The 50923-nt window shown below is 72.0% G+C and carries 51 protein-coding genes, 3 tRNA genes and 2 pseudogenes (1 of these 56 cut by a window edge); 23 read left to right on the forward strand and 33 right to left on the reverse strand.

From position 1 onward, the window contains the following. A protein-coding gene (locus ACFYVJ_RS31170) for a protein kinase (protein WP_388898630.1) crosses the window boundary here: on the forward strand, positions 1-157 show its 3' portion. 1469 nt of this gene lie to the left of the window's left edge; only the last 157 of its 1626 coding nucleotides appear in the window; its start codon lies off the left edge, out of view; the stop codon is at positions 155-157. Positions 158-278: 121 nt separating this feature from the next. Here the strand turns inward: ACFYVJ_RS31170 and ACFYVJ_RS31175 are convergent, their stop codons facing one another. Further along, entirely contained in the window at positions 279-1103 is an 825-nt protein-coding gene (locus ACFYVJ_RS31175) for an SAM-dependent methyltransferase (RefSeq protein WP_388898633.1), read from the reverse strand. Positions 1104-1523: 420 nt separating this feature from the next. Here ACFYVJ_RS31175 and ACFYVJ_RS31180 point away from each other — a divergent pair, with 420 nt between their 5' ends. The 3 genes from ACFYVJ_RS31180 (at position 1524) to ACFYVJ_RS31190 (ending at position 4322) form a co-directional block, all read left to right on the forward strand. Further along, positions 1524-1703, forward strand: a complete 180-nt coding sequence (locus tag ACFYVJ_RS31180; RefSeq protein WP_388898636.1) for a hypothetical protein — start codon at positions 1524-1526, stop codon at positions 1701-1703. A 312-nt stretch (positions 1704-2015) separates the two neighbouring features. Then, the gene (locus tag ACFYVJ_RS31185) at positions 2016-3023 is read left to right on the forward strand and encodes an RNA polymerase sigma factor SigF (protein WP_388898638.1); all 1008 of its coding nucleotides are present in this window, start codon (positions 2016-2018) and stop codon (positions 3021-3023) included. A 246-nt stretch (positions 3024-3269) separates the two neighbouring features. Continuing rightward, positions 3270-4322, forward strand: a complete 1053-nt coding sequence (locus ACFYVJ_RS31190) for an RNA polymerase sigma factor SigF (protein WP_388898641.1) — start codon at positions 3270-3272, stop codon at positions 4320-4322. Between the two features lie 329 nt (positions 4323-4651). On the opposite strand, the gene ACFYVJ_RS31195 is transcribed toward ACFYVJ_RS31190, so the two are convergent. Further along, positions 4652-4876 (reverse strand): hypothetical protein, encoded by a 225-nt coding sequence (locus ACFYVJ_RS31195; RefSeq protein WP_388898644.1) that lies wholly within the window; start codon positions 4874-4876, stop codon positions 4652-4654. Positions 4877-5031: 155 nt separating this feature from the next. Here ACFYVJ_RS31195 and ACFYVJ_RS31200 point away from each other — a divergent pair, with 155 nt between their 5' ends. Continuing rightward, on the forward strand, positions 5032-6591 hold the full coding sequence (locus ACFYVJ_RS31200; RefSeq protein ID WP_388898647.1) for an MDR family MFS transporter: 1560 nt from the start codon (positions 5032-5034) through the stop codon (positions 6589-6591). Here the strand turns inward: ACFYVJ_RS31200 and ACFYVJ_RS31205 are convergent. After that, a complete protein-coding gene (locus ACFYVJ_RS31205) occupies positions 6578-7384 on the reverse strand; it encodes a TetR/AcrR family transcriptional regulator (RefSeq protein WP_388898650.1) in 807 nt (268 codons plus the stop codon). The two genes, ACFYVJ_RS31200 and ACFYVJ_RS31205, sit on opposite strands and share 14 nt — an antisense overlap. 232 nt (positions 7385-7616) lie before the next feature. Here ACFYVJ_RS31205 and ACFYVJ_RS31210 point away from each other — a divergent pair. Continuing rightward, positions 7617-7710, forward strand: a tRNA-Ser gene (locus ACFYVJ_RS31210). A gap of 165 nt (positions 7711-7875) precedes the next feature. After that, a tRNA-Arg gene (locus tag ACFYVJ_RS31215) sits at positions 7876-7948 on the forward strand. Between the two features lie 76 nt (positions 7949-8024). Here the strand turns inward: ACFYVJ_RS31215 and xerC are convergent. The 10 genes and pseudogenes from xerC to ACFYVJ_RS31265 all read right to left on the reverse strand — a co-directional run bounded on the left by xerC (position 8025) and on the right by ACFYVJ_RS31265 (position 14906). Further along, positions 8025-9259, reverse strand: a pseudogene (xerC, locus tag ACFYVJ_RS31220) (tyrosine recombinase XerC). Continuing rightward, positions 9247-9453 carry an excisionase family DNA-binding protein gene (locus ACFYVJ_RS31225; protein WP_018841172.1) on the reverse strand — a complete coding sequence of 69 codons (207 nt, stop codon included), beginning with the start codon at positions 9451-9453 and terminating at the stop codon, positions 9247-9249. The pseudogene xerC and the gene ACFYVJ_RS31225 overlap by 13 nt, the downstream one beginning before the upstream one ends. After that, entirely contained in the window at positions 9450-10739 is a 1290-nt protein-coding gene (locus ACFYVJ_RS31230) for a replication initiator (protein WP_388898775.1), read from the reverse strand. The genes ACFYVJ_RS31225 and ACFYVJ_RS31230 overlap by 4 nt, the downstream gene beginning before the upstream one ends. A gap of 149 nt (positions 10740-10888) precedes the next feature. Then, positions 10889-11149: a SpdD protein gene (locus ACFYVJ_RS31235; protein ID WP_388898653.1), complete on the reverse strand. Its 261-nt coding sequence runs from the start codon at positions 11147-11149 to the stop codon at positions 10889-10891. Between the two features lie 14 nt (positions 11150-11163). Then, complete coding sequence (locus tag ACFYVJ_RS31240; RefSeq protein WP_018851935.1) at positions 11164-11358, reverse strand: hypothetical protein; 195 nt, start codon at positions 11356-11358, stop codon at positions 11164-11166. Positions 11359-11374: 16 nt separating this feature from the next. Beyond that, entirely contained in the window at positions 11375-11566 is a 192-nt protein-coding gene (locus ACFYVJ_RS31245) for a mobile element transfer protein (protein ID WP_388898656.1), read from the reverse strand. An 18-nt stretch (positions 11567-11584) separates the two neighbouring features. Continuing rightward, complete coding sequence (locus tag ACFYVJ_RS31250; RefSeq protein WP_388898658.1) at positions 11585-12163, reverse strand: DUF2637 domain-containing protein; 579 nt, start codon at positions 12161-12163, stop codon at positions 11585-11587. 83 nt (positions 12164-12246) lie between these two features. Further along, a complete protein-coding gene (locus tag ACFYVJ_RS31255; protein ID WP_388898661.1) occupies positions 12247-13578 on the reverse strand; it encodes an FtsK/SpoIIIE domain-containing protein in 1332 nt (443 codons plus the stop codon). After that, positions 13578-13928: a hypothetical protein gene (locus tag ACFYVJ_RS31260; protein WP_388898663.1), complete on the reverse strand. Its 351-nt coding sequence runs from the start codon at positions 13926-13928 to the stop codon at positions 13578-13580. The genes ACFYVJ_RS31255 and ACFYVJ_RS31260 overlap by 1 nt, the downstream gene beginning before the upstream one ends. 189 nt (positions 13929-14117) lie before the next feature. Then, a complete protein-coding gene (locus ACFYVJ_RS31265) occupies positions 14118-14906 on the reverse strand; it encodes a GntR family transcriptional regulator (RefSeq protein ID WP_018841163.1) in 789 nt (262 codons plus the stop codon). A gap of 112 nt (positions 14907-15018) precedes the next feature. On the opposite strand from ACFYVJ_RS31265, the gene ACFYVJ_RS31270 reads away from it, so the two are divergent. The 3 genes from ACFYVJ_RS31270 to ACFYVJ_RS31280 are packed head-to-tail and all read left to right on the forward strand — an operon-like array spanning position 15019 to position 16259. Further along, the gene (locus tag ACFYVJ_RS31270; protein ID WP_388898778.1) at positions 15019-15426 is read left to right on the forward strand and encodes an NUDIX hydrolase; all 408 of its coding nucleotides are present in this window, start codon (positions 15019-15021) and stop codon (positions 15424-15426) included. Between the two features lie 45 nt (positions 15427-15471). Continuing rightward, positions 15472-15933, forward strand: a complete 462-nt coding sequence (locus ACFYVJ_RS31275) for an ATP-binding protein (RefSeq protein WP_388898666.1) — start codon at positions 15472-15474, stop codon at positions 15931-15933. A gap of 47 nt (positions 15934-15980) precedes the next feature. Beyond that, entirely contained in the window at positions 15981-16259 is a 279-nt protein-coding gene (locus tag ACFYVJ_RS31280; RefSeq protein ID WP_388898669.1) for a hypothetical protein, read from the forward strand. Between the two features lie 542 nt (positions 16260-16801). Here the strand turns inward: ACFYVJ_RS31280 and ACFYVJ_RS31285 are convergent. After that, positions 16802-17455, reverse strand: coding sequence for a DUF3800 domain-containing protein (locus ACFYVJ_RS31285; RefSeq protein ID WP_388898672.1), 654 nt, complete (start codon positions 17453-17455; stop codon positions 16802-16804). A gap of 143 nt (positions 17456-17598) precedes the next feature. Here ACFYVJ_RS31285 and ACFYVJ_RS31290 point away from each other — a divergent pair, with 143 nt between their 5' ends. From ACFYVJ_RS31290 to ACFYVJ_RS31315, 6 genes and pseudogenes are all read left to right on the forward strand, one after another. Further along, positions 17599-18216 (forward strand): hypothetical protein, encoded by a 618-nt coding sequence (locus ACFYVJ_RS31290; RefSeq protein WP_388898675.1) that lies wholly within the window; start codon positions 17599-17601, stop codon positions 18214-18216. A gap of 324 nt (positions 18217-18540) precedes the next feature. Beyond that, entirely contained in the window at positions 18541-19755 is a 1215-nt protein-coding gene (locus ACFYVJ_RS31295) for a helix-turn-helix domain-containing protein (protein WP_388898678.1), read from the forward strand. Between the two features lie 125 nt (positions 19756-19880). After that, positions 19881-20210 (forward strand): ATP-binding protein, encoded by a 330-nt coding sequence (locus tag ACFYVJ_RS31300; RefSeq protein WP_388898681.1) that lies wholly within the window; start codon positions 19881-19883, stop codon positions 20208-20210. Positions 20211-20373: 163 nt separating this feature from the next. After that, the gene (locus tag ACFYVJ_RS31305) at positions 20374-20703 is read left to right on the forward strand and encodes a hypothetical protein (protein ID WP_388898684.1); all 330 of its coding nucleotides are present in this window, start codon (positions 20374-20376) and stop codon (positions 20701-20703) included. A gap of 276 nt (positions 20704-20979) precedes the next feature. Beyond that, positions 20980-21381, forward strand: a pseudogene (locus ACFYVJ_RS31310) (NUDIX hydrolase); the annotation flags it as partial. Between the two features lie 271 nt (positions 21382-21652). Further along, positions 21653-22390 (forward strand): alpha/beta hydrolase, encoded by a 738-nt coding sequence (locus tag ACFYVJ_RS31315; RefSeq protein WP_388898687.1) that lies wholly within the window; start codon positions 21653-21655, stop codon positions 22388-22390. Between the two features lie 340 nt (positions 22391-22730). Here ACFYVJ_RS31315 and ACFYVJ_RS31320 read toward each other — a convergent pair whose 3' ends face one another. From ACFYVJ_RS31320 to ACFYVJ_RS31335, 4 genes are all read right to left on the reverse strand, one after another. Then, positions 22731-23195, reverse strand: coding sequence for a PaaI family thioesterase (locus ACFYVJ_RS31320; protein ID WP_388898690.1), 465 nt, complete (start codon positions 23193-23195; stop codon positions 22731-22733). Between the two features lie 77 nt (positions 23196-23272). Then, entirely contained in the window at positions 23273-24232 is a 960-nt protein-coding gene (add, locus tag ACFYVJ_RS31325) for an adenosine deaminase (RefSeq protein WP_388898693.1), read from the reverse strand. A gap of 14 nt (positions 24233-24246) precedes the next feature. Further along, entirely contained in the window at positions 24247-25215 is a 969-nt protein-coding gene (locus ACFYVJ_RS31330; RefSeq protein ID WP_388898696.1) for a nucleoside hydrolase, read from the reverse strand. 52 nt (positions 25216-25267) lie between these two features. After that, positions 25268-26182, reverse strand: coding sequence for a PfkB family carbohydrate kinase (locus ACFYVJ_RS31335; RefSeq protein WP_388898699.1), 915 nt, complete (start codon positions 26180-26182; stop codon positions 25268-25270). A 40-nt stretch (positions 26183-26222) separates the two neighbouring features. On the opposite strand from ACFYVJ_RS31335, the gene ACFYVJ_RS31340 reads away from it, so the two are divergent. From ACFYVJ_RS31340 to ACFYVJ_RS31350, 3 genes are all read left to right on the forward strand, one after another. Beyond that, on the forward strand, positions 26223-27227 hold the full coding sequence (locus ACFYVJ_RS31340; RefSeq protein WP_388898701.1) for a LacI family DNA-binding transcriptional regulator: 1005 nt from the start codon (positions 26223-26225) through the stop codon (positions 27225-27227). Between the two features lie 494 nt (positions 27228-27721). Then, positions 27722-28321 (forward strand): DinB family protein, encoded by a 600-nt coding sequence (locus tag ACFYVJ_RS31345; protein WP_388898704.1) that lies wholly within the window; start codon positions 27722-27724, stop codon positions 28319-28321. A gap of 234 nt (positions 28322-28555) precedes the next feature. Beyond that, positions 28556-28975, forward strand: coding sequence for a helix-turn-helix domain-containing protein (locus ACFYVJ_RS31350; protein ID WP_388898707.1), 420 nt, complete (start codon positions 28556-28558; stop codon positions 28973-28975). A gap of 63 nt (positions 28976-29038) precedes the next feature. Here the strand turns inward: ACFYVJ_RS31350 and ACFYVJ_RS31355 are convergent, their stop codons facing one another. Then, a complete protein-coding gene (locus ACFYVJ_RS31355; protein ID WP_047016680.1) occupies positions 29039-29635 on the reverse strand; it encodes a ClpP family protease in 597 nt (198 codons plus the stop codon). Positions 29636-29637: 2 nt separating this feature from the next. Continuing rightward, a complete protein-coding gene (locus tag ACFYVJ_RS31360) occupies positions 29638-30285 on the reverse strand; it encodes a ClpP family protease (RefSeq protein WP_388898710.1) in 648 nt (215 codons plus the stop codon). 655 nt (positions 30286-30940) lie between these two features. Between ACFYVJ_RS31360 and ACFYVJ_RS31365 the strand changes: the two genes are divergently transcribed. Beyond that, entirely contained in the window at positions 30941-37477 is a 6537-nt protein-coding gene (locus tag ACFYVJ_RS31365; RefSeq protein ID WP_388898713.1) for a PAS domain-containing protein, read from the forward strand. 134 nt (positions 37478-37611) lie between these two features. On the opposite strand, the gene ACFYVJ_RS31370 is transcribed toward ACFYVJ_RS31365, so the two are convergent. The 4 genes from ACFYVJ_RS31370 to ACFYVJ_RS31385 form a co-directional block, all read right to left on the reverse strand. After that, positions 37612-39264, reverse strand: a complete 1653-nt coding sequence (locus ACFYVJ_RS31370) for a long-chain fatty acid--CoA ligase (protein WP_388898716.1) — start codon at positions 39262-39264, stop codon at positions 37612-37614. 250 nt (positions 39265-39514) lie between these two features. Continuing rightward, on the reverse strand, positions 39515-40075 hold the full coding sequence (locus ACFYVJ_RS31375; protein ID WP_388898719.1) for a SigE family RNA polymerase sigma factor: 561 nt from the start codon (positions 40073-40075) through the stop codon (positions 39515-39517). A 135-nt stretch (positions 40076-40210) separates the two neighbouring features. After that, positions 40211-41134: a glycoside hydrolase domain-containing protein gene (locus ACFYVJ_RS31380; RefSeq protein WP_388898722.1), complete on the reverse strand. Its 924-nt coding sequence runs from the start codon at positions 41132-41134 to the stop codon at positions 40211-40213. 291 nt (positions 41135-41425) lie between these two features. After that, on the reverse strand, positions 41426-41731 hold the full coding sequence (locus ACFYVJ_RS31385; protein ID WP_388898725.1) for a hypothetical protein: 306 nt from the start codon (positions 41729-41731) through the stop codon (positions 41426-41428). Between the two features lie 221 nt (positions 41732-41952). On the opposite strand from ACFYVJ_RS31385, the gene ACFYVJ_RS31390 reads away from it, so the two are divergent. The 3 genes from ACFYVJ_RS31390 to ACFYVJ_RS31400 all read left to right on the forward strand — a co-directional run bounded on the left by ACFYVJ_RS31390 (position 41953) and on the right by ACFYVJ_RS31400 (position 43588). After that, positions 41953-42837 (forward strand): bifunctional DNA primase/polymerase, encoded by an 885-nt coding sequence (locus tag ACFYVJ_RS31390; RefSeq protein WP_388898728.1) that lies wholly within the window; start codon positions 41953-41955, stop codon positions 42835-42837. Between the two features lie 157 nt (positions 42838-42994). After that, the gene (locus ACFYVJ_RS31395; protein ID WP_388898730.1) at positions 42995-43402 is read left to right on the forward strand and encodes a VOC family protein; all 408 of its coding nucleotides are present in this window, start codon (positions 42995-42997) and stop codon (positions 43400-43402) included. Positions 43403-43500: 98 nt separating this feature from the next. After that, positions 43501-43588 (forward strand) — tRNA-Ser (locus tag ACFYVJ_RS31400). Positions 43589-43726: 138 nt separating this feature from the next. On the opposite strand, the gene ACFYVJ_RS31405 is transcribed toward ACFYVJ_RS31400, so the two are convergent. From ACFYVJ_RS31405 to ACFYVJ_RS31445, 9 genes are all read right to left on the reverse strand, one after another. Continuing rightward, positions 43727-45103 (reverse strand): tyrosine-type recombinase/integrase, encoded by a 1377-nt coding sequence (locus tag ACFYVJ_RS31405; protein ID WP_388898732.1) that lies wholly within the window; start codon positions 45101-45103, stop codon positions 43727-43729. A gap of 59 nt (positions 45104-45162) precedes the next feature. Beyond that, on the reverse strand, positions 45163-45348 hold the full coding sequence (locus ACFYVJ_RS31410) for a helix-turn-helix transcriptional regulator (RefSeq protein WP_388898735.1): 186 nt from the start codon (positions 45346-45348) through the stop codon (positions 45163-45165). Between the two features lie 170 nt (positions 45349-45518). After that, on the reverse strand, positions 45519-46748 hold the full coding sequence (locus ACFYVJ_RS31415) for a DUF3631 domain-containing protein (RefSeq protein ID WP_388898738.1): 1230 nt from the start codon (positions 46746-46748) through the stop codon (positions 45519-45521). A 459-nt stretch (positions 46749-47207) separates the two neighbouring features. Continuing rightward, positions 47208-47879 (reverse strand): hypothetical protein, encoded by a 672-nt coding sequence (locus ACFYVJ_RS31420; protein ID WP_388898741.1) that lies wholly within the window; start codon positions 47877-47879, stop codon positions 47208-47210. 115 nt (positions 47880-47994) lie between these two features. Beyond that, positions 47995-48885: a bifunctional DNA primase/polymerase gene (locus ACFYVJ_RS31425; protein ID WP_388898743.1), complete on the reverse strand. Its 891-nt coding sequence runs from the start codon at positions 48883-48885 to the stop codon at positions 47995-47997. Beyond that, positions 48882-49622, reverse strand: coding sequence for a DNA methylase (locus tag ACFYVJ_RS31430; protein WP_388898746.1), 741 nt, complete (start codon positions 49620-49622; stop codon positions 48882-48884). Before ACFYVJ_RS31430 ends, ACFYVJ_RS31425 begins: the two co-directional genes overlap by 4 nt. Before the next feature lie 87 nt (positions 49623-49709). After that, positions 49710-50294 (reverse strand): MazG-like family protein, encoded by a 585-nt coding sequence (locus tag ACFYVJ_RS31435; protein ID WP_388898749.1) that lies wholly within the window; start codon positions 50292-50294, stop codon positions 49710-49712. Between the two features lie 19 nt (positions 50295-50313). Beyond that, on the reverse strand, positions 50314-50634 hold the full coding sequence (locus ACFYVJ_RS31440; protein ID WP_388898751.1) for a hypothetical protein: 321 nt from the start codon (positions 50632-50634) through the stop codon (positions 50314-50316). A gap of 16 nt (positions 50635-50650) precedes the next feature. Next, a partial coding sequence (locus ACFYVJ_RS31445) for a hypothetical protein (RefSeq protein WP_388898754.1) occupies positions 50651-50923 on the reverse strand: 273 nt, incomplete at its 5' end.

A 50923-nucleotide genomic window follows, 5' to 3' on the forward strand; every position in this document is an offset into this window, starting at 1 on the left:
CCCCGCCGGGCCGGGCCACCACCGGCCGCCCCGGCTCCGGAACGAGCTCCGGCCGCTGTGCGTCCTCGGTCCGCTGTCCGAGTCACAGCACCACGCCTTGGTGACCGCGCTCGCCCGGCACTCAGGTGGACGGTGGGACCCGGAACCCGGCGCATAGCGGGCCGGGGCCCCAGAGCGGGCCGGGCCCCCGGTCAAGGGTCCCGGCCGGGGCAGTCCGGCGGAGGACGGTGCGGCGGGGCGTAGGCCAGGATTTCCGCCGCCCTCGCGGCGGACGCCGGTCAGGGCTTCGCGCCGACGCCGCAGAAGTGGGTGACGTCCGCGATCCGGCCCAGGCCGGCGTCGTCCTGAGGGCGCCAGCGCGAGCAGGACACCACGCCCGGCTCCGCCAGCGTGACGCGGTCGAGGAGGCGCGCCAGCTCGTCGCGGGTGCGCAGGCGCATGGGTGCGGTGCCCTGGGAGTTCCAGTAGCCCACGGCGCCCGTCATGGCCTCGCCGTCGACCTCGGTGGTGGGGTGGGAGATGACCAGGTGGCTGCCCGGGGGCACGCTGTCGAGGAGGCGGTGGACGATGTCCTGCGCCTGGTCGTCGTCGAGGACGAAGTTCAGGATCCCCAGCATGGTGATCGCCACGGGGCGGTCGAAGTCGAGGGTGGCGGCGGCCTCGCGCACGATGGCCGCCGGGTCGCGGACGTCCGCGTCGATGTACGCGGTCGCCCCCTCGGGGGTGCTCGTCAGCAGGGCGTGGGCGTGGGTGAGGACGAGCGGGTCGTTGTCCACGTAGACGATGCGGGACTCCGGGGCGACGCGCTGGGCGACCTCGTGGGTGTTGTCCACGGTCGGCAGCCCGGTGCCGATGTCGAGGAACTGCCGCACGCCGGCCTCGGCGGCCAGATAGCGGACCGCGCGCGCGAGGAAGTGACGGTCGGCGCGGGCGGAGCGGACCAACTCCGGTACGTAGGTCAGGATCTCGTCGCCGACGCGCCGGTCGACGTCGTAGTTGTCCTTGCCGCCGAGCCAGTAGTTCCAGATCCGAGCCGAGTGCGACACCGTCGAGTCGACGGCGTCGAGGGGCGATAAGGGCTGCGGAGCGGCGTCGTCTGCCAAGGCGGGTCATCCCTGTCGGCATCGTCGGGTTGCAGGCCGACGGCCAACCTACAGCAGCGAGTTCGGGCGGCCGAAGGTCCCCGGGGCAGACTGCGGAGAGGGAGGCGGCCCCGGGGGGAACCGGCCGCCTCCCCCCGCGGAGGGTGGGCCCTACGACCCGCCGCAGCGAGGGGGGAGTAGCCGCGGCGGACGCGCAGTGGGCCCGCCCCGAGCCCGCCGGGGTCCTGCCAGACCCGGCGGGACTCACCGTCCATGGTGCGCCGCCCGCGGCCGGGGGCGGGAGACGCAAAAGCCCCCTGTGACCGGGCCTTTAGTCCATAAAACATGGGTACGGTTCCAACCGCGGATAGAATCATGCGACTGCGCCTGGGGAGAGAGCAGCAAACGGGCGTGTGCCGCACAGGGGAGGCATCGACGCTCGTGGACTACAAGAAGATAGCGCTGGGGCTCCTCGGGCTCTTCGCCATCTACTCGATCATCAGCTCCCCCTCGCAGGCGGCCGACCTCGTGCAGGTCGTCTTCGAGTGGATATCGGAGCTCGCCAGGGCCATCGGCGACGTGATGTCCGACCTGCTCGACGACGCCTCCTCCTCGGAGTGACGCGGGGGCTTTGCCCGCCCCGGTGCCGCCGCCCCCGGGGCGGCTGTCCACGCGGGTGATCGCCGACCACGCGATCGGCCCCGTACGCCCGTACGCGATCAGCCCTCCTGCCTGGCGGAACGGCGCCCGTCCCGCGCACGCGGCGGCCGCCAACTGGCCGCCAACACGGCAAATTACGGTGCTTGCACAGAGTGCGCATCTCTTGTGATGCTATGACCGCTTTTCCGGATTTCCCGGTCCCGCCTGCGCTACGCGCCGTGGCGCCGGTCGTACGTCACGTGGTCGCGAAGGGGTGGTGGTGTGGTGCAGCCGTTGTCCGCTCGTACGGCCCCGCCCGCCCCCGGTCCACCCGCCTCCAGCCCGGTCTCGCCCCCGGCCCCGGCCCCGGCTCCCACCCCGGCGGCTACGAAGGCCACGGCAGCCCCGGCAGCCCCGGCAGCCCCGGCACCCGCGCCGCCCGCCCCCGGCCCGCCGGCACCGGCCCCCGGGCCCGCAGCGGCGTCCGGCCCCGGTCCCGCCCCTGACGACTCCGCCGATCCCGGCGACCCCGACGCCCCCCGTAAACCCGACTCCCGCGCCCTCACCCGCGCGCTCTTCGCCGAGCTCACCGCGCTCGAACCCGGCACCCCCGAGCACACCCGCGTCCGTACCGCGCTCATCGAGGCCAACCTCCCCCTCGTGCGCTACGCCGCCGCCCGCTTCCGCAGCCGCAACGAGCCCATGGAGGACGTCCTCCAGGTCGGCACCATCGGCCTCATCCACGCCATCGACCGCTTCGATCCGGCCCGCGGCGTGCAGTTCCCGACCTTCGCCATGCCCACCGTGGTCGGCGAGATCAAACGTTACTTCAGGGACAACGTGCGCACCGTCCACGTCCCCCGCCGGCTGCACGAGCTGTGGGCCCAGGTCAGCGGCGCCACCGAGGACCTGACCGTACGGCACGGCCGCGCGCCCACCACCGCCGAGATCGCCGCGCATCTGAAGATCGGCGAGGAGGAGGTGCGGGCCTGCCGCGAGGCGGGCCGCTCGTACTACGCCACCTCCCTCGAAGCCGCCCAGGAGGGCGACGGCATGCCGGGCCTGCTGGACCGGCTCGGGTACGAGGACCCGGCGCTGGCCGGCGTCGAGCACCGCGACCTCGTACGCCACCTCCTCGTCCAACTGCCGGAGCGCGAACAGCGCATCCTCATGCTGCGCTACTACCGCAACATGACCCAGTCGCAGATCAGCGCCGAGCTCGGGCTCTCCCAGATGCACGTGTCCCGGCTGCTGTCGCGCAGCTTCGCACGGCTGCGATCCGCAAACCGGATCGATTCCTAACCGGATCGGGTAGGACTCTTCGAGGTCATCCCTGACGCGCAGGCTCCGTATCTGCGCGTATATGTCGACTTGGCGCTACAGCGCGTTGCCGACTTGTGACATTCTGCTGGAACGGTGTTTGGCATGCCCCGGCACCCGGTAAGTCAGTCGGAGGCTGCTTCTCTCGGCGGTCCGGCGGGAGTCCAGGTTTCCGCCGGTTCAAGGGGAGGGGCGGCCTGGAACCGTCCGCGACCTCAAGGGGGTGGCATGTCCGCAGAACTGGGCAGCTCGCAGATGCTCACCGAAGTCGCGCCTCTCGGCGCACAAGCGGCTTTCCCCGACGCCCCGGCCGCCACGGCCCAGGGCCCGGACCGCACCCTGGCCCCGTCCCCCGACCCGGCAGCCGCCGGCCACGCCCCGGCGCCACCGGCACCCCCACCACCCCTCGGAGCCGCGGCACCCCAGAACCCGCCGGACGCCGCCGCCCCGGCCATCCCGGCCCCCGCCGCCCCGGCGGACGATGCCGCCCCGGAGCCGGTGGCCGCCCCCTCCGGCAGCATCGACACCCGTACGCTCTCCCGCGCCCTCTTCCTCCGCCTCGCCGAGCTGCCTCCCGGGGACAGTCCCGAGCGGTCGTACGTGCGCGACACCCTGATCGAGCTGAACCTGCCCCTCGTGCGCTACGCCGCGGCCCGCTTCCGCAGCCGTAACGAGCCCATGGAGGACATCGTCCAGGTCGGCACGATCGGCCTGATCAAGGCGATCGACAGGTTCGACTGCCGGCGCGGCACCGAGTTCCCGACCTTCGCCATGCCCACGGTCATCGGCGAGATCAAGCGCTACTTCCGGGACACGAGCTGGTCCGTGCGCGTCCCGCGCCGGCTCCAGGAGCTGCGCCTGGCGCTCACCAAGGCGAGCGACGACCTCGCACAGCAGTTGGACCGCTCCCCGACCGTGCCGGAACTCGCCCAGTACCTCGGGGTGTCCGACGAGGACGTGGTCGACGGCCTGGCCGTGGGCAATGCGTACACGGCCAGTTCCCTCGACTCCCCGGCCCCGGAGGAGGACGGCGGCGAGGGCTCGCTCGCGGACCGCCTCGGGTACGAGGACACGGCGCTGGAGGGCGTGGAGTACCGCGAGTCGCTGAAGCCGCTGCTGGCTCAACTCCCGGCGCGGGAGCGGCGGATCATCATGCTGCGGTTCTTCGGGAACATGACGCAGTCCCAGATCGGCGACGAGGTGGGCATCTCGCAGATGCACGTGTCGCGGCTGCTGACGCGGACGCTGGCGCAGCTTCGGGCAGGGCTGATCGCGGACTGACGACGGGGCCGGCGCGGGGCCGGCCCCAGCTCGTACGCCTTACGCCCGGATCCCGTGGACGGCGACGTAGCGCCGCGTCCGCGGAAGCGCGGGAAGGCGAGGCGGGCGCACAGGCGACGCTTGACGCAAGCAGGAACTACGGAAGCGCGAGACGCGGACTCCGTACGCGGGAAAGCGGACTCCGTACCCGGGAAAGCGGACCCCCTACGCAGGAACACGGACCCCCACGCCGGAACACGGACCCCCACGCCGGAACGCGAACTCGGCGCCAGGGACGCCGGATTCAGACCCCCCGGCCTACGGATTCAGGCCCGTGTCCCCCGGCTCACTCACCCCACCGCGAGCCACACCACTCCCGCGAGCACCGCCACCGCGACGACGATTCCGACGATCATCCCCACCCGCGGCCCGGAACGCGCCGCCGCTGCCGCCGGCTGCTGCGGCCCCCGCGCCTGCGGGCCGCCGCCCTCGTCCACGAAGGCGCGGAACATCTGCGTGCTCCCGGCCGGGTCGTAGTTCGGATCGGACTGTTGACCTTGCGGATTGTGAGCCATGGGGCAGGACACTAGCGAACGCCCCGGACGCCTGTCAGCGGGGGGAAGCCCCCCTTCCGCTCGCCCGCACCGGCACCGTCCCGACTTCGATTGCCTTCGGCAACCATTCGTCATACTGTTGCTTAGTGCAACAAACTAAAGTCGAATCTCCCGGCATGACTCACCGGCAGATACTGGAGGCCCTGTCCGGCCTGCTGCTCGGCATGTTCGTGGCCATCCTCTCCTCGACCATCGTCAGCAACGCCCTGCCCCGGATCATCGCGGACCTCGACGGTACGCAGAGCGCGTATAGCTGGGTCGTCACCGCCGCCCTGCTCGCGATGACCGCCTCCACGCCCCTCTGGGGCAAGCTCGCCGACCTCGCGAGCAAGAAGCTCCTGGTCCAGTCGGCCCTCGTGATCTACGTCGCCGGCTCGATCGTCGCCGGCCTCAGCCAGAGCACGGGCATGCTCATCGCCTGCCGCGTCGTCCAGGGCATCGGCGTCGGCGGCCTCAGCGCGCTCGCGCAGATCATCCTCGCCGCGATGATCTCCCCGCGCGAGCGCGGCCGTTACAGCGGCTACCTCGGCGCCACCTTCGCCGTCGCCACCGTCGGCGGCCCCATTCTCGGCGGTGTGATCACCGACACCAGTTGGCTGGGCTGGCGCTGGTGCTTCTACATCGGCATCCCGTTCGCGATCCTCGCGCTGGTCGTACTCCAGAAGACGCTGCGGCTGCCCGTGGTGCGCCGGAAGGTGTCGATCGACTGGCGCGGCGCGATGCTGATGAGCGCCTCCGTCTCGCTGCTGCTGATCTGGGTCACGCTGGCGGGCGAGTCGTACGCGTGGCTGTCCTGGCAGACGTTCGCGATGACCGGCGGCGCGGTCGCGCTGGGGCTGGCGTTCCTCTGGGTCGAGACCTGGGTGCCGGAGCCGGTCCTTCCGCTACGCCTCTTCCGCAATCGCACCCTCACCCTCGCCTCGCTCGCCTCCCTCTTCGTCGGCATCGCGATGTTCGGCGCGACGGTCTTCCTCAGCCAGTACTTCCAGCTCGCCCGCGGCGAGAGCCCGACGAAGTCGGGGCTGCTGACCATCCCCATGATCATGGGGATCTTCCTGTCGTCGACGATCTCGGGGTGGGTCATCACCCGTACCGGCCGCTGGAAGGTCTGGCTCGTCACCGGCGCGCTGCTGCTCACCTCGGGGCTCAGCCTGCTGGGCACCATGCGCTACGACACCCCGTACTGGCACATCGCGATCTACATGGCCGCGCTCGGCACGGGCATCGGCATGATGATGCAGAACCTGGTGCTCTGCACCCAGAACCAGGTCGACCCCGCCGACCTCGGCGCCGCCAGCTCGGCGGTCGCGTTCTTCCGCTCCCTCGGCGGCGCGGTCGGCGTCTCGGCCCTCGGCGCGGTCCTCGGCGGGCGCATCTCCGGCTACATGCGCGACGGCCTCCACGACCTCGGCATCCCCCCGGCCCGCGCCGCGAGCGAGGCGGGCGGCGACGGCACGGCGATCCCGAACCTCGCGGAGCTGCCGGTGCCGGTGCGGACGGTGGTGGAGAGCTCGTACGGACACGGGCTGGCGGACATCTTCCTGTACGCGGCGCCGGCGGCCCTGCTGGCGTTCGTGATGGTCGCGTGCATCAAGGAGGTGGCGCTGCGGACGCGCAGCGGCCTGCAGCAGACGGGGACGCCGGAGCGGCGGGTCGGGGAACTCACGCGGGGGTGATGGTCGGCCGCACCTGCTCCGCGACCCGGTCGCGCATGGCGGCCATGCCGGCGAGGACGCATTCGAGGGCGAAGGCGAAGTCGCGATCGCGCAGCTCGTGGCCGGAGAGAACGGGAACGGGTTCGGCGGGGCCGGGCGCGGAGGAAACCGTTGCGCAGCCCCCGGCGGCGGGCGGCCGGACGTGCTCGGGATGCTCCCGAAGGCCCCGTACGAACGCGCCGTAGTCCTCGCCCAGCTCTGCCATGCGCCCGCCGGCGCCCCCGAACCCGTACGAGAACGGGAACAGCAGCGACAGCCCGCCCGTCAGGCACTCCTCCGGCAACCCGGCCCGCCGCATCGCGCGCTGCGCGGCGGCGACGCAGGCCATGGCGTGCGGCCCGACGTGGAGATACTCGCCGGCGAGGCGGGAGACCCAGGGGTGGGCGACGAGGATGCGCCGGTGCTCGTGCGCGAGCTGCCGTAGCTGGGCGGCCCAGTCGGCGCCGTCCTCGGCGGGGAGGTCGAGCTCGGCGTAGGCGTGGTCGAGGGCCAGCTCCAGGAGCTCGTCCTTGGTGTCGACGTACCAGTAGACGGACATGGCCGTGACGCCCAGCTCGGCGGCGAGCCGGCGCATCGACAGCCGCCCCAGCCCCTCGGCGTCGAGCAACCGCACCGTGGCCGCGACGATCTTCCCCAGATCCAGCCCGCCGGCCTCCCCCACGGCCGGCGCGTACCCCCTGCGCCGCCCCTTCGCCCGCCCGGTGAGCCAGATGCTCACGCGCGCGCCGCGGACCTTCCGGCGGACGGACGCCATCGTGCGCCTCCCAGCGGTGCTGTCGCATCGTGACCACAGGTCTACGAACCGAAACGGCCCGTACACCGATGCTATGCCCGCTCCGCCCCGCCTCCTCCCCTTCGCCCCGACCCCGCACCCCGACAAGCCCTTTGCCCCCGCGGCCCGATGACCGGTACGGTGGGTGCGATTGGCAGCGGCCCCGCCGCCTGTGCCATCATCTGCACACACCTGCTTGACCGGCAGATGTGCGGGAGGCGTCGCCTAGTCTGGTCTATGGCGCCGCACTGCTAATGCGGTTTGGGGTTTACCCCCCATCGAGGGTTCAAATCCCTCCGCCTCCGCCACCCGACCAGCGAGCCCGTGCCGTACGGCGCGGGCTCTCTGCATGCCCGGGGGGACGAGAGGTTTGCGCAGGTCGGCGGGGGTGCGGGAATCGGATTTCACCTGGCGCGGAGGGTCATGTAAAGTTGTCCCCGCAACGCAGCCGGGCCGCCAATGCCCGAAAGCGGGCGCTCGTAGCTTAACGGATAGAGCATCTGACTACGGATCAGAAGGTTGCAGGTTCGAATCCTGCCGAGCGCGCACAGGCAGAAGCCCCGCAGACAACATCTGCGGGGCTTTTCTCATGCCTGTACAGCAGCGAAGTACAGCAACGGCGTCAGCCGGTACCGCCCATGGCGTCCGACAGTTGCCCGATGGCAGCCCGTACCGCTTCGTCACTCGCCTCGGCGTAGACCTCCATCGTCATCGCGATCTGTGAGTGCCGGAGGATCCGCTGCGCCACCTTCGGGTGGACCTTGAGAGCGACCAGGAGCGAGCTGCACGTGTGCCTGGTGTTCCGCAGCGGGATGACGCGAAGGCCGGCACGGCGGGCACGGAGGGCGAACATGCGGGTAAGGTTCCCCGGCTCGATCGGGGTGCCGTACTTGGTCGTGAAGATGAGCCCATGGCCGTCCTGCCACAGCTCTCCGGTCGCCTTCCGGTCGCCGGTCTGCTGCGCGTGACGCATGCGCAGGGCCTTGACGCACAGCGCGGGCAGAGGCAGGAAGTCGTCCGAGTCCTCCGTCTTGGTCTCGCGGTGAAGGATCCGGCGCCCGGCCCGCTGGATCTGGTGATCCACGTACAGCTCCCCGGTGCCGAGGTCCACGGACTTCCACGTCAGGCCCAGAACCTCACCGCGGCGCAGACCGAGGCACAGGACGAGGACCCAGGCAGCAAAAAGGTGGTCATCGCGGGCGGCGACATCGGTGAGGAAGCGGCCGGCTTCGGCGACGGACCACGGCTTGATCCGGCGGCGGCGCGGCTTGGGCACCTTCACGAGCGACGCGACGTTCTTGCCGATCTCCTCCTCGGCGACGGCGTGCGTCAGCGCAGCCCGCAGGGCGTCCCGTGACGCCTGGATCACGCGGCGGGACGGGTACGACTCACAGCACTCCCCGATCGCGCAGCAGCGCCGACGCGAGGGCTTACGCCTTGCGTCCTTCTCCTGCGCGCAGCACTGGCAGATCGTCGCCAGCTTGGTCAGCCACTCGCGTACGTCGCGGACGGTCAGCTTGTCGACCGTTTCCCGCCCAGGTGCGGGGTGATGTAAAGCCGCACGTAGCCCTCGTACGAGACGTAGGACAGAGGAGCAAGGTTGGGTTTCACGATCGACTCAAGCCAGTAGTCGAGGAAGGCCGCGACGGTACGGTGCCGGGTGGCGACCGGGCCCTTCTTGGCGTCGGCGTGAGCCTTGAGCCACTTCTCGTGGACCAGGGCGCGCGTCTTGCCGTACACGTACTTCCGGGCCCGCTTGCCGTCCGGCTTGGTGACCCAGACGTAGGCCGCGTAGCCGTTCTTGTACGGGTAGATGGAGCCCTCGCCGTTGGCACGCTTGCCGCTCATGCCGTCCACCTCTCGGCTTCCTCGGCACAGCGGTTCACGTACTCGTCGACCCAGGCGGGAAGGATGCGGCGGTTGCGGCCCACCTTGACGGAGCGGATCTCGCCCGTGAGAACGAGCATCTTCGTCTTGGACAGGCCGAAGCCGAGCATGGCGGCGACTTCGGCGGTGGTGTGCCACTTGGGTTTGATCGTCGCGGTTCTCATCGGGAGTTGTCTCCTTCCAGGGCGAGGGAGGCGGATAGCCAGGCTTCGGCGGGGGTGAGGCCGGTGCCGGTGTAGGTCCAGTAGGCGAGGACGAGGGTGGTTTCGCCGTCGGGGCCGTCCACAGGCTGTGGGTTGTCGCCGCGGGCGATGGCGGCTTGCAGGCGGCGCCATTCGGCGCGAGCCGTGCGAAGGGCGCCGAGGGTGGTGGAGTAGCGGCGGGTCTTGGTGGAGAAGTGGCCGCGGAAGCCGAGCATGTGCGCCCAGGCGCGGAGGCGGAGATGGGCGAGGTCTCTGCGGGCGCCGAGGGCCCAGGCGGTACGGATGAGGCGTTCGGCGTGCGGAGGCAGGTCGAGGTGACCCAGCTCGGCGATGAAGCGCAGGCGGCGATCTAACGTTCCGGTCGCTGTCTCGGCGCCTTTGGTGGCGTACTTGGCGATGTACGCGGCGACCGCGCGGTCCGTGAGGGCCTGGCCGCCGTCGAGGTCTTGGCCGTGGATGGTGCGGATGTCGAGCTGGGGGCCGAACGCGAAGGTGTGGGCGCGGCCGTCGAGAACCGGGCCCGGTGCGACGGTCCGGGAGGCCGCTGCCTGGATGGCGTCGGTCAGCAGGTCGGCGCTTGCCCAGCGCGGGGGTGGGGTGTTGCCGCCGGCCGGGCCGTCGAGGCGTACGACGGCGTGGAAGTGGACGGCGCCGCGCTTCTGGTACTCGGCGACTTTCGCGAAGGAGACCCGGGCGTGGTGCGGGAAGGCGCGTTGGGTGAGTCCGGCGCGGTGGGCGATCTCGCGGCGGAGGTGGATGGTGAATCGGCGCCAGAGTGCGCCCGCGTGGGCGTTCCAGAGGACGGCGGTTTCGTAGTCGTAGCGGTCGGGGTTCAGTGGGGTGCCGAGGGTGGGGTCGTCGGGTGTGTGGTGGCGTCCGCAGCGGCAGGGCCGGGTGCCGGGGCGGTTGTGGACCGGGCCGAAGCTCGGGGCGGTGACGGTGGCGAAGACGCGCGGGTGTGAGGTGACTTCTTCGGGGGTGCCTTTGCCGCCGCGGAGTCCGGCGGTGATCAGGTGGAAGGTGTCGCGGCGGTAGGTCTCGGCGCAGGCGGGGCATCGGGTGGTGCGGCGGTTGCCGCAGCGGATCAGGAGGTCACCGGCGGGCAGTTCGGCGGAGTCGAGGCGGCGGAGTGCGGGGCCGATCTGGCCGGTTGTTGTGTCGACGCGGTGTTCGGTGCGGTGACCGGCAAGGCGTACGGGGTTGGTGCAGCCGCCCAGGCCGGAGAGCTGTCGCGCGAGGGAGGGCAGGGAGCCGCCTTGTGCGAGGGTGGCGAGTTCGGCGAGCGGGGCGGGGTTGTGGCGGGTGATGATGGCTGTCTCCTTTTCGGCTTCGTCGAGGAGGGGCAGGCGGCCGGGGCGGCGGATGCTTGGCGGTATCGGGCCGCCCCGGCGGCCGTTCAGCGCTGGTGACTCCGGTCCTTGAAGAGCGAGCGCAGGACCACGGCGGCCACGGCGACGGCCACGGCCGAGACCGCGACGGCGGCCAGGAGCGCGGTCAGGAGGACACCGCCGACGAGGAGGGCGACGACGGCGCCGGTGCTCACCGTGGGCAGGGCGCGGGGCCGCGTGTGGTGGCAGGAGCAGGCCGCCGGTTCGTGCGTACGAGGTGCGGCGACCGGGGTGTGCGGGTGCGGGGGCAGCTCGGGCTTGAACAGCATGGTTGGTGCTCCTCTCAGTCGTCGGTGCCGTTGACGACCTCGACGCCGTTGCGGGTGCCGTGGTCGATGGCGGGGGCCATGAAGGTGTCGGCGAGGTAGAAGCCAAAGAGGGTGATCACGACGACGATCCAGAGGCGGACGCCGAGGAACTTCACGGCTCCCCAGGCGATGAGGCCGAGGACGACGACGAGCGGCAGGTCGAGGTTCATGGCGTACGTGCTCCCTTCAGCGCACCGGGCAGCGGTGCGTACGGGCGGCGAGTTCGGCGGCGGCGCGTGAGTCGTAGTCGGCGGAGAATCCGCAGCGCGGGGCGGTGCAGGCGGCGGTGTGCTTGTCGCGGCCCCGGTCGTCGGGGGCGGTGCCGACCTGGACCGGGCCGATACGGATCACGCGGCGGAAGCGGCGGTTGAGCGGCATGGCGGTTCTCCTTTCGGGTCAGGTGAGTTGTGCGGCGATGCGGTCGGCGAGCGGTGCGGGGACACCGAGGCGGGCGCGGAGGGTGTCGGGGTCGATAGGCGTACCGGTGCGGGATTCGTGGGCGGCGGCGACCTTGCGGGCGTGCTCGACGAGGGCGGCCGGTACGGGCGCGGCGGGCAGTTCCGGTGTCGCTGGTACTTCGGCGACGGGCGCCGGTTCCGGCTCGGGCTTCGGGGTGGGGCTGTGTGCGAGGAGCGTTCCGCCGAGGAAGGCGAGCGCCGGCCATCCGGCGACGAGGATGCGGAGCCAGTTGGGCACGTCGTTCAGGTCGAGGACTCCGGCCGTGGCGATGTTGGCGCCGAGGGAGGCAGCCACGGCGATCAGGAACCAGCACCAGGCCGCCGCCTTGTCCCGCCCGGAGCGCAGACGCCGCCAGGCGGCGACGAGCAGCAGGTCGACGGAGACCGGATAGGCCCACGCCTTCCAGCCGTCCTGTCCCGCGGCCGACGCCACGTCGTGCAGGTGCGCGAAGGACAACGCGGCGGCGATGACCGCCTGTACGAGCACCGGGTCGACGCGGGCGAGTCGGTCACGCACGGGTCGTCTCCTTCCGGATTCAGGCATGGGAGGGGTAGGGACACGGCACGAAGCGGTCGCACCAGCCGTGTGGGGAGTGGAGGTCAGTCGCTCACGGGAACGTCGGGAAGGAATGGCTTCAGCGCGGGCAGCTCGGGCACCAGATCAGCGGTTTCCCGGCAGCGCGCGGCAGCGTCGGCCAGCGAGAGGTACGGCGTACGGATGCGAGACCAGCCACCCGAGGTGTCACCGGCGACGGCCAGGCCGGGCCGTTCAGGCGCGATGGCGCAGGCGGCGCCGACCGCTTCGGGGGCGATGTCGCCGAGGGCCATCTTGGCGGACGGCTCGTCGTTCACGCGGTGGCAGACGCGGCCGGTGAGCTGGGCACGGAGCATGGTGGCGCCCTTGCCCAGTTCGGCGCCGAAGCGCTGGCCGCAGACCTCCAGGTAGATGCCGGCGGCGCGGCCGAGCTGGGCGAGGCGGATGAGGTGGGTGACCATCTCGTCGCGCCGTTCCTCGTCCTTCCTCGTCGCGACGAGGAAGAGTTCGGCGATCTCGTCGACGAACAGGACGATCGGCACCGGCCGTTCGCTCTCCGGCAGGCCCCACACGTCCGAGGTGATGTCCTCGTCCGGGGTCGACGGCGCGATGCCCTGCCGGGCCCTGATCAGGTCGTAGCGGTCTTCCATCTCGCGTACGAGCGCGGGCAGCAGCTCGGCCGCCTGGTCCGGGTCGGTGGCGAGCGCGGAGAGCCGGGGCGCGAAGGGCGCCAGCTCGACGCCGCGTTTGCAGTCGATTCCGGCGAGCGCGACCCGCTGTCCGGCGAGGCCCGTGAGCAGATGGCGCAGGTACATGGACTTGCCGGAGAGCGTCGCACCGAGCACGAGTTCGTGCGGGATTGCGCGGAAGTCCCGTAAGAACGCGGTCGCGTCCTCCCGCAGCGCGACGGGCACCCGCAGGAAGCCACCACCCGCCTTGCGCGGCATCCGCACGCGGCGGAGCACGTCGAAGCCGACGAGCCGCAGTTCGACGACGCCGGGTTTGATCTCCCGCACGTAGACGGAGTGGACGCCCCAGGCGTGCCGGAGCCGTTCGGCGGACGCGGCCAGGTCGGCGGGCTCCTGCCCCGGAGCGAGCCGGAGCGGCACACGCAGTCCGGTCGAGGTGGGCCGGAGCAGCCCGCGGCGCGGCGGTACGGGCCGCACTTCGCGCCGCGTGGTCGCCCGTACGGCCAGAACCCGGAGGCGGGACGGCTCGACGGTCAGGCCGCACGACTCCATGACCGAGCCGTACGAGCCCAGCAGCCGCACCGAGGACAGCGGCATCCCGACCGTGGACCAGTAGGCCGCCGGGTGCCGTGCCCGGAGGTAGGCGACCCCGCCACCGAGCCCGGCTATCGGGCCGCCCACCTCCATCAGCGTCGACAGGTCGGACATCAGGCCGCCGCTCCGGCCGGTACGACGCCCAAGGTGACGGCGGCGGCGCGGTAGGCGATCCCGTGGCGCTGCTGCCCGTTGAACACCGATTCCCACGGGCGGGCGACGAGGCCGGGAAGCGCGACGGGAGCACCGAGGGCGAGTCCCTCGCTCACGCCGCTCTCGGGGACGGTCACGTGGATCAGCGAGGACTCGCCCTCGTCGATGTAGACGACGCCGACCTTCATCAGCGTCTCGCCGCTGGTGGCGTCCTTGGCGATCTCGCCGGTCTGGCGGTCGCGGATCTTCGGTTCGGGAGCTTCGGTCAGGAGGATGGTGGCGGCGGAGGTCTCAACTCGGATGGTGCGCAAGATGCTTCTCCTTCGATGACATGACACCTAGTCGTCTATACAAGTTACCCCAGCCGAACCGAGGCTCGACGTCGGGGATGCGAACCACTGTGACACACAGCTTGCCCACTCGTCTATACGAGTATGCCTCTCGGTGCGTACGAGTCCGCGAAGATGCACCTGTCGGCATCGAGACCTCCCGAACCCGGCTCAGGTCGCCGGCAGTTGGTACGCGAGCACGTAGGCGTCGGCGGCCATCACGGTGTCGCACACTTCGACGGCCCGCCCTTCGGTGTCGTACGCGGTCCGAACCAGGTGGATCACCGGCACACCCGACGCCAGCCGCAGCATCTTCGCCTCCCCCGGGGAGGGCATCCGGGCCCGTACCTCCTCGTCGAAGTGGTCGAGCCGGTGTCCCGCTTCCTCCAGCCGGGCGTAGATGCCGCCGGGGCCGGGGTTCGGCTCGGCGATGCGCGTACCGCGCGCCAGGTCGAGAGGCAGGTACGACACGGCGAACTCGACGGGGCGGCCGTCGAGCAGGTAACGCCGGCGCCGGGCGAGAACCTTGCGGGGCGAGCCCAGGCGGGCGGAGATGTCGCGGCTGGGCTTCTCCTCCTTCACCTCCAGGCTGTCCACCTCAGGCCGGGAGCCCGCGGCGTCCGCCTCCACGATGAACGCCGACTTACCCTGATCGCGATGCCGACGCGCGAAGCGATCGGAAGCAAGCCGCCGCACCGGGGGCCGCGGCCGGACGAAGACGCCTTTCCCGTGCTCGGCGGAGATCAGCCCCTCACTCTGAAGGACCCCGATCGAGTTACGAACGGTCATCCGCGAGACGCCGAAGTGCTCGACAAGCTCCGCCTCAGACGGGAGCTTCGAACCCTCCTTGAAGCGGCCCCTGTCGATGGCCTCCCGGAGCTGGTCGGCAATCTGCCGGAAGACGGCACGGTCGCTGGTGGGGTCGACAGCCCCGAGAACACCGGACGGAACGGGCGCCATGTGCGTACTCCTCTGGATATCTAGACGAGAGGCTGAGTGCTGTTGCTACGGTGGAGAGCCTAGCCAGCCGAGGGGACCGAGGACCGTGAGTACCGCAGAGCGCCCCCACTCCGTGAGCGTCGCCGGAGTCATCGTCAACGACGAGGGCCGCGCCCTGCTCATCCAGCGCCGCGACAACGGCCAGTGGGAGCCGCCCGGCGGAGTCCTTGAGCCCGGGGAGACGATCCCCGAAGCGCTTCAGCGCGAGGTCCTGGAAGAGACGGGCATCAAGATCGCCCTCCCCGCCACCCTCACCGGCGTGTACAAGAACATGACGGGCCTGATCGTCTCGCTCGTCTTCCGCTGCAACGCCACAGACGGCACACCGACCACCGGTGACGAGACCTACGCCCTCCGCTGGGCCACCCGCGCCGAGGTCACCGAACTCGCCGACGAGGCTTACGCGATCCGCGTCCTGGACGCGCTCGACGCCGCATCGCCGCCGGCCGTGCGCGCGCATGACGGCGTGAGACTCGTCTAGCTCGAACCCACTACTCATGGCGGCCACCAGCATAAAGGAACTTGTATGGACGAGTATACGAGTAGACGTCGGATCTGGGAACTCACCTGCCCAGGTCTTCCCGAAGAGGTCGGCCGTGTCCGCCGCTGGACGAGAGACGTACTCGGCGACAGCACATGCGCGGAAGAAGCCGCACTGATCGTGAGCGAGCTGAGCACGAACGCCCTCCTGCACTCCGCCAGCGGAGCGGCCAGCGGAAGCATGCGCGTCTCGCTCTTCCGCACATCGGGATCGGTCGTGCTGGCAGTCACCGACGTCGGCGGCGGCCGGACGAAGCCCCACGAAGTAGCTGCGGCAGAGGGGGACGCCCACGGCCGGGGACTCACTCTTGTCTCGGCGCTCGGCCGACGCATGGAAGTAAGCGGAGACGACGAGGGCTACACGGTCATGGTCGAACTGGACCCCGGCACGACAGAGCCGGAGCCGGCGGACAGCTTGCGACCGACCACGCGGGAGCGCCACCGATGAGCCCGCGAACTCCCCCGGAACCGCAGTGGTTTCACTGCGAGTGCCACGTGGACGAGCGCCGGTTAGGCACCTTCGACGCCTACAGCACAGGCGAGGCACTGCGATGGTTCAAGGCCGCGCTGATGATGGTCGCGATCAACATGGACGAGGAGCCCTACCGCCAGGCCCGCGACTGGATCGACCACGGCCAAGCCGAGGCGACCCGCGACCTGTCGGAGGGCCAAGCCCACACGCTCACGCTGAAGCAGCACACCACGGACGCGACTTGGACGATCACACCAGTGCCCTACCTCCCACCTCCGAAGCAGGCAGACACCAGCATGTGAGCCGCATGCGTAACAACTTTCTCTACGATTTCAAGGCGGCTCGCTCCGCTCGCCGCGCGGCCCGGCTCCCCGGGCCGCCGCTCCTGTCTCCGCCCCGCTCCGGCCCGGTCCGCCGGCCCGCGCTACGGAAGGCGAGCCCACTCAGCAGAAAAGACTCATGGCCGGGTCCGGTCGGCTCCACGGCTTTAGGCAGCCACCATGGGGCGGGGCCCTAAGATCATGGGGCCACATCGGCCCATTACGGGCAGGTCCACAACCAGCCCGATCGCCGGTCAGCTTAAGGCCCCATGATCTCCCACCCCATGGCAGCTCCCGCCCAAAGCCGCTCCACCGACCTCCAGCTTGTATGCCAGCGTGCGCCTCAGGCAGCCACCCAAAAAAAGGTCCTTGACCTGCGCAAACATAGGTGAATCGATCTTACGTTCGAGCTAAGCTGGTTGGGTAGCCTGCTTGACGCCACGGACGGCTATCAGGTTGCATTGAGTTGGCCAGTGATAAGGGGTCCAGGGGACCTCTTCCCGATCTCGGGATAGCTGGCCCCCTCATTTTTTGCCCCAGGGCGCGAAGATCGTCGCCATTGTCGGCTCTACGCAGGGTTCATACCAAGAGCACTTACGCCCCTCAAGGACGCGCTGTACAGCCCACAACGCGTAGTCAGCGACCTGCACGCCCCACGAAGTCGGCGCGTTCCAGACGCAGAGGACTATCTCCCTGTCAATCGAAAGCTGCTGACAGACGTCAGTCAGCGCGTGTCGAGCACTTCCTTCCTTCCTGTTCGTGGTCAGCGACGCAGCGATCACGTACACCGTGTCTCCGGGTGCACTGACGCGCCGCACGATCTCCTTGAAGTGGAGATACCAGGCGAGCTTGTACAGACGCATCGGGCCAGCAGCCCGCACCCGCTCGTACGCGTTCTCCTTGAGCAGGAAGGTGGTGTCGAATCGCGGGGCCTGCGCCTGGATCAGCGTGAAGACCTCATTTCGCGTTGTGTGTGAATCGTTCTTTGCGTGCAACCCTTGAGGTAGCGACACGCCACGCCGCTCCAGTTGGCAGCGCAGCTGGAGCCCCTCCCACAGTGCATGTCCATGATCACCCTCGAAGACAGCCGTGCCGAAGCCGAAGTATGCACTCGCGCCTTTCGACCCGGTCATGTCCAAGTCGCCCGTCTCGTCGGCGTACATATAGATTTCAGCCACGGACGGTCCCCTCCCTTACGCCCTCGCCGGCCAGGTGGACTGCCCCTCCACGGCCTCAGCTTCTGTAGTTGGTGACATGTTGGCATGCACCTTCGACAGTTTTGCCGCTACAACGGCACTATCCGTCCACGTACAGTGGACGCATGAGCGACTTACCTGGCGAAGATTCGTTGATCAGCAAGAAGTGCAATGCACCTTCGTACTCACCGAACCGGCCTTGGCCTTGGGTCTCCTACGACGACCCAGCCTGGCCCTTCGACCCCTGGGACGTGATGGACGACGCAGACTTGGGAGACGCAGCCGTCCGCCTGGCAATCGCCAACCTCCGCTGGTCGGTGGAAGGCATGACGGCTCTGAGAGCTACAGCCCTTGTAGAGCAGGCAATCGGGCGCATCACAGCGGACGTGGTCGCAGAGGCTCGGACCCGCCGGTACTCATGGGGACGTATCGGTGAAGCCTTCTCGGTCGGCCGCACTGCGGCTCAGAAGAGGTTTGGAAGATCACCTAGCAGTGATCGCATCACGCGCATCGAAGATCAGTATCAGCGGCTCAAGGACTACCTCCACTCCGCTGAACACGGAGTCCACGATGACGAAGAACTCGAAGCCGACGCACGCGAAACACACGAACGATGTGTGAAGCGCCGACGAGGCAACTTTCTAGATCCACTCGACACGCTGCCCAAGGTTCTGCCGCGCAGTCGCGGCACAAGGAAGGCGACACCTTCCTTACACCGTCACGCACGTACGCAACGGCAATGAGTAAAGATCTAACGGCCATCGCATGGCCGAGCGGTTGGGCCCACTGAAAACCAAGCCACGCCAGCCCGTAGCAAGATTGCTGTACAGCAGTGGAGTACCGCAACCACAGCGGCCAGCACCATCCCTTAGCGCCAATCGACCCACCGATAGTGACCTGCTCAACCACCGGTGGCCGGTCTGGCTTGAGCTACGGATCAGAAGGTTGCAGGTTCGAATCCTGCCGAGCGCGCACAGGTAGAAGCCCCGCAGACGACATCTGCGGGGCTTTTCTCATGCCCGTACAGCAGCGCTCACCGCGGCCCCGACCGGGCGTACCGTGACAGCGTGGCGAACGAAGACCTGGGACGGACCCTCCGTCGTCTCCGCCGTCTGGCGTCTCTGACGCAAGAAGCTCTGGCCGAGCGCTCCGGTGTGTCCATCGATGTGATCCGCCATCTTGAGCAGGGCCGGAAGCACTCAGCACGCCTCCCCACACTCCACGCCCTGGCGAACGGTCTCGGGGTGGAGCTGACGGCCCTCCTCGGCGACCCACCTGCGGTTGCGACCACCGGCGAGAGTGACGGCCCGCGGTTCGTAGCCGTACGCCGCGCCGTCATGCCGGCGCTCTGGAAGCAGGAGCCGGAGCCGAAGGCAGCCGGCTTCTCCCTGGACGGGCTGCGCGATCGGATCGCGGAGGGCTGGACGCATTACCACTCCGCCGAGTTCGACACGGTGATGAAGGCGCTGCCGGACTTGATCTCGGATGCACGCAGTGCCACGGCGTCGGGGGACGAAGACGACCGCAGGGACGCATTCGCCGCGCTGGGCAAAGTACTTCAGCTCGCCGGACACGTCGCCGTACGAATGGGGAAGACCGACCTCGCTCTCATCAGTCTGGAGCGTGCGATAGATGCAGCGGATCAATCCTCGGATCCGCTGCTCGTGTCGATGATCGTCAACTCCGCAGCGTGGACCTACCAGCGGCAGGGGCGCCTCGAAGACGCCCTGAGTATCGCGCTCCGCGCCGCCGACGACCTGGTGAACGCCAGCCGTACCGACACCGCTGACGGGCTGAAGGTGTGGGGCGCGCTGACCATGAGTACCGCGACTTCGGCCGCGCGCAGCGGCCACTACGAGCGCGCAGCGGCGATGATGCAGACGGCGGAGAAGGAAGCCGCCCGCGTGGCGAAACTGCCTGACGGTGGCGACAACCGCATGGTGAGCGTCTTCAGCCCGTCCTCGGTACGCATCGAACGTGTCCGGCTCGCAGTCCAGTACGGGCACCCGCAAGATGCCCTTGCGCTGGCCAAGGGCATGCGGCTGAGCAAGGACACGCCACCGTCCTGGCGGACGTGGCTCCTGCTGGACGTAGCACGAGCCCACACGGATATCGGAGACGCAGCCGGAGCGGTGAAGACTCTGGAGTCGCTGCGCCGTGTGGCGCCGACGTGGATGCAGCACCACACGTTGGCGGTGGCCATCGTGCGCGATCTCTGGACGCTTCCCAACCACCCGTCGGCACTCCGGCCGTTGGCAGAGTTCTTGGGTGTCAGCGAATAGCGTGGTGTAAGTGGGACGTTACGCCCCTGTCAACGTCCCCGGCATGCCGCTTGCATGAACGGACAGCGCCCCGGCGACCGTACGACCTGCTCCGTGGCTTGGCCGATCTGAGGAAGCGGACCCACATGCCGCAACGTACAACGGGACTACTTCCCCACGGCTACCGACGGCACAGCGAGATCCTGGCACGCGAGCCCGAGAGTGCCGCCATCGCCCGGCGCCTGGTCCGCGCGGCACTGGCTGACTGGGGCCTGGAGGACTTGGCGGACGACGGCATCCTGGTCGTCTCCGAGTTGATGACGAACGCGATCCAGCACGCACGTCGGGAGTCCATCCGCGTCACCGTCGAGTGGGCGGATGCGGCGTGCGTGCGCGTAGGCGTCGTGGACTTCTCGAAAGCGCAACCTGTGAGCAGGAAGTCAGCCCTTGATGACGAGGAAGGGCGCGGCCTGTGACCCGCAGCCGCGGGCTCGCACTCGTCAGGTCACTGGGGCGCTACCGGGAAGCGAGCGGGGACGACCTGAGTCACACCATCATGGTCGGGCTGGCCGCCGGCACGGCAAGGCCAGAACCCCGGCCCGCGGCCAACTCGAGGCCAAGCACGCGGGAACGGCACCGATGAGCCATCGAACTGGCGGGAAACCGCGTTGGTATCACTGCGAGTGCCACGTCGACGAGCACCGGTTAGGCACCTACGACGCCTACAGCACAGGCGAAGCACTGCGATGGTTCAAGGCCACGCTGATGATGGTCGCAATCAACATGGACGAGGAGCCTTACCGCCAAGCCCGAGACTGGATCGAACACGGCCAGGACGAGGCGACCCGCGAGCTGTCGGAGGACAAGGCCCACACGCTCACACTGAAGCAGCGCACCACGCACGCAACTTGGACAGTCACACCCGTCCCCTACCTCCCACCGCCGATGCAGGCAGACACCAGCACGTGAGCCCCATGCGCAACAACTTTCTCCAGGGCTTCAAGGCGGATCGCCAGGCGGCCCGCCTCTCCTGTCTCCGCCCCGCTCCGCTCCGGTCTCCGCCGACCCGTGCTACGGAAGGCGAGCCCACTCGGGACAAACGACCCGTGGCCGGGTCCGGTCGGCTCTACACAGCCCGAAGCCCCGCAGCCACCTCTTCGGGGCTTTTGCACGCCGCACGACGACAGCGCCACTGGCGCGGCCGAGGGGACCGAGGAACGTGAGTACCGCAGAGCGCCCCACTCCGTGAGTGTCGCCGGAGTCATCGTCGACGACGAGGGTCGCGCCCTGCTCATCCAGCGCCGCGACAACGGCCGGTGGGAACCGCCGGGTGGCGTTCTTGAGCCCGGCGAGACGATCCCCGAAGCACTCCGGCGCGAGGTTCTGGAGGAGACGGGACTGACTATCGCTCTCCCCGCCGACCTCACCGGCGTGTACAAGAACATGACGAGGCTGGTCGTCTCGCTCGTCTTCCGCTGCAAGGCCATCGACGGCACACCAACCACCGGCGACGAGACCTACGCCCTCCGCTGGGCCACCCGCGCCGAGGTCACCGAACTCGCCGACGAGGCTTACGCCATCCGCGTCCTGGACGCACTCGACGCCGCAACCCCACCAGCCGTGCGCGCACATGACGGCGTGAGAGTCGCCCAGGACGACAGCGACCCAGCGGGCTCCGCCGTCGCAGGGCCTCGCCTCGGGAAGCCGCAATGAGGTCCCAAGGCGATCTGCGTACGAAGGTCGTGCAAAAAACGGTTGGCGGGCTGCTGCGGCCGTTGCTACCTTCGCGGAGGCCGTGCGAGAGAGCGAGGAGGTGGTACCCGTGAACGTATCGACGTGGGTGCTCTCCTCCGGGGTCACGGTCGGGCGGTAGGTCGTCCGGGAGCGCCGTTCTAGCGCACTCCCGAAAGGCACGACCATGGCCCTTCACTTCACTTCCGAACAACCCCTCGACGACGTCCTTGAGCGCAGGTTCGTCCTCGGTGAGATCCCCGGCATCCTGTGGACGCCCGCATCCGTATCCGCACCGGCGCCGCTGATCCTGCTCGGCCACCCTCCGCTCGGGCTCAACAAGATGTACCCGCGACTGGTGGCGCGGGCCCGGCATGCCGCGGCGGACGGCTTCGCCGCGGCCACCATCGAGCTCCCCGGGAGCGGTGACCGGCCCCGTTGGGCCGCCGCCGAGCAGGCCCGCGCCGCGTTGCGGCGGGCGATGGAAGCCGGCGAGCCGGTCAGCGACGAGATCATCGACGCCCTCACCCTCCCGCTCGTCGACAAGGCGGTCCCGGAATGGCAGGCCGCCCTCGACGCCCTCCTGTCGCTGCCCGACATCGGCGGCCCCGTCGGGTTCTCGGGGGGAGTGATCTCCATCGGTATCCGGCTTGCGGTGGTCGAACCGCGCATCGTTTCCGCCGTTCTCTTCGCCGGGAGCTTCGTGCCTCGCGCCATCGTCGAGGACGCCCGCCAGGTCACCATTCCGCTGCACGTCCTGCTGCAGTGGGACGACGAAGGCAACGACCGGCAGGCGGCCCTGGATCTGTTCGACGCCTTCGGCTCCAAGGAGAAGTCCCTGCACGCCAATATGGGCGGGCACAGCGGCGTCCCGCAGTTCGCGGGGGAGGGCGCGGCTCAGTTCTTCACCCGGCATCTGAGGTGAGGCTGGGCCGCCAGGCCAGCAGCAGCAGACGATAGGGCACGCCGGCCAGGATGCTGCTCATCGAGGGCAGGTCCCGGTGCTCCTCTGCTGTTTACGCCGCGGGGCCTCTGCCGGCTCGGCAGGGGCCCCGCGGTGCCCGAAGCCGTGGACTGTACCGATTTCCGCATGCTTCGGGTGCTGCCCGATCTCGTGTCCGGGCTCTACCCGCTCTCGTGGAACGAAGCCACAGCCTTCTCCACGACTTCAAGGCGGCCCGCTGCCGCTCTTCGCCGCCGCCGCGACCAGGTACGGGTCGCGAGTACGTTCCCCGCGCCGTGGGTGCGGCTTGCGTTTCTTCTCCTCACCGGGGGAACGGTCCGTCCTCGGGGAGTTGTTGCGTGCCGGGTGTCGCGCGTCCGGCCGTGATGACCGTCTGCGTTTGGGTCGTCTGGCCCACCGTCACCCGCTCCTCCATCTCGAACACATCGGTCTGTACGACGATGACGGACCTCCCGACGTGCAGAGGACGTGCCACTGCCTGTGCAGTGCCCGCGCGAACCGGCCGGAAGAAGTTGGTCTTGGATTCGAGGGTGGATGTGCCGGCGCCTTGCGGCAGATTCAGGTAGGCGCACACCGCACCGACAGTGTCCGCGAGGGCCATCAGCGCACCGCCGTGGAGCGCCGCGCCGGCCGTGCACAGGTCGGAGGACCAGGGCAGGGTGCCGGTCGCGCGCTCGGCGGTCGCCTCGGTGAGGTCGATTCCCAGGCGCACCGCGAACGGCATGGCGCGCAGGAGTTCGGCGGGGTGGGGGAGGTCCGAGGTCATGGCATCACCATGGCCGGGGACGACTCCGCGGTCGATTACTCCGGGAATCATTGACGCCGGCGACGTCACCGGCACTGTCAGGCGGCGGGGAGGGTGAAGGCTGCCCGGGCGGCGTTTTCCTGGGCGAGGGCTTCGTGCCTGCCCGTCCAGCCGTGGGTGTCCCGCAGGGCGTCGAATTCGCGCTGGAGGGTGGTGGCGGCGGTGGTGCGGATGTCGGTGCTGATGGTGACCGGCAGCCCGTCCGTCAGCAGGACGGTGGCGGGGTGCTCGGCGAGGCTGGACACGGCGCCGGTCCCCACGTTGCTGAGGGGGCACATCTCCAGCGCGATCCTGTCCGTGCGCAGGCGGTCGAGGAGCGCGCTGTCGGACGTGCAGCGCACACCGTGGCCGACGCGGCGGGCGCCGAGGACGTCGATGGCCTCCCACATGCTCTCGGGTCCGGCGGCCTCCCCGGCGTGCACGGTGCAGGGCAGACCCGCGCTGTGGGCGAGGTCGAAAACGGCGCGGTGCGGCAGCGCCCTGTACCGCGACTCGTCGCCGGCCAGGTCGAGTCCGGCGACGGCATCGCGCTGCCGCAGGGCGGTCTCGGCGACGGCCAGACTCTCGTCCGGGCTCTGGTGGCGCAGACAGCACAGCAGCAGCCCGGTGGCCACGCCCGTGTCGGCCCGTCCCCGGGCCAGCCCCTCGGCGACCGCCCGTACGGCCTCGTCCAGGGTCATGCCCTCGTCGCCGTGCAACTGCGGGGCGAAGCGGACCTCGCCGTGGACGACACCGTCGGCCTTCCAGTCCTCGACCAGTTCCCGGGCGGCCCGGGCGAGGGCGTGCGGGGTCTGCAGGAGCCGGATGGGAAGGTCGAGGTAGGTGAGGTACGTGGTCAGGCTGCCGCAGGGGTCGGGGGCCACGACCAGGTCCTCGACCGGGCGGTCCAGGGTGATGCCCTGTTCGCGGGCGAGGTCGGCGAGGGTGGCCGGGCGGACGGAGCCGTCGAGGTGGCAGTGGAGTTCGTAGCGCGGGATCGGCGCGGTGGGAGTGCTCATGGAGGTGGTCCCGATCAGAGGGCGGCCGCGGGTGGCGGCGGGGCGAGGGTGCTGACGGTGTCGAAGAGGAGTTCCTTGAACCCGGCCTCGTCCACGCGGCGGACCAGGGTGAGGTTGGGGGCGGGGGCGGACACGCGCCGGTCGATGATCATCTGGCCGCGGGTCTCGTCGGCGACGGAGATGTCGACGTACGCCTGCTCCTGCTCGGTGATCAGGCCGGGCTTGAGCGCCACGGCCATGGCGACGGGGTCGGGCAGGTCGTAGCCGGCCAGCCCGGTGACGTCGCGGGCCCAGTCGGCCACGGTGCGGTTGATGCGGTGCGCGAACGTCGCCATCGGGGTGCCGATGTCCTCCAGGTGCTGCTGGTCGGCCGGGGTCATGACCGCGTACTTGCGGGAGACGTCCCAGCCGATCCACGTGACCTTGTCCGGCGTGGCGGCCCGCGTCACGATCTTGGCGGCCTCGGGGTCCGCCCAGACGTTGAACTCGCCGGTGGCGGAGATGTTGCCGCGCAGGTCGGCGGCGCCGGCCATGCAGTACACGTGGCGGTAGCGGGTGAACAGGTCCGGGTCGCGCAGCAGGGCGGCAGCGATGTTGGTGAGCGGCGCGAGCGTCACCAGCGTCAGCTCCCCGGGGTTCTCGCGGGGGTGGGACAGCAGCACCTCCACCGCGTGCGTGCTCTCACAGGATGCGCCGGGGTCGGGCAGGCCGATGTCGCCCATGCCGTCCTCGCCGTGGACGTGCTGCGCGCTGGACAGCGTGCGCGTCATCGGCCGGGCGCAGCCGGGGTGGACGGGAATGTCGGTGCGGCCCGCGGTTTCCAGGGAGATGAGGGCATTGCGGGTGCCGGTCTCGACGGGCACGTTGCCGGCCACGGTGGTCACCGCCCTGATGTCGCCGAGTCCGCTGGCGGCGGCGAGCAGCAGCGCGACCGCGTCGTCGGACCCGGTGTCCGAGTCGATGATCAGGGGCAGGGCGGGCATGGACGTACTCCGTTCATGACGGGTCGGGTGGGTGTGGGGGACGTGCCGTGGGTCAGCGGAACCGCATGCGGACGAGGTCGCGGGGGCGCGGGAGGGCGCCCCGGGCGCCGGGCGCGGTGACGGCGAAGGCGCCCGCGGCCGTCGCGGCGGCCGCCGCGCCGACGAGGGCGCGGCCACGGGCGAGTTCCGCGGCGAGTACGCCGCAGAAGACGTCTCCGGCGCCGGTGGTGTCGATGACGGTCACGGTGGGGGCTGGGAGGTGCTCGCACTCCCCGCCCTGGTCGACGAGTGCTCCGCCGCCGCCCAGGGTGACGACCGCGCCGGAGGCCGTCCGGGCCAGGATCCGGGCGGCGGACCGGGAGTCGTCGGCCCCGGTGAGCTGCCGGGCCTCGACTTCGTTGACCACCAGCACGGGCCGGCGGTCGTCGGACCATACGGGCAGGGCGCAGGCCGGGGCGGCTTTGTGCACCCAGCGCGTACCCGGCGGCAGGTGGTCGGCGACGGCCTGGAGGCAGGGACGCGGGACCTCGCCGCTGGTGAGGACCACGTCCGCCGCATGCGGCCTGAGCACCGTCAGGGCGTCGGTGACGTCCCGGGCCGAGAGCAGTGCGTTGGCGCCGCTGATCACGGCGATGCCGTTCTCGCCGTCCGGGTCCACCATGACCAGTGCCTGGCCGGTCGGGGCGGAGACGTCGGTGATCACCGTGTCGACGTCGACCGAGGCGTTTCGCAGATCGGCCAGTGCCTTGAGGCCGTCGGCATCGCCGCCGACCTTGGCCACCAGATGCGTGGCGGCCCTCATGGTGGCGGCGGCCACGGCCTGATTGGCGCCCTTCCCGCCGAAGCCCTCTGCAAGAGAGGCCACCAGGACCGTTTCGCCCCGGGAGGGAAGGACGGGACAGCGCAGGATCCGGTCGAGGTCGACCGAGCCGACGGCCATCACGCGGCCTGGAGGGAATCCGTTCACGCTTCATATCTAATCGTTTAGATGAGACGATGCAAGACCCATGACGAGACGAGAAGCCAAGGCGCCGACGCTGGCGGACGTGGCCCGTACGGCCGGGACCTCCACCGCGGTCGTCAGCTACGTGATGAACAACGGCCCCCGGCCGGTCGCGGCGGACACCCGCGCCCGTGTCCTCGCCGCCGCGGCCGAACTCGGCTACCGGCCCAACCGCATCGCCCGCGCCCTGCGCTCACGCACCACCGGCGTGGTCGGGCTCATCCTCGCCGACGCCTCCAACCCCTACTTCGGGGCACTGGCCCGGCACATCGAGCGGGCTCTCGAACTGCACGACAAGCTGACCCTGATCGGCAACGCGGGGTACTCACCCGACCGGCAGAAACACCTCTCAGAACGGTTCCTCACCGCCCAGGTCGACGGGCTGGTCATCGTCTCCGCGGACGGCGGGGCGGACGTCGCGGCCGAGGCGGAACGGGCCGGTGTCCCGGCGGTGTACGTCCACAACCAGCCGGAAGGAGTGGAGGTCGCGGCGGTGACGGCGGACAACGATGCCGCGGTCCGGCAGGCCGTCGCGCACCTGCGCGCACACGGACACGCCGACGTCGCCTTCCTCGCCGGCCCGCAGGACGCCGGACCCGTCGGCCGGCGCCGGGCCGTATGGGAGGCGGCGGTCGCCGGGGCCGGCGGCTCCCGGCCGCTGCTGCTGCGCTGCGCGTACGCGCGTGCCGCGGCGGCCGACCTGACCGGGGGCCTGATCGGCGAAGGGGCGATGCCCGCGGCGCTCGTCACGGCAACGGACGAACAGGCCATCGGCGTCCTCGCCGGGGCCAGGGCCCACGGCGTCCCCGTACCCGAACGGCTGGCCGTCGTCAGCCTCGACGGCACACCCGACGCGGCGTACACGGCTCCCGCCCTGACGGCCACGGAACAACCCCTGCGGGCCATGGCCCAACGCGCCGTAGACCTCCTCCTCGACGGCACCACGGAAGAGCCCCCGGCCACCGCAACCCTCGTCCCCCGCCGGAGCTGCGGCTGCGGCCACGCGTAGCGGAGGCGCAACGGCGGCCCCGCAGGCGGCAGCCCCGGGGGCTCCTGCCTGCGGGGCCATCGCTCCCTGCACCCGGCCGACGCTTGCTGACCGCCGGTGTGGGCCTGGAAAGACGTCGACTGGAATCGGTCGGGGTTTCACCCCCGGACGGCCCTCGCCGCGCGTGGTGTTCACACGGGCGCGGCCAACGACGCCGACGAGGCGGAGACTTCGCGTTGGCAGTGGGTGGGGAGGAGGCCCGCTTCGATGGCGGGCAGGAGGGGTGTGGGGGTGGGGAGTACTGCGGTGCCGGTGGGAGTGAGGAGGCGGCCCGGGACGGCGCCTCGCCGCCCCGCCTCGTCGGCGACGGGGTCCTCGCCTCGCCGGCGGCGCCTAGCGCAGGTGGAAGAAGTACGTGCTCCCGATCCTGCGGCCGCCGCCGCCCCGCCTCCCCCGGCGCGGGCCGGTGGTGGCCATCCCCTCGCGCGGTGGGGTGCAGTGCGATGCTGGTGGGCATGGCCGACACCGATCCCAAGGCGGACCTCCACCACTATCTGCAGGCCGCCCGCGAAGCGCTGCTGTGGAAGCTCGACGGGCTGTCCGAGTACGAGGTACGGCGTCCGCTCACGCCGACCGCCACCAACCTGCTCGGGCTCGTCAAGCATCTGATCGGATGCGAGACCGCGTACTTCGGCGATACCTTCGGGCGCCCCTTCGGCGAGTCCGTGCCCTGGCTCGACGGCCCCGACGCCGAGGTGCCCAACATCGACATGTGGGCCACCGCCGACGAGTCCCGCGAGGACCTCGTCCATCTCTACGAGCGCGCCTGCGCGCACTCCGACGCCACCATCGCGGCGCTCACCCTGGACGACCTCGGGCGCGTACCGCACTGGCCCGACGACCGGGCCGAGGTGTCGCTGCACCGGGTGCTCGTCCACATGCTCGCCGAGACCCAGCGGCACGCCGGGCACGCCGACATCGTCCGCGAGCTGGTCGACGGCGCCGCCGGGATGCGGCAGGGCAACGGCAACCTGCCGGGCGGCGATCGTGCCTGGTGGGAGTCCTACCGGCGGCAGGTCGAGGACGCGGCCCGGGAGGCTCAGGGGCGGCAGTGAGTCACGGATGGGGGGAGTGGCGGATGGGGAGTGGCGCCTGAGGGGGTTGCGGATGGGGGCGTTACGCCTGGGGGAGTTGCGGCTGAGGGGGTCACGGCTTTGGAGGGCGCGTGGATGGGGGAGGTGGGTGCCGCGGTTCTGCTGTGCGGGGCCGCTCCGTTCGCCATCGGCGATTCTGCCGTTGGCAGATCGCCCACCCCTTCCCTCCTCGCCCCACCCGCCTAGGCTGAGACCGTGACCCACCACGCGCCGAACCGCCCCGCCCGCGTCCTCCCCCTGCGTCCCCCCGCGCCCGAGGCCGCCGATGGGCGCGAGCCGCTGTGGCGGCAGGTCGTCGGGGGTGTGCTGCGGCGGGAGCGGCTGGCTCAGGAGCGGACGTTGAAGGACGTCGCCGACGCCGCGCGGATCTCCATGCCGTATCTCTCCGAGGTCGAACGCGGGCTGAAGGAAGCCTCGTCCGAGGTCCTCGCCGCCGCCGCCCAGGCGCTCGGGCTGCGGCTGGCCGACCTGCTCGTGCTCGTGCACGGCGAGATCGTCCGCCTCTCCGCCGTTCGCGACCGGGGGCGCGACCGGGAGCGGCCCGCCGGGCTGTCCTCCGTCACCGAACTGCCCAGCGCCCGTTCGCGCTCCGGCGACGTGCGGCTCGCCGCCTGATCCGAACGGTGTGCGGCACAGCGGGGCGGTCCCCGCTGTGCCGGTCCCCGCCGTGCCCGTCCCTCACAGGTGGCGCTTGCTGATCACCTGGTCCGCCAGGCCGTACGCCACCGCGTCCTGTGCCGTGAACACCTTGTCCCGGTCCGTGTCCGCCCGCAGCGTCGCCACCTCGTGGCCCGTGTGCCGCGCCAGCACCTCCTCCATCTGCGCCCGGATCCGCAGGATCTCCTTCGCCTCCAGGCTCAGGTCCGACACCGTGCCGCGGCGCACGCCGCTCGCCGGCTGCCCCAGCAGGACCCGCGCGTGTTCCAGTACGAAGCGGCGGCCCTTCTCCCCGCCCGCGAGCAGCACCGCCGCGGTGGACGCCGCCTGGCCGACGCAGTACGTGGAGATGGGGGCGCCGACGAACGTCATCGTGTCGTAGATCGCCATCAGCGAGGTGTACGAGCCGCCGGGCGAGTTGATGTAGATCGAGATCTCGCTGCCGGGGCTCGCCGACTCCAGGTGGAGGAGCTGGGCGATGACGACGTTGGCGACGCCGTCGTCGATCTCGGTGCCGAGGAAGATGATCCGTTCCGAGAGCAGCCGGCTGTAGATGTCGTACGCGCGCTCGCCGTGCGCCGTGCGCTCGACCACGTTCGGGATCGTGTACTGGCTCATGGTCACAGCCCCATCCGTCGCTTCGAACCTGCCGGGCGGATGTCGGCCAGCGACTCGACGACCTGGTCCACCATCCCGTACTCCTTCGCCTGCTCCGCCGTGAACCACCGGTCGCGGTCGCCGTCGCGCGAGATCGTCGCCTGGTCCTGGCCCGTGTGCTCGGCGAGGAGGCGTTCCATCAGGGTCTTGCTGTACGCGAGGTTGTCCGCCTGGATCTCGATGTCGGCCGCGCTGCCGCCGATGCCCGCGGAGGGCTGGTGCATCATGATCCGCGCGTGCGGCAGCGCGAAGCGCTTGCCCTTCGTGCCGACCGTGAGCAGGAACTGCCCCATGCTCGCCGCGAAGCCCATGGCGAGCGTGGCCACGTCGTTGGGGATCAGCCGCATCGTGTCGTAGATGGCGAGACCGGCGTGGACGGAGCCGCCGGGGCTGTTGACGTAGAGCGCGATGTCGGTGCGCGGGTCCTCGGCGGAGAGGAGGAGGAGCTGCGCGCAGACGCGGTTCGCGGACGCGTCGGTGACCTCGGTGCCGAGGAGGACGATCCGCTGGCCGAGGAGCTGGGCGGACAGGTGGTCGTCGAACCTCGACGGGGGCGGTGCGTCCTCTTCTTCCGCGCGCGGTGTCAGGGTGGTGCGGGCCGGTGGTGTCATCGTGCCTCCCTCGTGGACGGGTGCTGCTCGTCTTGCCTCCACGGTCGGCCGGAGGCGGCCGGAAGGGGAGGGATCTTTGCCCGCGGCAGATTCGCCCGTGGCAGAGGTACGGCGGACAGGGTCGGGGCCGTTGGCGGTACGTGCGATTTGTTGCGTTGGGGCGCTTCTGGCGGACGGTGTGCTTCTACGCCCCGCACCCCGCCGGGACCGGGATCTGTGTCCGGCCGGTGAAGAAACCGCCGACGACCAGCAGTACGAACGGCGGCGCGAGCGACGTCACGGCGGTGGCGCGCGGCTTTCGCGGCTGCCGGAATCGTCGCCTTCGGTCTGCATGCCGCCCGTCCCCCGGTTACGTTCCCCGCGTACCCTGCCGCCGGCGCCGGGCAGTTGCCGCCCGGGCCCTCACTTGCCCGTTCCGGCGGCGGACGGCACGATGCCCGGGCCCTCCGGCCGCTCCCCGGCGGAACCCGGCGGAGTTGTGGTGGCGGCGTGACGATTCTCATCCGCCGTCCCCCGGGCAACGGGGGACCGTAGACTCCTCTCGTGGCACGGCCACCGGCGCGCACGGGGTGTACGCGGTGCGTACGGGAAGCGCGACGGCGCGTAGGCAGGCCGCACCGCACAGTAAGAACGGTCGTCGAGGAGGAAGTTCGTCGTGAGCAGCCGGCCATCCCGAGGCGCTGCTCGCCTCGCCGCCATACTCGACGCACTCCCCGACGCGCTGCTCCTCGTCGACACGAACGGCACCGTCGTGGCCGCCAACCGCGTCGCGCTGGAGACCTTCGAGCGGCCCGGCGCCGCCGTCGTCGGCCGCGGGCTGCTCGACCTGCTGCCGGACTTCGACCCGCAGCTCATCCCCGGTTCCATGCGCCGCCCCCGCGGCGACAACACCGGTTCCGTCGCGCCCGACGCGGGGCTGCGCCCCGAGGAGCGGACGAAGCCGCTGCGCATGGCCGCCCGCCGCACCGACGGCAGCGCCTTCCCCGCCGAGGTCACCAGCGCCGACCTGGAGGACGGCCCCGGCGGCGAGTCCCCGTACGCGCCCGGCCACCACTACACGGGCGACGAGCTGCTGATGCTCGTCGTACGGGACCTCACGGGCTCCGCCGAGATAGAGGCCGAGCTGCACCGGCAGCGCCGGCAGACCGAGATGATCCTGCGCGCCGCCGCCGAGGGCATCGTCGGTACGGACACCACCGGCAAGGTCGTCCTCGTCAACCCCTCCGCCGCGCAGATCCTCGGCTACCGCGCCAGCGAACTCGGCGGGGCCGACCTCCACCCCCTCATCCACCACTCCCGCCCCGACGGCACCCCCCTGCCGTACGAGGAGACCCCGATCGCCGACACCCTGCGCTCGGGGCGCAAGCACCGCGTACGCGGCCAGGTGCTCTGGGGTCGCGACGGGCAGCCGGTGCCCGTGGACATGACGACCGCCCCGGTGCGCGACGGAGACCAACTCGTCGGCGCCGTCCTCGCCTTCACCGACCGGCGGCGGCGCGACGCGCTGGAGGCGCGGCTCACGCAGTTGCGGGCGGTGCTCGACGTCGCGCTGCGCGGCCCGCTCGACACGCTGCGCGCGGAGCTGAACACGCTCGTCGACGACCCGGCCGGGCAGCTCTGGCCCGAGGCCAACCAGACGCTGCGCCACCTCTCCGCCGGCTACGGGCGGATGACCGCGCTCATCGACAGCGTGCTCGACTTCCAGCGCCTGGACACCGGCAAGGCGCGGCTCGCGGTGGAAACGGTGAACCTCGAGGACGTGGTGCACGCCGCGACCGAGGGTGCGGACGAGCTGATCGGGCCCGGGCGGGCGCAGTTCGTGGTGCACGCGCCGCAGATGGAGATCGAGGCGGACGGGCGGTGGCTGGCGCTGGCGCTGGCGCACCTGATCGCGGAGGTCGCGGGGGTCGACGCCACCGGCCAGCGGACGGCGGGGGCTTCGGACGCGCCCGTGGTCGTGGCGGCGGCCCGGCGGGGCGATGTGGTGCGGATAGAGGTGCAGGGTCCGCGGGGGGTCGGTGGCGGTGCCGCGGCCGGTTCCGGTTCCGGTGGTGCCGGGGCGGGTTCGGTGCACGAGCCGCTGGCGCGGGGCGTGGCGCTGCTGCACGGCGGGATCCTGCAGACGCACGAGGTGCCGGGGCAGAGCGGCGGTGCGTATCTGCTGGAGGTGCCGGTGCAGGCGGCGGGTCCCGCGGCGCGGGTGGCGCGGGGGCGCGAGACGTCGGGGCGCGGCCGGGACACGGGGAACGAGACGACGGTGATGCCGGGCGCGGAGGCGCCGGGGCGGGGGGCGTCGGGGACTTCTGGATCATCGGGGCCGTCGGCTGGGCCGGGGGCTTCGGTTGGCGCGGGGGCTCCGGGTGAGGTGACCGGGCCCGGTGGGGCTGCCGGGTCTGAGGGTGGTGCTGACGGTACGGCCGGGGGCGGGGCTTCCGGTGGCGGTGCCGGCGGGCGTACGGGCGGCGGGCGGCGGCGCCGCGCCGCGCCCGCGGCGGAGGAGTCGGGCGAGAGCGCGGGAACGCCCCCGCGCGGTACGGGTGTCGGCGGTACGGGTACGGGCCGGCGCCGGCGCGGGTCGACACCGGCGGCCGGGGTGCCGGCCGGGGCGGATGCTCCCGGTGGGCCCGGTGCGGGGGTGCCCGCGGAGGGCGTTGCGGTGGCCGGGCTGCCGCCGGGGCAGGGTGCGGATGACGGTGCGGGGCGCGGCGGTGCGGGTGCGGCAGGCGGTCGCGGGGCCGGTGCGACGGAGGCCGGCGGGCCGGCGGTTGTCCCGGAGCCGCGTCACACGCCGGGGCACGGTACGCCGCAGGGTGCGAGCGGGGCCGGTGGACGGCGGCGGGCGGTTCCGGAGGGGGCGCAGGGCGCGCAGGGTGCGTACGACGGTGGTGGCGGTGCGCAGGCGCCGGGTGACGGCCGTGCGGACGGCGCGCGGGACGGTGCGGCGGAGGGTGCGGCGGACGGGACCGGCGCGGCGGCGGGCGGTACGGGCGGCGCGGGCGAGGCCGGTGCCGTCGACACCGGCGCGGCGGCCGTCGGGCACGCCCTGCCCGGCACGCAGGGTCGCGGCCGGCGCCGCCGGCCCGTGGGCCAGGGCCCGGGCAGCCAACCGCAGCAGGACCGCCCGGAGTCGGGCGAGCCCACGACGGGCGCCCGCCGCCGGCCCGTAGGACGTGGCCCGGCGGGACCGGAAGGACCCGAGGGCGGACAGGGCGGACCGGCGGACTTCGAGGGGCAGGGCGCTCCGGGTGGTCCCGGAGGACGCGGCGGCCAGGGCGGATACGACGGTCCGGGTGGGCCCGGCGGCCCCGCGGGGCGCGGCGGCCAGGGTGCGTACGACGGTTCGGGTGAGCCCGAGGGCCACCGCGTCCCGGGTGGCCGTGGCCAAGCGGCCGGGCCGGAGGTCGACGGCGGTCCCGGTGCGCCCGCGGGCGCGGGCGGATACGGCGGGCCGGAGGGTCCCGGCGGCGGCCCGGTCGCGTACGACGAGGGTCACGGCCCGGGCGGGCGCGGCGGGCCACGTGGGCCCGAGGGTACGGACGGTCGGGGCGGCAACGGCGGGCCGCAGGGGCGTGACGGCCGGGGTCGCCCCGGCGGGCAGGGCGGTCCCGGCGGGTTCGACGGCCCGGGTGGACCCGAGGGACCGGACGACCCGATGGGTCCGGGCGGGCCGATGGGACCCGGCGGTCCCGGTGGCCCGGGAGGTTCTGGCGGCCCCGGCGGACGCGGCGGTCCTGCCGGTCCTACCGGTCCCGGCGGGCGCGGCGGACCCGGTGGCCCCGGTGGTCAGGCAGGACCTGGCGGGCCCGTCGGCCCCGCGGCGCCCGGTGGCCCCGGTGGACGGGTAGGCCCCAACGGCCCGGCCGGTCCCGGCCCCTTGCCTCCCGGCGGCCCCACGGCCCACACCGGTCCCGGCGCCCACATGGGCCCGGGTGCCCACGCCGAGCCGGGTGACCACCCTTCGCGTACGGGCCACGCCCCCGGCCACGCCGAACCGCTGGACCCCGACGAGTACGACGACCCGCCTGCCCCCGGCGGCCACCCGGCGCGCGGTCGCCGGGGCGGACCGGCGTACACGGCGGGCCCGGGTGCATACGACGACGCGGGCCGCGGGCCGTCCCGTGGGGAGCCGGCGCCGGGCGGCCACCCCGGGCCGGACTACACCGCGGGCCCGGGCGAGTACGGCGACGCCGGCCGCGGGCCTTCCCGCGCGCGGCAGTTGCCCGGCGGGCACGACGCCCCGGCGGGCCGCCCCGGCACGCGCGACGACCGCGGCGGGTACGCGGACCCCGACGTTCCGGCGGGCGAGTACGGCAACTCCGCCGCGCCCGGCCCCCGGACCCGCGGCAACCCGGGCGCCTACGCGGGCCGGGGCGACCCCGGCGACCCCGTCACAGGCGAGTACGACGACGCGGTGCACCCGGCCGACGGCCGGTCCCGTACACGGAACGACTCCGCCGGGTACGCGGGTCCGCCCGCCCCCGGCGAGCACGACGACGCCGGCTACGCGGGCCCCGGCGCCCCCGACGGCGGATACGACGACGCGGCCCCCGCCGGCGGCCCGTCCCGTACCCAGGACCGCCGCGGGTACGACGACGCGGCCCCCGGCCGCCGACCCGCACGGGCGCAGGGCGGACCCGGCGGGGCGTACGACCAGCCCGCAAGTGCCGGGCGCGGGCCCTCCGTTGCGCAGGGCGACACCGGTGGCGGGGTCTCCGCCGGCCGGCTTGAGCCCGCCGATCCCGCCGGCCACCGGGGCGGGGCCGGGCACCACGCCGCGCTGCCCGCCGGGCAGAACTCCGGGGCGCCGCAACTGCCCCAGGGCACCACCGGCCCAGCCGTACCGAACGTCCAGGGCACCCCCGTGCCTCCCGGCGGTGTCGGCCCCGCGCAGCCGCAGCACCCCACCGGCCGGCGCCGCCGCCCCGCCGCACCCGCCGACGCCCCGCAGGGCGCACCCGCCCTGCCCCCCGGGCCCGCGGTCCCCGACCCGGACACCGGGCCTCACCCCCACTCCCAGAGCCCCGGCGGCTACGACGACGCCCCGCCCCCGTACGCCGCCCCCCGGCCCCGGCGGGCCACCGGCCGCCCGGTGCAGGACCCCGACACCGGCCCGTACCCCCACGACGGCAACCGCGGCGCCGCCACCGGCGACGACACGGGCGAGGTCCGTACCGTACGCACCTCGCAGACGCCGCACCCCGGCCACGGCACTCCGGAGGCCCCGCAGCCCCGGCACGGCACCGGCACCCCGGCCGTGCCCGCCCAGCACGACCCCCGTACGCAGGGCGACGGCCGCCCGCAGGACGCCCCCGGCGACCGGCGGGCCCAGGACGACCCCCGTACGCAAGGCGACCCCCGCACCCACGGCGGCAACGTCCCCCGCCGGCCCGGCCCGCAGGCCCCGGCCGCCCAGAACCCCGCCGCCCGGGCCCCCGCCGGCCCCCACGCCTCCGGCCACACGCCCGCGCCCGTGGACCCGCGGCACGGGATGCAGACCCCCGCCCGCGGCGTCGACCCGCGCCGGGCGACCGCCGACCCCGCCGCCGCCCAGGCCACCCCCGCTCCGCCCACGGTCCCGGCGCAGGACGCCCCGCCCGCGGCCGCGCCCCAGGCGCCACCCCGCACCGCACCGGAGCCCGCCCACGCCCAGGCCACCCCCGCCGACGCCCCGGGATCCCGCCCCGCCGCGTCCGGCTCCGCCCCGGCCCCCGCGACCCACGGCGGCGCCACCCGCTTCGCCCGCTCCGCCGCGACCCCCGCGATGCCGGCGCTCCCGGCGCAGGGTTCTGGCCCCATCAGCGTGCGCACCCTCGGCCAGGGCGTCGCCTACGTCGACCAGCCCGGCTCACCCTCCCAGGGCGACCACCCCGGCTCCCCCGCGCAAGGCGGCCAGGGCGGCCCGCCCTCCCAGGGCGGCCACGGCCCCCGGAACGACCCGGGCCCCCAGAACCGCCCCGGGGACACCCCCCGGGACCCCCGCGGCACCCACGCCCAGCACACCGGCACCCCCACCCCCACCGGAGCCCCCGCCGGAGCCCCGGCGCACGACCCCCACGACCCCTACGACCCCGCCCACGACTCCGCGTACGACCCCTACGCCGCCGCGGGCGACCCCGCGCACGCCCCCACCCACGACCCGTACGACGCCGCCGACGAGCACACCGGCGGCCGCCGGCGCCGCCTCGGCGCCGGGTCCCCCGCGGACGGTGCGCCCCCGCGCGGCGGCAACACGCCCCCCGCGGACGCGCCCCCGCAGCAGCACGCACCTCACGCGCCCCACACCCCCCACCGCCCCGCGCCCCGCCCCGGCACCGCCGCCCGGCGGGACGCCATCGGGCGCGCCTTCGCCGTCGGGGCCCCCGACGCCTCCGCCGCCGAGGGCCCCGAGCCGCTCGACGGGCGCCACGGCGTCATCGAGGTCGCCGCGCAGGACCCCGAGACGACCCCGCTGCGGCTCGACGACGAGATGCCGCCCGAGCCGCTGGACAACCCGCGCCGGCTGCTCGTCTGGCCCGAGCCCGACGCAGCCACGCAGCAGGCGCTGACCGCGCGCAACTACCGCCCCGTCGTCGTCCACTCCCGCGAGGAGCTGGACGCGCAGATCTCCGTCTCACCCGCCGGGCTCTTCGTGGACCCGCTCACCGGCCCGATCACCCGCACCGCGCTGCAGTCGCTGCGCAAGGCGGCGGTGGCGGCGTCCGTGCCGGTCCTGGTCACGGCCGGGCTCGGGCAGGCGACGCGGGAGGCGGCGTATGGGGCGGACCCGGCGGTGCTGCTGAAGGCGCTCGCGCCGCGCGACAGCGAGCAGCACCCGCCGCGCGTGCTCCTCTTCGAGGAGAACCCCGACATCGCGGACGCGCTGGCGGCGACGCTGGAACGGCGCGGCATGCAGGTCATGCACGCCACGTCGGACGAGGCGGCGGTGGACCTCGCGACGCGCTTCCGGCCGAACCTGGTCGTGATGGACCTGATGCGGATCCGCCGCCGGCGTACGGGCATCGTGGACTGGCTGAACGCGAACGGGATGCTCAACCGGACCCCGATGGTGGTCTACACGGCCGTGGACATCAACCGCGCGGAGCTGCCGCGGCTGCGGTCGGGGGAGACGGTGCTGTTCCTGGCGGAGCGGTCGACGAGCGCGGAGGTGCAGAACCGCATCGTCGACCTGCTGGCCAAGATCGGCACCACGTAGCCGGCACCACGCAGCCGGCACGGCGGCCGGACCGGTCGTTCGCCCCCCTGCGCCCCCCGACGGCCCCGAACCGGCCCTGCACCGGCCCCGCACCGGCTCCGCTCACGCCCCGGACGACGACGAGCGCCCGCCCCTCACAGCCGCGTCACCGTCAGCTCCCCGTCCGCGTACCGCCGCCGCAGCACCTTCTTGTCGAACTTCCCCACGCTCGTCTTCGGCACCTCACCGATCCGCGCCCACCGCTCCGGCAACTGCCACTTCGCGATCCGCTCCCCCAGATACGCCCGCAGTTCCTCGTCGGTCACCTCCGCGCCCTCGCGCAGCACCACCGCCGCCAGCGGCCGCTCCTCCCACCTCTCGTCCGGTACGGCGATGACCGCCGCCTCCGCGACGTCGGGGTGGGCCATCAGGTGGTTCTCCAGCTCCATCGACGAGATCCACTCGCCGCCCGACTTGATGACGTCCTTCGCCCGGTCGGTCAGCGTCAGATAGCCGTCGGGCGTGATCGTGCCGACGTCGCCCGTGCGCAGCCAGCCGTCCTCGCTGAACTTGTCCTCCGGCCGGAACGGCTCCCCGTCCGCGCCGCCGTAGTACGCGCCCGCGATCCACGGCCCGCGTACCTCCAGTTCGCCCGCCGACTCGCCGTCCTGCGGCAGCAGGGTGCCGTCCGGGCCGCGCAGCCGCGCCTCCACGGTGGCGGGGAAGCGGCCCTGCTTCAGCCGGTACGGGTACTCCGCCGCCGGTTCGAGGCCCGCCGGCGGGTGCGCGATGCAGCCCAGCGGCGAGGTCTCCGTCATGCCCCACGCCTGCACGACGCGGATGCCGTGCCGCTCCTCGAAGCCCTTCATGAGCTGCGGCGGGCAGGCGGTGCCGCCGACGATGGCGGTGCGCATGGAGGAGACGTCGCGGGGGCGGGCGTCGAGTTCGTTGAGCAGGGCCTGCCAGATGGTGGGGACGGCGCCGCTGATGGTGGGCCGGCAGGTCTCCATCATCTCGGCGACCGGTCCCGGCTGGAGGAAGCGGTCGGGCATGAGCAGGGACGTACCGGCCATGAAGGCGGCGTGCGGCAGCCCCCAGGCGTTGACGTGGAACATCGGCACGATCGGCAGCGCGAGGTCGTGGACCGTGATGCCGAAGGACTCGGCGGCGAGCACGCCGAGGGAGTGCAGGTAGACGGAGCGGTGGCTGTAGAGGGTGCCCTTGGGGTCGCCGGTGGTGCCGGAGGTGTAGCAGAGGGCGGCGGCCTCGCGTTCGTCGAGGACGGCCCAGTCGTACGACTCGGGGCGGCCGGCGAGGAGTTCCTCGTAGTCGTGGACGGTGACGTGGGTGCCGTCGAGTGCCGCGCGGTCGCCCGGTCCCGCGACGACGACGTGCTCGACGGCGGGGAGGTGCGGCAGCAGCGGGGCGAGGAGGGGGAGGAGGGTGCCGTTGGCGAGGATGACGCGGTCGCGGGCGTGGTTGACGATCCAGACGAGCTGGCGCGGGTCGAGGCGGAGGTTGAGGGTGTGGAGTACGGAGCCCATGGCGGGCAGCGCGAGGTACGCCTCCAGGTGCTCGGCGTTGTTCCACATGAGGGTGCCGACCGGCTCCTGCTGCCGTACGCCGAGTTCGTCGCGGAGCGCGTGGGCGAGCTGCGCGGCGCGGGCGCCGACCTCCGCGTAGGTCCTGGACTGCGGCGGCTCGCCGGATCCGGTCCAGGTGAGGACCCTGGAGTCGCCGTGGATGGTCGAGCCGTGGGTCACGATCCGCGAGATGGTCAGCGGTACGTCCTGCATCGTGCTCAGCACGGAGGGCCTCCCGGTGGTAGGACACGCAGAGACACGCAGTGGTTACGCGCCAGTAGACAGTGGCGCTGATTCTGCTGGCGACCGGGCACCTTGTCACTACCTCGGGAGGGGGTGACTGTCCGCCCCCGTACCCCCGCGCACATCCCCGCGCTGGGCCTGGCGCAGGCTCCCCTGCGCGCTCGTACGAGAGCCGCCGCGCGGCCCGTACGAGAGCCGCGGCGCATCCCCTACGGGAGCCGCGGCGCGACCCCTAGGCCGCCTGCGTCATCTCCCCCAGCCCCGTGTCCTCCCGGAGCTTCGCGAGCGCCCGCGAGACCGCGCTCTTCACCGTTCCGACCGACACCCCCAGCACGGCCGCCGTCTGCGCCTCGCTGAGGTCCTCGTAGTACCGCAGCACCACCATCGCCCGCTGCCGCTCCGGCAGCCGCAGCACCGCGCGCCACATCGCGTCGCGCATCGCCTGGTGCTCCGCCGGGTCGGGGCCGGGCACGGGGGCGGGCTCGGGGAGGTCGTCGCCCGCGGCGTACTCGTCGACGCGGCGCTTGCGCCACTGCGAGGTGCGGGTGTTGAGCAGCGCGCGTCGTACGTAGCCGTCGAGGGCCCGCGGGTCCTCGATCCGGTCCCAGGCCAGATAGGTCTGCGCCAGCGCGGTCTGCAGCAGGTCCTCGGCGTCCCACGGGCTGGTGGTCAGGGAGCGCGCGGTGCGCAGCAGCACCGGTCCCCGGAGGTGCACGTACGCCGCGAAGGTCGGCAGGGGCGGTCGTGCGGTGTCCGCCGCCGCGGGGGCGTCGGTGGTGCTGGCTGTGGACATGGCTCCACGCTAGGAGCGGTACCCGGGTATGCGGATCGCCCGTAGGTCGCGATGCCGACTCCACCCGAGGGAGTAGGTACCGAGCCGGCCGGACCTCCCGTAGGTGGAGGGGCGGCCGGAGGACCCTTCGGGGTACTACGTCCGGGGGCCCATGATCGCGACCGGCGCGTCCACGACGTTGCGGTCGATGACGATCCGCTTGCCGCCGTGCCGCTCCTCGACCATGCCCGCGTACTGGTGGATCCGGCGGTGCGGCCGCCAGGCGGCGGGGTCGACGCGCGGCTCACCGTACAGCGAGGGCGCGGTGCGCCAGCGGGCCACCCAGAGCACGGACGGCAGCCCGTCCCGCCCGGCGCGGCGGGCCTGCTCGATCATGCGGATGCCGGAGTTCGCGCTGCTGTAGAGCCCGGGGAACCAGCCGAGGCGGCGCACCTCTTCGTTCCACGCGCGGACGTACGCGAGGGTGGTGCGCTCGCAGGCCGCGGAGCCGCGGAAGTGCTCGATGTCGAGGTAGAGGGCGCTGCGCGGGGCCATGCCGAGCGCGCGGGCGCTGCGCACGGCGTCGCGGGCCTCGGCGCGGCCCTGGCCGCGGGGGCGGTCGGGGTCGATGCGTACGTGGTCCTTGTTGCCGGCGACGACGCAGGGGGACTGGGAGCCGACGTAGAGGGGGAGCACGCGCCAGCCCATGCGGTGGACGGCGCGGAGCCAGGAGGGGGTGAGGTGGGGCTGGTCGGGGCAGGCGCGGCCGCGGCCTGCGAAGTAGACGCCGACGGCGCCGTAGGGGGAGGCGCGCCAGGCGGACATGGCGGCACGGGAGGGGGTGTGGCAGGTGTCGAAGGCGCGGCCGCGGAAGACGTGGGCGCCGAAGTCGCGGGGGTCGCGGAAGTCTTCGGGTGCGGGTGCGGGGGCGGGGGCGGCGGCGTCGGCGGTGGCTGAAGTGGCGGTGGCCGCGTCGGCGGTGGCGGCCGGGCTGCCGGTGAGTGCGCCGGCGAAGACGGCGACGGCGGCGAGGAGCGGGGCGAGAAGGCGGCGGGTGGTGCGGCGGGGCTGGGGAGGCATGCCGAGCAGTGAACGGGGCGGACGGGCGGGGCGGCCGGTGCGACACGCGCGGGTGGGCCGTCCGGAGGGCGGCGGGAGGCCCGTACGCGGGACGTACGCGGAACGTACGCGGGACCTGGGCGGGACGTACGCGGCGCGCAAGGAGCCCGGCCGTACGCGGAACGCAAGGGCCCGTACGAGCCTGACGGGCCCCGGGGCGGGCCCGCCGCCCCCGGACGCGACCGCGCGGCCGCACCGTGACGGTGCGGCCGCGCGGGCCATCCCCATGAGCACCCCGAACTGCGTGAGCCCTTACCAGATGTTGGTGAAGGCGATCACGGTGTCCGACTGGTCGACGGCGTTGCCGAAGCCCTGGACGTTGGCGGTGTTGGACTCGTTGTAGCCGCCGTCGCCGTTGTTGACCTGCTGGGTCTGGGCGTTGTTGCCGAAGTTGTCGTCACCGACGCCGCCGAGCTGGCCGACGATCGCGGAGTGGGAGTCGTCGTTGGCGAACGCCCCGGCCCCGTTGTCCGCGTGCGCGACCCCTCCGAAGAGCGCGACAGCGAGCGGCAGTGAAGCTGCCGCGGCCAAGATGCGGGCCGTGCGAGTGCGTGCCATCTGCTTCCTCCTATGTAACGGAAGACGGTTCCGTTTTCGGGAGCCGACCGGTGTCCCGGCCGGCTCTCCGGCGGTTTGCGACGTCGCGAGAGCATCGTTTCCCACGCGCTCCCGGACATTCGCGGACCACCACCCATTTCCCCCGCAGGCATGATCGGCGCCGGGTAAACCCGCACAGCCGCCCACTTTCGCGTATCGAACACGTGTACGAGACTGGAGGGATGGACAGCTCCGTACACAGCCACGCCCTCACCGCCGCGCTGGCCGCCGCCCGTCGCGGCCTGCCCGTCTTCCCGCTGTCCCGCGCGAAACAGCCCGCGGTCCGCTCCCCGCACCACGCTGACTGGCCGCGGGTGCCCTGCCGCGGGGAGTGCGGGCGCATCGGCCACGGCGTGTACGACGCGACGACGGACACCGACGCGATCCACACCCTCTTCGCCGCCGCACCCTGGGCGACGGGGTACGGGATCGCCTGCGGCCGGCCGCCGCATCACCTGATCGGGCTGGACCTCGACGTGAAACCGGGGACGGACGCGAGGGGAGTGTTCGAGTCGCTGCTCGCGACGCACGGGATCGTGCTGCCGCCGACGGTGGTGATACTCACCCCGGGCGGCGGCCGTCACATCTGGCTCACGGGCAACGCCGGCCACACGGTCCCCAACTCGGTGGGCCGGCTGGCACCCGGGGTCGACGTCCGCGGCACCGGCGGCTACTTGGCCGGGCCGGGCTCCCGCACCCTGCACGGCACGTACCGGCTGGCGCCCCGCTCGGCCCGCGCCCCGGCCCCCGCCCCGGGAGCCCTGCTGCGCCTCCTCACCCCACCGCCGCCGGACCCCCCGCCGCCGCCCCCGGACGCCGACCACCCTCCGGGAGGAGAGCGCCGGGCTGACGGCGACCGCCGGCCGGACGCCCTGATCCGCTTCGTGGCCGCCTCCCACCCCGGCGAACGCAACGCCCGCCTGTTCTGGGCAGCCTGCCGCGCGTACGAGACGGGCCACGGCCGGGACGTAGCGGAGGCGCTGATCCGTGCCGCGATGACGGCGGGCCTGCCGGAGCGGGAGGCGAAGGCGACGGTGGCCTCGGCGGCGAGACACCTGCCGCGGTGACGGGAACCCGCCGCGAAACCGCAGGCGGCAGGCCCTCGGAGAAAAAATCCGGGGAGACCGGCCGGCCCAGCGATGAGTCGGCCGCCCCCACTCCGTCTATCCCTGTGTAAGCGTGCTCAAGGAGCCGACGACCACAGCCCGGAGAGGGGCCGTCACGATGCCGCACAAGATCTTCGTCAACCTGCCCGTGAAGGACCTGGACCGCTCGATGGCCTTCTTCACCGCCCTCGGCTACCGCTTCGACGAGAACTTCACCGACGAGAACGCCACCTGCCTCGTCATCTCCGACGACATCTACGCGATGCTCCTCACCGAGCCGTTCTTCAAGGGCTTCACGAAGAAGGAGATCGCGGACGCCGGCACGTCGACGGAGGCGATCCTCGCCCTGAGCGTCGACAACCGCGAGGCGGTCGACGAGATCGTCGACAAGGCGCTGGCGGCGGGCGGCGGCGTCGCGAACGAGCCCAACGACCAGGGCTTCATGTACGGCCGCAGCTTCCTCGACCCGGACGGCCACCAGTGGGAGATCTTCTGGATGGACCCGGCCGCCACCACCCCCGGGTGACCCCGCCCCACCACCCCCACACCCCACTGCCAAACCCGCACGCAACGCCGCCACCCGAACCGCTAGCCTTGGTCCCTGCCGCCGCGGAGCGACGGCAGGGAGAGTTGCCCGAGTGGCCTAAGGGACCGGTCTTGAAAACCGGCGTGGCGTACCCCGTCACCGTGGGTTCGAATCCCACACTCTCCGCCGAGAAGCACCATCCCCGCAGGTCAGAAGCGGCGCCGTCATGCCCCGACGACGCCGCTTCCGCATGGGGCCTGTCTCACCCTGATTCGCGGGTTTCCCACCCCTGACCAGTGCGTGCGGCCAACCTGCGGCCAGGATTCAGGACGGCGCGGGCCCATCTCCGTGCTCAGCCAACCCCTGGTCGATGAGCGCGTTCATCTTGGCTTCCTCCCCGTCCAGCACCTTGGCGTAGTAGCGCTGGAGCACGGCGACGCTCTGCCCCGCGCGGCGGGCGGTCTCGGCAAGGCTCACCCCGGAGCGGAGCCAGAACGAGACGCAGGCATGGCGCAGGTCGTACGGGATGGCGGCCAGCGGGGAATCCACCTGCGCGGCCGTGAGCGCCTTCCGCCGGGCCTCCTTCCACACCACGCTGTACTCCTGCGACCGGACGGGGCCACCGCGTACGGCGCTGAACAGTCGCCCCTCGGGGGTGGCGCCACCTGCCTCCAGGTGAGCGCGCAGGATGGCCACCAGCACCGGAGGGATGGGCACCGGCCGGACCGCCTTGCGGGCCCGGTGCTTGAGCTGGCGTTCCTCGTAGGGCTTGCCGTCGTCCGTCCACGCGGAACCCACTTGCGGCCGGGCGCCGGCGAGCAGGAGCCGCCCCCAGCCTTCGGCGGGCAGCTCGCACTGATCGGCGCTCAGCATGGATACCTCTTCGGGGCGCATGGCGGCGTAGTAGATGCAGGCGAAGAACGCGACCAGGTGGGCACCGCGCGGCCCCTGTGCCCGCACCGCATCGAGCAACGCGCGCGCTTGCGCGGGTGTGGCGACGCTGCGCGCGTCCAGTTCCTCTACGGCCTTGGGGGTCTCCCAGTGCACGCGGTGCAGGGGGTTGCCTGGCAGCAGCTCGTGCTCCACGGCCAGGCGCAGGCAGTTGCTCAGCACCGCGCGGCGCCGCCGGAACGTGTTCGCGGCGGCGGGCTTCCCGTCCTTCCTCTTGGCCAGGTGCTCCAGCACCGTGCGCATGCGCTTGGCGCTGTCCAGGTCAACCACGGCCGGCGCGTTGCGTTCCGCCCACGCCAACGCGTTGGCCTCAACTTCCGGGGGTTCCTGGCCGTGCCGACCGGCGTTGAAGGCCCACAGATAGAGCGCACGGCGCAATACGTCGTCCTCCGGTCGCCCCTTACCTGTCGGGCACAGAGCCATCGTGGCAATCGTCAGGCTTTCCGCGATGCTCGACCGGTGCTTCGCTGCGGCTGTCGGCCACTTCCGCGCGACGTGCTCACGAGCGTGGGCGTACCAGCTCGTGCGGTTCCGTTCACGCACCTCGGACACAGGAAGGCCGGTCTCCGTATCGAACGGTTCGCCCTTGCGTGTCGCGGTCAGCAGCTCCGCACGGCGGGCATCCGCGAGCGTCTTGGTCGCGAACTTCTCCTGATGCTCAACACCGTTCACCTGCCACCGCAGTTGGAACGGCGCGACCTTGCTCGGGCGCTTCCGGATGCTCCAAATGCGCACGTCGTAGCTATGCATTGTTCTCCTTACGGAGAGGGACCCCGCCGTCTGGCGGGGCCCCTCGGGTCGATGGCGGGTCAGGCGCACGTCTCGTGCTGCGCCCACCACGCATCCAGGTCGCTACGGCGACAACGGATCTGGCCGTTGGGCAACTTGATGAGCTTCGGGGCCTTGCCGCGGGCGCGCAGGCGGTAGAAGGCAGCGCGGCTCATGCCGATCTCGGTGAGGACTTCGGAGAGCTTGAGCTTCTTGGTACTGGCCATCGGGGGCCTCCTTCGGCTGGCGCTCAGGTCTCTTCTTCCGGGGAATCCGCCACGTCCGCCACGCCGCCACATCGCAGGTCAGAGGGTTGATCGTGTGGCGGATAGCGGATGTGTGGCGGATTGGTGCCGCCACGCCGGGCGGGCGTGGCGGCACTCGGGGCCGGTACGGGTTACGTGGTGAGGACCGCCTGTGTGGCGGTTGCCGCTGGCGCGTGGCGGATGGGTGTGGCGGTATCCGCCACGGATTCACCCCCGCTGACCTGGGGTGTGGCGGACGTGGCGGACGTGGCGGATTCTCCGGGGTACGGAGGGCAGTACCGCGTCCAGGCGTCCGCGAGGTCTTCCGCGTAGTAGCCCTTGGGGAAGCCCGAGGGGGTACGGATGCCGCGCGGCTTGATGGGCTTGTTCGCCGGGGTGACGTACTGGCCCAGCAGCCGGGCGAGGGTGCGGGAGTTGATGGGCTTGTCGTCCAGGTCGCCCCATGGCGCGTCGTCCAGGCGCAGGAGGCATTCGAGGATGGCGGCGGTGGGCATGCGGTCGGCGCCGCAGAACACCTTGTCCCGCAGGTCGGTCAGCAGCCGTACGCCCATCGACGCTTCGTCGTTGTCGTGGGCTGCGTGGACCAGTTCGACGCAGGCGGCGCGGGCCCGGGTGGGCCAGTGCCCGCCGGCCGCGTCCGCTGCGGCGAGGAGTGGTTCCCAGACGTCGGCGGGGCGGTCGGTGATGCCGTCGGGCATGGCCGGCCATGCTCCGCTGACCTGTTCGCGTACGGTGTCGGCCCATTTGGCGAGGCGGTCGCGTAGGGCGTGGCCTTGCTGGTCGTGGATGCGCTGGCGGTAGGACTCGACTTTCTCGTTGGGGGCGCGTTTGCGCATGCGGATGATGACCGAGCGGGTCAGCACGGTGTCCGGCAGGGAGCCGAGTCCGGCCATGGCCACGGCGCAGTAGGAGTTGAAGACCTGCGCGTTCTGGTTCGAGCCCTCCCCGACGCACCGCAGCGCGCCGCCGATGCGCCGGTAGCCGGCGTTGAGGAAGCCCCGTAGTGCTTCGTCGGCGCCGGCTTTGGGTCCGAAGATGGTGTCCACCTCATCGAAGAGCACGGTGGGCAGTCCCTCGGCGGAGTCGACCAGCCGGTACAGGGCGTTCGCGGACGCGGACACCGTGGTGACGGGCCGGGGCGTGAGGAGTTCCACGATCTCCAGGGCGCGGGACTTGCCTGATCCCGGCTCCGGGGACAGGAACGCGATCCGCGGTGTGGTCTCGTAGCAGTCGATGAGGTGCGCGTGCGCGTCCCAGAGCGCGACGGCGACGTAGGCGGCTTCGGTGGGGAAGACGTTGAAGCGACGATGGAAGGCTTCCACCTCGTCCAGCAGCGCGGCCCCGTCGATGGCAGTGCTCATGCGGCGGTCCTTCCTTCCTGGTTGCTGCGCAGCGGGCAGGTTTCACGGTGGGCCGTGTGCGCGTCGATGAGCGCCAGCACGCGCGTCAAGCCGACGGCGTTGCACTCCCAGCCGCACAGGCATACTGACCGGGCCGTAGGCACGGCGCGGGCAGGTGCGGAGACGTGGAGCCATGCGACCGCGTAGCGGCCATCCCCGGCCGCGTTGTCGGCCCGCGGCCGCTGCGGGGGAAGGACTGAAGGGACGCCCTGACGGGCGACTCCCTGTCGGGCGCCTGCGTCCGCGGCCGGTGCAGTACTGCTCGCGGGCTCAGTGCCGGGGAGTCGCGGCTTGGGCGTGAGGTCGGTCATGCTGGATGCCTCCTGGTCTCGCGAGAGGGCAGGGCAAACCGGGGCGGCCGCGTGTCTTTGGCGAGATGAGGCGGCCGTCCCGGTGTCACATCGTGGGTCGGTGTGAGGGCTACCGGCGGTGTCCGGAGCGGGGGGCGAGGGTCCAGTTCTTGCCGTGGGCGACCCCGTGGCGTTCGGACCAGATGGTGTTGCTGCCGTACAGGAAGAGGGTGAGCCCGACGCCGTTGAAGAGGGTCAGGAAGCCCACGTTGTACTGGCCAAGCAGGCCATCGATGAATTCGCCCACTTCGTCCATGGGGACTTCGCCAGGGTTGCGGCTACGAACGAAGGGGTCAGGACACATGAAGACCGGCAGGCGCCCATAGCCGTTCCAGTCGGCCATGGAGTAGTCGATGGACTGGGCGACCCAGCCAATCCGGTCTTTCCTGCTCGCGTTCCCGACGTGTGACTCCCAAGATTTGAACTCGACACCGAGCGCGACCTGCCGGTTCTTCCACATGTGCGCGTCCCGGGGTCTGAGGACGGCATCTATCCGACACGGGCGCCCGGTGGGGTGCATGCCCGTTACCTCGCGCTGGATGTGAAACCAGGGCGCGAGACGGCGCAGTACCGCCTCGGCGAGCGTTGCCTCATCGGCGAAGCCAGCCAGGGGTACCTGTTGGCCGGACAGTGGGTAGCCAGGAGATGGCACGAAGGGTGAGGGTTCACCGGCGATCGGTTGGAACGCTGCGGCTGCCTTCTGAATGAGTAAGGCGGTCTCCACGTTGGCGTTTGCTGTCACAGGCGAAGTCTCCTGAGCGGTCAAGGTTCGGCAGGCGGAGGCGAAAGGACGGCTGTAACAGGAGGGGCAGTCCCCCCCTCCTGCATGTTGCAGCCGGTTGGCGCAGCCAACCGAGTCACCTACCCACTTGGCGGGGTCGGTGGGCGCCGGCCCGCAGCCCGGATGCGATGGTGGCCCGGGCCTCGCGTTCGCTCTGACCCACTCTGGTGCCCGCATCGGTTAGCCACTCAGTGACCTCATACGCGGTCAGCGCACCACCGGCGACCAACTGTCCGAGCGCGACTGATGAGTGGTACAGGGCCGTGTTGTGCTGGTTCGGTCCCGAACAGATCACCCGCTGAAGCTCTCCGTCGATCGCAGCACGCAGGTATCGGTTCGATCGGGAACGACGGTGCAGGGAGACGCTGATACGCCGTTGGTCGGGCAGCGACGTAGGCCGGAGTCGTTCCAGCAGCCACGCAGGAAGCGGCACGACCGGCGCCGAGTCGATGACCGCGTACGAGCGGCCGCCGACGGTGCTGCCCGCGGCGACGACGTACCCGCCGTGTGCGCGGGTGTCGATGTGCGGGGCGAGGGTGCCCGCGGTGTTGCCCAGCCGGGTGCCGGGCGGGGCGGTGAAGTAGCGGTGTTCGCCGCCGCTGGTGGTCCGCAGCGTGAACGTGTCGGGTACGGGCTGGCCGGTGCGCTCGCAGAGCGCCTTGAAGGTCGCCGCGCCGCCAGGCGCGTCCTGCTTGCCCTTGGCCACGTCCAAATCGAGGACGACCAGCCCGGCCGGGCCGGTCGCGATACCGACGTTGAACGCGCCCGCGGACCAGGCGGCGCGGATGCGGTCGGGGTCGGTGGTGGCGCGCTGTTCCCACTTGCGGTGCCGGTCCGTGCAGGCTCCGGTGCCGGGGCAGCGGGCTTCGCTGTGCAGCGCGGGCCGCTTGGCGCCGGGGCGCAGCGGGAACACCGGCCAGCCGCGTCCCGCGGCGTCCAGGGCGGCGCGCATCAGGTCCCCGTTCATGCCGCCTCCCCCAGACGCCGCGCGTACAGCAGCGCGTACCCGGCGCGGCCGATGTACTCGGTGTAGGCAGGTGGGATGGCTTCGGTCAGTTCCTCGCGGACGTCGGTCCAGTCGATGCCGAGGGCCGTTTGCAGCTCCGGGACGGTCGGTTTGCCGCCGCCGTTGCCGTAGGCCGCGACGTAGGGGCCGTCGTAGAAGCGGCCGTGTCGGTAGCCGCGCACCCGGCCCCGATGCGGCATGTGCGCCGGCCGCTCGATGCGCCAGCCGCCCAACTCGAAGTTGCGGTGCCGGATGACCCCGAGACCGAACATCTCCCCGCACAGCGTCAGGTCTTTGCGGATCTCCGCGCGGCCGTTGGGCTGCTCGATGACGTACGGCAGCCCGGTGCGGTCGAGCAATTCGCGGGTGGGCGCCACGAGGTCGACGTGCGTGCGCCCCCATCCCTGTGAGGCGTTCGTGCCCACCGTGAGCGCGCATCCGTGCTGGCACGGCGGGGAGGCGTGCACGAACGAGTACCGGCGGATCTCACCCGTGGCGATCAGTTGGGTGAGGTAGCTCAGCGCGTCGCCCTGGTGGTACGGGAAGGGGTAGTTGGGTCGGTCGGCGATGTCGCAGCCGCGCACGTCGAACCCGACACGGGCATAGCCTGCGCCTGCGCCGCCGGCGCAGGAGAACAGATCCAGCAGTAACGGCCGGAACGTGGCCGGCACTCGCCGGATGTGGGTGGGTTGGGTCATGCTGGAGTCCTCCAACAGGTCTGTTGTGGGCCGTTGGCCGGGGCGACCGCCTCTCTCGCCAAAGACACGCGGTCGCCCCGGGCGCATTCAGGCGTCAGGGTGGTCGGCGCAGTTGCACTGGTAGTCGAGCCAGCAGCAGTTGGGGCATCGGCCCTCTGTCAGCAGCGCCGCGAAGCGCTTCGCCTCCTCCTGCGCGGCGGTGTCGAGGCGGCGGGCGGCGGCGTGCACCTTGGCGTCCAGCACGGCCGGGGGCGCGGTGGTGAAGTCGTGCAGGGCGACGGCCGCGGCGATGATGACGTCGCAGAGTTCGTCGGCCACGTCGCGGGCCGTGTGGGTGGTGCCTTTGCGCGGGTTCTGTCCGGTCATGCCGATGTACGCGGCGGCGGCTTCTCCGGCTTCCTCGCTGATCTTCAGCAGCCGCATGGCGCGTTCGTGTTCGGCGGTGCCGTTGGCCTGGTCCAGCGTGGCGGCGATCTGGGCCGTGACCGGCCACAGAGAGGTGGTGGTCTCGATGGCGAGTGCGGCAGCGGCGGCGATGTTGCGCGGGTCGTCGTGGACGATGCCGCCGTCGCCGGTCGCGCACCGCTCGTAGACGGCCAGGGCGATGGCCTCCATCAGCGGGTCCCCGTCAATCCAGGCGGCAGGGCGGTCGGGCGCCGTGATGTCACTCATGGTTGAGTCCTCCGGGTGTCTAGAACGGGGGTTCGTCGCTGTAGCCGTTGACGGCCCACGGGTCGCGGTGACGGTCGCGGACACGCCGGAAGTGGCGGATCACGGGCCACAGGCGTGGCGGCAGCGCGGTCCACCGCGGCAGGGGCAGCAGCGTCCAGCGGCGGCCGGCGTTGAAGCAGTCGCAGGGCTCCCAGTTGGTGCCCGCGTACTCGCCGTTGTGGTCGCCGTAGTCGTAGGCGGTCCCGCCGTCGCCCTCGCAGTCGGGGCAGTCGGGTCGGGGGGTGTCGGTGAGTACGAGCGCGTGGCGCGGGCAGCCGGTCCGCTCGATACGCAGTCGCATAGGTGTTGCTCTCCCTTCAGTGTCGGTCGCGGGTGAGTCGCAGGGTGATGCCGCCGATGCCGAGTGGTCCGGCGGCGCCAGCTATGACGGTGGCGGCGTGGGTGGCCGCGTCGAGCAGTGCGCACACGGCAACGACCAGTCCCCAGCAGCCGGCTGCCGCGGCGGCGGCGATGGCGACGGGGATGAGTAACCGCCGCCACGGCACGCCGTGGCGGGTCGTGGTCGGGACGGTGATGATGATGGGCTGGCCGGTTGCCTGTGCTCGGTCGTAGGCGTCGGCGGGGATGTG

Origin of the sequence: Streptomyces sp. NPDC004134, assembly GCF_042874195.1 — a bacterium.
GTDB lineage: Bacteria > Actinomycetota > Actinomycetes > Streptomycetales > Streptomycetaceae > Streptomyces.

Bases quoted from the DNA above. Each gene is read 5' to 3' on its own strand.
- ACFYVJ_RS31190 (WP_388898641.1), top strand. From the start codon at position 3,270: ATGTCCGCAGAACTGGGCAGCTCGCAGATGCTCACCGAAGTCGCGCCT.
- ACFYVJ_RS31195 (WP_388898644.1), bottom strand. From the start codon at position 4,876: ATGGCTCACAATCCGCAAGGTCAACAGTCCGATCCGAACTACGACCCG.
- ACFYVJ_RS31200 (WP_388898647.1), top strand. From the start codon at position 5,032: ATGACTCACCGGCAGATACTGGAGGCCCTGTCCGGCCTGCTGCTCGGC.
- ACFYVJ_RS31205 (WP_388898650.1), bottom strand. From the start codon at position 7,384: ATGGCGTCCGTCCGCCGGAAGGTCCGCGGCGCGCGCGTGAGCATCTGG.
- ACFYVJ_RS31225 (WP_018841172.1), bottom strand. From the start codon at position 9,453: ATGAGAACCGCGACGATCAAACCCAAGTGGCACACCACCGCCGAAGTC.
- ACFYVJ_RS31235 (WP_388898653.1), bottom strand. From the start codon at position 11,149: ATGCTGTTCAAGCCCGAGCTGCCCCCGCACCCGCACACCCCGGTCGCC.
- ACFYVJ_RS31240 (WP_018851935.1), bottom strand. From the start codon at position 11,358: ATGAACCTCGACCTGCCGCTCGTCGTCGTCCTCGGCCTCATCGCCTGG.
- ACFYVJ_RS31245 (WP_388898656.1), bottom strand. From the start codon at position 11,566: ATGCCGCTCAACCGCCGCTTCCGCCGCGTGATCCGTATCGGCCCGGTC.
- ACFYVJ_RS31255 (WP_388898661.1), bottom strand. From the start codon at position 13,578: ATGTCCGACCTGTCGACGCTGATGGAGGTGGGCGGCCCGATAGCCGGG.
- ACFYVJ_RS31265 (WP_018841163.1), bottom strand. From the start codon at position 14,906: ATGGCGCCCGTTCCGTCCGGTGTTCTCGGGGCTGTCGACCCCACCAGC.
- ACFYVJ_RS31275 (WP_388898666.1), top strand. From the start codon at position 15,472: ATGGACGAGTATACGAGTAGACGTCGGATCTGGGAACTCACCTGCCCA.
- ACFYVJ_RS31290 (WP_388898675.1), top strand. From the start codon at position 17,599: ATGAGCGACTTACCTGGCGAAGATTCGTTGATCAGCAAGAAGTGCAAT.
- ACFYVJ_RS31300 (WP_388898681.1), top strand. From the start codon at position 19,881: ATGCCGCAACGTACAACGGGACTACTTCCCCACGGCTACCGACGGCAC.
- ACFYVJ_RS31305 (WP_388898684.1), top strand. From the start codon at position 20,374: ATGAGCCATCGAACTGGCGGGAAACCGCGTTGGTATCACTGCGAGTGC.
- ACFYVJ_RS31315 (WP_388898687.1), top strand. From the start codon at position 21,653: ATGGCCCTTCACTTCACTTCCGAACAACCCCTCGACGACGTCCTTGAG.
- ACFYVJ_RS31320 (WP_388898690.1), bottom strand. From the start codon at position 23,195: ATGACCTCGGACCTCCCCCACCCCGCCGAACTCCTGCGCGCCATGCCG.
- add (WP_388898693.1), bottom strand. From the start codon at position 24,232: ATGAGCACTCCCACCGCGCCGATCCCGCGCTACGAACTCCACTGCCAC.
- ACFYVJ_RS31330 (WP_388898696.1), bottom strand. From the start codon at position 25,215: ATGCCCGCCCTGCCCCTGATCATCGACTCGGACACCGGGTCCGACGAC.
- ACFYVJ_RS31340 (WP_388898701.1), top strand. From the start codon at position 26,223: ATGACGAGACGAGAAGCCAAGGCGCCGACGCTGGCGGACGTGGCCCGT.
- ACFYVJ_RS31345 (WP_388898704.1), top strand. From the start codon at position 27,722: ATGGCCGACACCGATCCCAAGGCGGACCTCCACCACTATCTGCAGGCC.
- ACFYVJ_RS31355 (WP_047016680.1), bottom strand. From the start codon at position 29,635: ATGAGCCAGTACACGATCCCGAACGTGGTCGAGCGCACGGCGCACGGC.
- ACFYVJ_RS31360 (WP_388898710.1), bottom strand. From the start codon at position 30,285: ATGACACCACCGGCCCGCACCACCCTGACACCGCGCGCGGAAGAAGAG.
- ACFYVJ_RS31375 (WP_388898719.1), bottom strand. From the start codon at position 40,075: ATGTCCACAGCCAGCACCACCGACGCCCCCGCGGCGGCGGACACCGCA.
- ACFYVJ_RS31380 (WP_388898722.1), bottom strand. From the start codon at position 41,134: ATGCCTCCCCAGCCCCGCCGCACCACCCGCCGCCTTCTCGCCCCGCTC.
- ACFYVJ_RS31385 (WP_388898725.1), bottom strand. From the start codon at position 41,731: ATGGCACGCACTCGCACGGCCCGCATCTTGGCCGCGGCAGCTTCACTG.
- ACFYVJ_RS31390 (WP_388898728.1), top strand. From the start codon at position 41,953: ATGGACAGCTCCGTACACAGCCACGCCCTCACCGCCGCGCTGGCCGCC.
- ACFYVJ_RS31395 (WP_388898730.1), top strand. From the start codon at position 42,995: ATGCCGCACAAGATCTTCGTCAACCTGCCCGTGAAGGACCTGGACCGC.
- ACFYVJ_RS31405 (WP_388898732.1), bottom strand. From the start codon at position 45,103: ATGCATAGCTACGACGTGCGCATTTGGAGCATCCGGAAGCGCCCGAGC.
- ACFYVJ_RS31410 (WP_388898735.1), bottom strand. From the start codon at position 45,348: ATGGCCAGTACCAAGAAGCTCAAGCTCTCCGAAGTCCTCACCGAGATC.
- ACFYVJ_RS31415 (WP_388898738.1), bottom strand. From the start codon at position 46,748: ATGAGCACTGCCATCGACGGGGCCGCGCTGCTGGACGAGGTGGAAGCC.
- ACFYVJ_RS31425 (WP_388898743.1), bottom strand. From the start codon at position 48,885: ATGAACGGGGACCTGATGCGCGCCGCCCTGGACGCCGCGGGACGCGGC.
- ACFYVJ_RS31430 (WP_388898746.1), bottom strand. From the start codon at position 49,622: ATGACCCAACCCACCCACATCCGGCGAGTGCCGGCCACGTTCCGGCCG.
- ACFYVJ_RS31435 (WP_388898749.1), bottom strand. From the start codon at position 50,294: ATGAGTGACATCACGGCGCCCGACCGCCCTGCCGCCTGGATTGACGGG.
- ACFYVJ_RS31440 (WP_388898751.1), bottom strand. From the start codon at position 50,634: ATGCGACTGCGTATCGAGCGGACCGGCTGCCCGCGCCACGCGCTCGTA.